Here is a 55,733-nt window from a genome sequence, read left to right on the forward strand (position 1 = left end):
TGGATCATGATCTCGATACAGGATGGCTATCGCGATCCCAAGGAAGCGGCTGATAACTGGCATTTGTAAACTATAGCGTCAAACCGGCAAGTTGCCAAAGAGTGCGAGACGGCGATCTCGTGTGCAAACCCTTGTCTTAGGCTCCGTATAACGCTGAATGGACGGATCCGCATAAGAAGTGCCTCGGCCCCGTTTTTGCCGCCTATCACCACGGCTGAAGACTGGCAAGGTGGCAGATCCCTGTTGTGGCAATGGATTTCATAATACCCTGGCAAGACCCTGTCGCCATAGACGGATCCGCCTATAACCGGTCGCCGTGATACAAAAGCCTGTTCCCGCGCCCCGAGCCCAGCCACTTGACATGGGCTAATAAGACCGGGATATCTTCATTTCGGGATTATACTCATTTGGCAGGCTAAGGCTATTGAAGTCTTTGCGCACCTTCCTAGTAAGTTTGGTCATTGAAAATGCAAGCTTGCGCACTTGCAACACATTAAACGTGATTGCAGCTCATCACCAAGCGATTGGCTGTGATTTTGACTTGCTGATCCTTCGAACGCCCGCCTAAACCGACCTGGAACTCTTGCCCAAAGATGCATGCGATTTTGCGGTCCGTGTTCAGTGCGTGTTTACGGGATTCGTTTCGCATGCTTCAGGATCATCCTGCCCGTTCCCACGTGAAAACCAGCCCGAATGCGCACCGGACCCTGCACAGGTATTTCTGCGAGATAAAGCAGACCAGCTTCCTCTGCGCACGTCGGAAAAAACGGTGCCCCTGGTTCTGAATGCAGGAAGAAGTCACCGGACAACATTCTGCACTTGGCGCAGACATTCGCATAGTATTTGCCTTGAAATGTTTTCGAGTAGCTAAGCTGATAAGTTGGCACTCGTTTCTGCACGTATCCAAGCAAGTCTTTAGGAAGAGCAACAACATCTGACAGGACACAAACCTGATCATCTGCGCCCTCTACCGACGGTGCCAAGAATGCCACCACCGGCATTCTTTCCCCGCACCTCCAACATCCGATCTTCATTCCGACTATATAAATCGGCGGTGATATTGTCAGAGAGTCGTCATCCATGGCGTTCTACTCATAACGCTGCCCCTGCGTGGCAGGCGGGGAGCCTGCGGTGGCGACGCAGAGACTCGATGGCGGCCTGTCCGCTCGAGGGGCTTGTTCGAAGTGTCACATCAGCGCAAGTATCTTCCGCAGACCGAGTTAGGCCTTGCCTGTTGCCTTGCGGCGCTCGATTGTATCGAAAGCTCACAAATAGACCTGCGGCTGGTCACTGCGTTTATTCCTATGTAAAATCAGGTCCTTAATGGAGTGACTTTTTTAATTGATTCAGGATCAATTCGCTTGTGATTAATTTCTCGAATCAAATCATCTTACACTTCAAAAGCAAACTGCCATGCCTGTTTACACCCAAAGCACCAGCCTAAATGACAAGGCTTATGACTTACCTAACCAGAACTGGACAGCAGTAGGCCCTGCATTCAAAGTCACGAAAAAGTTTAACAAAACACCGATTGAATTAGAGTATTCCGGGGAGGTGCTCGCAGCGTCTATTTCAGGCAACGGGGTATCGTTTCAGATCAGGCTCGATAACAAGGTCCCGTCATTTTTTTCTCAGGGTTCCCTGAAATCGACAGAGCTCCGAGATGAGGTTACAGCCAAGAGCATCTATGTAGGCTTGCCTGCTGGAAGCTATACCGGGCAGATATATGCGCAGGCACCTAATCCAGGCTCGTCCGCAAAGGGGATTGTGCTCGACCCCGGTGGCTGGGGAGAAAAAGTTCTTATAACTGAATTCGAAACCTAGGCTTACGTGACCTTTTTTTTCTGAGGCTTAAGCCGCATTGTCAATATGACCTAGTCTCTTAGTAAGTCAATCTTAACTTCTGGGTGGGGCGTACACTGTGCGCTCCGCTTCCCATTAAGTAGAATTGAACGATATTATCCAGGTGTGATCATCAGCTGGCCCCGACAGCACTGGGCTAGCTAAAATCAAAGATCATGGGATGAAGTCGATCATCACCTGTTTGGTTAATCGGTCAATGATTTTTACGATTCTAATAACAGCCACTAAACTAATGGCCGACAATCTGTATTCATGCGGATGCTGGTCGCCTTCGTCTATCCTTCGAACTTGTACTTAGGTGGTTTCCGTGAACCACGCTCCCAGGCCAGTCCCTTTCCGTGAACCACCCAGCCGTTTGAGCTTCAAACGCTGAGAGCTCCTCCGGCACCAAGCTTGGGTCCTCGACTCGAGAAACCCTGGCTGTGGTTCACGGACCCGTGAACCACTCAGGTCTCCAGCAGCATCTTCGACAGATTCGGCAGGCCCGCCCCCTGGTGGTAGCGGTCCCGTTGCAGGTCGGTGCAGTGCTCCAGCAGGATGCGTTTCACCCGGTCGGGATAGCCGATGAATTCGGTGCGCACCGAGAGGAAGGCGGCCAGCAGGCCGGAGATGTGGGGTGCCGCCATGCTGGTGCCGGAGAGCGCCACATAGAGCTCATCGAGGCTCTTGCCCTTGTCGCGGCTGGGGGTGCGTTTGGGGTCGCTGCTGCTCCTGCACGAAAGGATCCGCTCCCCGGGGCCCACCACGTCGGGCTTGAGGCGGCCATCGGCGGTGGGGCCCCGCGAGGAGAAGTAGGAGGTGCCATAGCGGTGCGGCAGGGTCGGGTGTACCGAGCCCACGGCGATCGCCTCCTCCAGGTTGGCCGGATCGCCGATCGACAGATCGAACGAGCGGGTGGCGCTGAAGCCGTCAACCACGATGTCGCCGCTGCCTTCGTTGCCCGCCGCCAGCACCACCAGCACCCCCTGGCGCACCAGCCGCAGCAGGGAGGCGCACAGGGGGGAATCGCCGCAGCCGAAGCTGGCCGCATCGAACGGTCCCCCCAGGCTCAGGTTCACCCCCTGGATCGCCAGGCGCCGTCCCTCCTGGTTCTGCCTCCAGATGTGGTCGATCGCCTTGATGATCCAGGCGTCGTAGCCGCCGCCATTGTCGGCCAGCACCTTGTAGCTGACGATCCGGGCCCGGGGGGCCATCGCCAACAGGTCGGGGCCGCCCTCGCCGCCCACCGACAGCAGCCCGCCGGCGATGATCCCCGCCACGTGGGTGCCGTGGCCGTTGGCGTCGTTGCCGCTCCCCGGCTTCACCGGCCCCCGCTCCGTGCAGTCCCACTCGGCGGCGATCGTTCCGTCCGGGGCAAGGCTTGCGTTGTGGAAGTGGGGGTGCTGCCGGTCGATGCCGGTGTCGAGCACGGCCCAGGTGATGCCCTGGCCGCAGGCGTTGTAGCCCAGCTGGGCGGTGCGGGCCTGCACCGTGTGGATCGAATCGATCATCAGCGCCTTCTTGCGGCTGTTGCTGAACATCCGGTACACCGCCGGTGAACTGGCGCCGTACTGGCGGCTCATCGCCCCCGCCAGCGTCTCCACCTCGGCGCGGGTCAGGTTCACCGCCACGTAGCGATCCAGCTGGTCCTCCAGGTACACCGTCTCGGCGGTGATCGGACCCTGCAGCACATGCGCCCGGATCCACTCCAGCACCGCCTGCCGCGCCTTCTGCAGCGAATCGCCCCCCTCGCCTGCCCCCGCGGCGCGATCCGCCAGCTCGATCAGCACCGGCACGCGGGCGGTGGCCTCCACATCCAGCGCATCGGCCAGGCTGCGGGCCACCGTCATCGGGCTCACAGGCTGGAAGCGGGAGCGGTCCAGCGCCGCCATCACCGTCGCCTGGGTCGTCTGGCGCGACAGATAGCGGCTGGCGGAATGGGCCTTGCTGGGCGGCCACACCACCCCCATCACCCGTTCATCGACGATCTTCGGCTTGCCGGCGGCGCTGTATTCATCGGCCAGGCTCTGGTCGAGGCAGACGATGTCGCCGTCCTGGGCGATGTTCACCCAGCGCTTCACACCGGCCGGGATCGGCAGCGTCTTGCCGTGCCATTGCTGCAGCACGTCGGTCACCTGGGGCAGCCCCAGCGGCGAGCCGATCGTCACGTACAGATCCACCTCCACGGCGGCGCCCAGCTCCATCAGCGCCTGGTAGGTCACCATGCTCCCCTGGCTGTGGCCGACCACCACGAAGGGGCCCCCGCCGGTGCTGACCCGGTCCTTCACCGTCTGCACCATCCGCTGCCGCTTCGTCTTGTTGAACAGGAAATCGTTCACATCCGCCATGAACGCCTGGGTGAACATCGCCGTCACCGGACTCCACAGCCCCTTCGCCTCCACTGAGCGCGCCGCCGGGCCCCCCATCGGTGCCCCCCGCTGGGCCGCCGTCCGGGCGGCCGCCTCCAGCTGCGCCGTCAGCGCGTCCACGAACGCCTGCGACGCTTCCGGCGCATCGCTGTCCTGGATCGAGGCGGCCAGCAGCGCCTCCGCGCCCGGCTGCAGCGTCGCCCGGTCCTCGCCGATCGCCCGGGTGGAGAACCCCGCCGTCTCCGGGTAGCGCTCCCGGTCGACCCAGTAGGCCATGCGGGTGCGCTCCCCCTGGTCGGCGCCGAACAGGGCCCGGTCCCACTCCGAGCGCAGCACCCCCTCGGGGGGCATGTTGGAGATCCCGTGGCAGTAGATCACCGTGCGGGCCTGCCCCCGCGCGATCGGGGCGCTGGCGCTGCCGGCGGCGGCGGCTTTTTTCGGGGCGGTCATGGTGGCGCACAAGAAGGGAACCCATCTCCGCCTTAGCCAGTCCGGACATCGCCGGGCCATGGCCCGCCGCCGGTGTCATCGTTCTTGAGCCCGCCCCCGCCCATGGCCCTGCTCCTCACCGTTCTGGCCCTGGCGCTGGTGCTGGATCTCCTGGTGCTGGTGGTGCTGCTGCCTTCGCTGCTGATCCGCCTGTTGCTGGTGCCGCTGTATCCGGAGGTGGTGTGGTGCGGCCGGGGCCGGCAGAAGACGCTGGCCCTCACCATCGACGACGGACCCAGCGGCCCCGGTTCGGAGGCCCTGCTGGCCCTGCTGCGGGATCTGGAGGTGCCGGCAACCTTCTTCCTGATCGGCTCCCACCTCGAGCGCGACCACCGCTTCGCCCGCCGGGCCCTGCAGCAGGGTCACGACCTCGGCAACCACCTCTGGCGCGATCAGCGCTCCGCCGCCCTGCCGCCGCAGCCCTTCCAGCAGCAACTCGTTGAAACCGAACGGGCGATCGCCCGTGCCGCCGCCCCCGCCCGGCTGCACTGGCGCTGGTTCCGCCCCGGCGGCGGCTGGTTCCACCGGACCATGCTCGACGCCCTCGCGGCCCGCTCCTACCGCCTGGTGCTGGGGTCGATCTTTCCCTGGGATACCCTGCGGCCGCCCCTGTGGTTCGTGCGCCTGTTCGTGCGTCTCAATGCCCATCCCGGCGGCATCCTGGTGCTGCACGACACCCCGGACCTCAGCGGCCGCACTCTGGAAACGCTTCGCCTCATCGTTCCCGACCTGCGCCGCCGCGGCTACTGCTTTGTGCCCCTGCAGGAGCTGCTCGCTACGGCCCCCTGAGTGGGGCCTACGATCCGGGCCGTCCGCCCCCTGGGGAATGCGCTTCAGCAGCCTGCTCACCCGGATCGGCGCCGTGCAGGACGGCAGCCCCCGGCACCTGGCAGGGGATCCGGAGATTGCGGGTGCCGAAGCGCTCGATCGCGCCGGCCCCGCCCAGCTGGCCTTCCTTGAGCCCGGCAATGCCCTGGCCGCCGCCCTTTCCGCCAGCGGCGCCGCCGCCCTGCTGCTGCCCCTCGACGAAGAGCTGCAGCAGCTGGCCACCGAGCGGGGCCTGGCCTGGGTGGCCCTCGCCAATCCCCGGCTCGGCTTCGCCGAGGCCCTCGCCGCCCTGCATCCGCCCACCCCGAAACCCCCGGGGATCCACGCCAGCGCCGTGGTCGACCCCAGCTCCAGCGTCGCCGCCGAGGTGCATGTGGGCGCCCACGTCGTGATCGGCGCCGGTTGCATCGTGGCCGCCGGCTGCGTGCTCCATCCCGGCGTTGTGCTCTATGACGACGTGCAGCTCGGCGAGGGCTGCGAGGTCCACGCCCAGGCGGTGCTCCACCCCGGCAGCCGCCTGGGGGCCGGGTGCGTCGTCCAGTCGCAGGCGGTGATCGGCGCCGAGGGTTTCGGCTTCGTGCCCACCGCTTCGGGGTGGGTGAAGATGCCCCAGACCGGCCGGGTGGTGCTGGAAGACGGCGTTGAGGTGGGCTGCGGCTCCACCATCGACCGCCCCAGCGTCGGCGAGACCCGCATCGGCGCCGGCACCAAGATCGACAACCTGGTGCACGTCGGCCATGGCGTGGTCACGGGGAAAGGCTGTGCCCTGGCCGCCCAGGTGGGCATCGCCGGTGGTGCCGTGCTCGGCAACGGTGTGATTCTCGCCGGCCAGGTGGGCGTGGCCAACCGGGCCGTGATCGGCGATCGGGCCATCGCCTCCTCCAAGTCCGGCATCCATGGCGAGATCGCCGCCGGTGAGGTTGTCAGCGGCTACCCCGCCATCCCCAACCGGCTCTGGCTGCGCTGCTCCGCCGTCTTCAACAAGCTGCCCGAGATGGCCCGCACCCTGCGCCAGCTGCAGAAGTAGCCTCGCCTGCTGCCCGGCCCCCCTTCGCGATGACCAGCTACAGGATCACCCTGCTTGCGGGGGACGGCATCGGTCCGGAGATCACCGCGGTGGCCCGCACCCTGCTGGAGGCGGTGAGTGGCCGCCATGGCTTCAGCCTCCAGTTCGATCCCCAGCCCGTCGGCGGCGCCGCCATCGACGCCAGCGGTGAGCCCCTGCCCGCCACCACCCTGGAGGCCTGCCGGGCGGCCGATGCGGTGCTGCTCGCCGCCATCGGTGCCCCCCGCTTCGATGCCCTGCCCCGGGAGCTGCGCCCCGAGAGCGGCCTGCTGGCCCTGCGCTCCGGCCTGGGGCTGTTCGCCAACCTGCGGCCCGTGAAGATCATCCCGGCCCTGGCCGGTGCCAGCAGCCTGCGCCCCGAGGTGATCGAAGGGGTGGATCTGCTGGTGGTGCGCGAGCTCATCGGCGGCATCTACTTCGGCACCCCCAAGGGGCGCATCGCGGTGGATGGCGGCGTGCGGGCCTTCAACACGATGGTTTACACCGATCACGAGGTCGACCGCATCGCCCGGGTGGGCTTCCGCCTGGCGGCGGGCCGCCGCGGCCGCCTCTGCTCGGTCGACAAGGCCAACGTGCTCGATGTGAGCCAGCTGTGGCGCGACCGGGTGGAGGCGATCCATGCCGAGTTCCCCGCGGTCGAGCTCAGCCACATGTACGTCGATAACGCCGCCATGCAGCTGGTGCGCGAGCCGCGCCAGTTCGACGTGATCCTCACCAGCAATCTCTTCGGCGACATCCTCTCGGACGAGGCCGCCATGCTCACCGGCTCAATCGGCATGCTTCCCTCGGCCTCCCTCGGCTCAGGCGGCCCCGGCCTGTTCGAGCCGGTGCACGGCTCTGCCCCCGACATCGCCGGCCAGGACAAGGCCAACCCGATCGCCATGGTGCTGTCGGCCGCCATGCTGCTGCGGGTGGGCCTGCAGCAGGAGGCCGCCGCCGCCGACCTCGAGACCGCCGTCGACCGCGTTCTGGCCGCGGGCTACCGCACCGGCGACCTGCTCATGGGCGAAGGCTGCAGCCGGGTGGGCTGCCAGGCGATGGGCGAGCAGTTGCTGGCGGCCCTGCCGGGCTGAACGCCCCTCAGGTAACGGCTGCGGGGGGTGCCGACCGGCGACCTGCCAAACTCACAGCCTCTCAATCCCCCTGCGTCGATGTCGAAGCGTCACCCGGTCGTGGCAGTCACCGGTTCCTCCGGAGCGGGAACCAGCACCGTGAAACGGGCCTTCGAGCACATTTTTTCCCGCGAAGGCATCATCCCGGCGGTGGTGGAAGGCGACAGCTTCCACCGCTTCGAGCGCGGCCCGATGAAGCAGGCGATGGTCGAGGCCCAGGCCCGCGGCGAAAACTTCTCCCACTTCGGCCCCGAGGCCAACATCTTCGACAAGCTCGAAGAGCTGTTCCGCACCTACAGCGAAACCGGCAGTGGCGAACGCCGCTACTACCTCCACTCGGTGGAGGAGGCCGCTGAGCACAACGCCCGCCTGGGCACCAGCCTGGAGCCCGGCCAGTTCACCCCCTGGGAACCCATCCCCTCCAGCACCCAGCTCCTCTTCTATGAAGGCCTGCACGGCGGTGTGGTGGGCGACGGCTATGACGTGGCCGCGATGGTGGATCTGCTGATCGGCGTGGTGCCGATCGCCAACCTGGAATGGATCCAGAAGATCTCCCGCGACAACGCCGAGCGGGGCTACTCGGCCGAAGCGATCGTCGACACGATCCTGCGCCGCATGCCCGACTACATCAACCACATCTGCCCCCAGTTCAGCCTCACCGACATCAACTTCCAGCGGGTGCCCACGGTGGACACCTCCAACCCGTTCATCTGCCGCAACATCCCCACCCCTGACGAGAGCTTCGTCATCATTCATTTCCGCAAGGGCGCCCGGGAGAAGTGGGGCATCGACTTCTCCTACCTGCTGCGCATGATCAACGACTCCTTCATGTCGAGCCCCACCAGCATCGTGGTGAACGGCGGCAAGATGGGCTTCGCGATGGAGATCATCCTCACTCCGATCATCCACAAGATGATTGAGGAGCAGAAGAAACTCAGCTGAAGATCAGTCTCTTGATCTTCCTTTCGGCCCTAAGATCGCCCGAAAGGAACCGGTGAATCCCATCACCGCCCAGCCCCCCACCATCACCCCGTCCGGATCCGCCAGCCCCTCCTTCCAGATCCGTGGCGGGGAGTCCTCGGCGACCCCGTCCCAGGGATTTCTGCGCCTTGATCGCATCAACAGCGCCGAACTGCTGCGCCACGGGCGCCGCGTCTATTTCCGTTTCCTGGAGTCCTGCCCCACCGCTCCTGAGCCGTTGGGGGTTGTGCTTCTCGGCGCCGGTCCCCAGGGCCGGGTGGTTTTCGAGGCGCCGATCCTCCTGCCGGATGAGCAGTTCGTGCCGATGGACCTGCTGCGTCCCCGCTCGCCCCGGGGCCGCAGCCCCCGGGGCGGAACCAGCCGACCGATCCCATGACTCCAGCCCCTCTCCTCCCGTCCGCTCTGCCGCTGTCCCTGCTGGCCCCCTTCGTGGCCCTGGCTGGCGCCTGCATCGGCAGCTTCCTGAACGTGGTGGTCTGGCGGTTGCCGCGGGAGCAGTCGCTGGTCTTTCCCGGCAGCCATTGCCCCCGCTGTGGCGCCTCCCTGGCCTGGTTCGAGAACCTGCCCCTGCTCAGCTGGCTGCTGCTGCGTGGCCGCTGTCGCCACTGCCACGCCGCCATCGCCGTCCGTTACCCGCTGGTGGAGCTGCTCACCGCCGGTCTCTGGGTGGCGATGCTGTTCGCCCGTCCTGTTGCCATGGGCCCCGATCCCAGCCCCTGGCTGCTGCTGGCGGCCGGTTGGCTGCTGGCCAGCTGGCTGCTGCCCCTGTCCCTGATCGACCTCGACAGCCTGTGGCTGCCGGAGCCCCTCTGCCGCTGGGGCGTGCTGTTGGGTCTGGCGGTCACGGCCGCCGTCGGCTTCCCCCAGGGGGCCGAGGTCGGCCGCACCCTGCTGTTCTCCCATCTTCTGGCCGTGGCCGCCGGCCTGCTGGGCTTCGAGGCCCTCAGTGCCCTGGCTGAGAAGGCCATGGGCCGGCCGGCCCTGGGGCTGGGGGACGCCAAGTTGGCTGCCCTGATGGGGGCCTGGCTCGGACCGCTGGGCCTGGGCCTGGCCGTCAGCCTGTCTGTTCTCGCTGGCGCCCTGATCGGCGGGCTGGCCCGGCTCACCGGTCGGCTCGGCCGCCAGCAGCCCTTCCCCTTCGGCCCCTTTCTCGCCGCCGGTGCCATGGCCGTCTGGATCGGTGGCCACGCCCCCTGGCTGCGCCTGTGGGGCCTGGGTCTTTAATGGCTGGTCAGCCGTCACCCTTGCTTCCGTCGCCCCATGTCCCTGTTCGACTGGTTCGCCGATCGCCGCAAGAACGCCCCGGCCGTGCGCGCCAGCAAGGGGCCTGAGGCCGACGAGGGCGATGGCCTCTGGAGCAAGTGCGCCGAATGCGGACTGGTGGTCTACCGCAAGGATCTGATCGCCAATGCCAGCGTCTGCAAGGGCTGCGGCCACCATCACCGCATCGACAGCAGCGAGCGCATTCGCCTGATCGCTGATGAGGGCAGCTTCGAGCCCATCGATGCCGATCTGGCCCCCACCGACCCCCTGGCCTTCAAGGACCGCCGCAGCTATGCCGACCGGCTGCGGGACACCCAGCGGGCCACGGGCCTGCGGGATGCGGTGATCACCGGCCTCTGCCGTCTGGAGGGCATGCCCCTGGCCCTGGGGGTGATGGATTTCCGCTTCATGGGCGGTTCGATGGGCTCGGTGGTGGGCGAGAAGCTCACCCGGCTCGTCGAGCTGGCCACCGCCCGCCGCTACCCGCTGCTGATCGTCTGCGCCTCCGGCGGCGCCCGCATGCAGGAGGGGATGCTCAGCCTGATGCAGATGGCCAAGGTGTCCGGTGCCCTGCACCGCCACCGCAGCGCCGAGCTGCTCTACCTGCCCCTGCTCACCCACCCCACCACCGGTGGGGTCACCGCCAGCTTCGCCATGCTGGGCGACCTGATCCTGGCGGAGCCCAAGGCCATGATCGCCTTCGCCGGCCGTCGGGTGATCGAGCAGACCCTGGGCGAAAAGCTGCCTGAAGGTTTCCAGACCGCCGAGTATCTCCAGGACCACGGTTTCGTGGACACGATCGTGCCCAGACCCGAGCTGCGCGGCACCCTGGCCACCCTGCTGCGCCTGCACGGCAGCGTGCGCACGGCCCTTCCCGTCGCACCGTGAGGGGGGCCTCGATCAGAAGTGTCGCAGGCCGGCTGCTGGCGGCCCTGCTCGTGCTCGGCCTCTGGCTGGCTGCGCCCGCTGGCGTCTGGGCCGGTCCGGTCGACTGGCAGGAGGTGGAGGCCGGCCCTGAGGGCCGCCAGTGGTGGGACTCCGGCAGCCTCCGCTTCGATCGCGAGGGTCGCCTCTCCGTGCTCAGCCGCTTCCAGCCCGCCGCTGCCGCCGATGCGGCCGACGATGCCCGCCCCCCCGTCGGCCAGCTGTACGTGATGCAGCTCGATTGCGACGAGGAGCTTTACCGCGACACGGCGGTCAACGGCCTGCCCCGCTGGGGCGCCCCCTGGCAGGCCGCCGCCGGCGACAACCTCACGATCCGGGTGTTGCACGCCGCCTGCGCGGCCGCCCGCCTGTCCCCGGAGAACGATGCGACGGCCTGACCCTCCCCTGCGCGTTGCCGTCGCCGGCCTCGGTTTCGGCGAAAAGGTGATCCTGCCGGCCCTGCGCGACTGCCCGATCACCGAACCGGTGGCCCTCTGGCATCCCCGCCCCGAGCGGGCCGCCGCCGCGGGCCAGGGGGCGGAGCTGCCCGCCTTCGACGACTTCGGCGCCCTGCTGGCCGATCCGGCCGTGGAGGCGGTGGTGATCGCCACCCCCCCCGAACCCCGCTTCGCCCTGGCCAGGGCGGCCCTCGAGGCCGGCAAGCACCTGCTCTTGGAGAAGCCAGTGGCGCTGAACGCCGAGCAGGTGGAAGAGCTGCAGCGCCTCGCCATCGAACGGGGCCTGGTGGTGGCGGTCGACTTCGAGTACCGGGCCGTGCCCCACGTCCAGCAGCTGGCGGCCCTGGTCGCCCAGGGGGTGCTGGGGGATCCCTGGCTGGTGAAGTTCGACTGGCTGATGTCCAGCCGCGCCGATCCCAGCCGCCCCTGGAGCTGGTACTCCCAGGCGGCCGCCGGGGGCGGTGTGCTCGGCGCCCTCGGCACCCACGCCTTCGACACCCTCCACTGGCTGATCGGCCCCAGCCGCGGCCTCAGCGCCCGGCTGAGCACCGCCATCGGCGAGCGCCCTATCCCCGGCTCCGGCTCCATGGGCGTGGTGGATGCGGAGGACAGCGCCCTGATCCAGCTCGACCTGGCAGACCACCGCGGCCGCGCCGTGCCCGCCCAGCTCACCCTTTGCTCGGTGGCCCGGGCGGGACGGGGCTTCTGGATCGAGCTCTACGGCAGCGAGGCCACCCTGGTGCTGGGCTCCAGCAACCAGGCCGACTACGTCCACGGCATGCAGCTGTGGATGGCCCGGCCGGGCGAGGCCCTGCGCCCCCTGCCGGCCGACCCGGTCCTGGCCTATGGCCGCACCTGGGAGGACGGCCGCATCGCCCCGGTGCGGCGACTGCTGGGCTGGTGGTCGCAGGCGGTGCGGGAGCGCCGGCCGATGGTGCCTGGACTGGCCGAGGCCGTGACCAGCCAGCGCTGCTGCGACTGGGCCCGCCAGGGAACAGAAGGGACGTAGGGCATCCCCTAGACTCCCCGTCAGACCCGGTGGGACGATCCCGCCAGCCGTCCTCCGACCACGGTTCTTACCAACCGTACCCACCCAAAAAACCGCGAGATTTCCCATGGCGCTCGTACCGCTTCGTCTGCTGCTCGATCACGCCGCAGAAAACGGCTACGGCATTCCTGCCTTCAACGTCAACAACCTGGAGCAGGTGCAGTCGATCATGGAGGCTGCCTACGAGACCGACAGCCCGGTGATCCTGCAGGCCTCCCGGGGTGCCCGTCAGTACGCCGGCGAGAGCTTCCTGCGCCACCTCATCTTGGCCGCGGTGGAAACCTATCCCGACATCCCGGTGGTGATGCACCAGGACCACGGCAACAGCCCTGCCACCTGCTACGGCGCCGCCGCCAACGGTTTCACTTCGGTGATGATGGACGGCTCCCTTGAGGCCGACGCCAAGACCCCCGCCAGCTACGACTACAACGTGGCAGTCACCAAGGAAGTGGTGGACGTGGCCCACGCCATCGGCGTGAGTGTGGAAGGCGAATTGGGTTGCCTGGGTTCTTTGGAAACCGGCAAGGGTGAAGCCGAGGACGGCCATGGTTTCGAGGGCTCCCTCGACCATTCCCAGCTGCTCACCGACCCCGCCGAGGCGGCCGACTTCGTCGCCAAGACCAAGGTGGATGCCCTGGCCATCGCCATCGGCACCAGCCACGGCGCCTACAAGTTCACCCGCAAGCCCACCGGCGAAGTGCTGGCCATCTCCCGGATCGCCGAGATCCACAAGGCCATCCCCAACACCCACCTGGTGATGCATGGCTCCAGCTCCGTTCCCCAGGAATGGCTGGACATGATCAACAAGTACGGCGGCGCCATCCCGGAGACCTACGGCGTTCCCGTCGAGGAGATCCAGGAAGGCATCCGCAACGGCGTGCGCAAGGTCAACATCGACACCGACAACCGCCTCGCCTTCACGGCCGCCGTGCGGGAAGCCGCCGCCAAGGATCCCGCCAACTTCGATCCCCGTCACTTCAACAAGCCCGCCCGGGCCTACATGAAGAAGGTCTGCCTCGACCGTTACCAGCAGTTCTGGTGTGCCGGCAACGCCAGCAAGATCAAGCAGCGCGACATCAACTACTACGCCGCCCTCTACGCCAAGGGCGCCCTGGATCCCAAGACCGCCGTGGCCGCCTGATCGGCGACCCGCCTGCGATCCAATAGCGATGCATCGGGGGCCCACGGGCCCCCTTTTTCATGGCCGGCCATCCCGGGCGCTCAGGCTGGGGCGCTCAGGGCAGTGGCAGGGGCAGCGGTGTGCCGTCGGGGAGCGGCGGTTTGGCGGACGCGGCCTCCTCCTTGCCGCTGGGCTCCTTGTCCACCAGCCGCTCGAGGGCGCGGCGCAGGCTGCGCTCCATCACGAAGCGGCGTCCGTCGGTGACCACCACGCGCACCAGGGTGGGCAGGTCGTTGCTCTTCGACTGCAGATAGATCGGCTCCACGTAGAGCAGGCCCTCGCCCACCGGCAACACCAGCAAATTGCCGCGGAACAACCGCGAGCCGAGCCGGTTCCAGAGGCCGAACTGGAAGCTGATCGTTGGGTCCTGATCGATCAGGGCCGTGACCTGCTGGGGGCCGAGCAGCAGCCGCTGCTGGGGGAAGCGCACCAGCATCAGCTCCCCGTAATGGGGCGGATCGTTGCGGGCGGCCAGCCAACCCACCAGGTTGGAGCGCTTCAACGGGGTGAAGGGCAGCAGCAGCACGAATTCGGAGCGCTCTTTCCCGGGCAGTTGCAGGGTGAGGTGATACGGAGACACGGGCACGGTGCTCTCGCCGTAGATCTCGGTGGGCACCGCCCAGACGTCGTCACCGTTGTAGAAAGTGCGCACGTCGGTGACGTGATACCTCAGCAGCCGTTCCGCCTGGATGTCGAACTGGCTCTTGGGCACCCGGATGTGGGCCAGCAGCCCCGGGGGCATGGCCGAGAGGGGCCGGAACAGTTCCGGAAAGGCGCGCACCCAGGTGCGCAGCACCGGATCCCTGGCGTCGTTCACGTAAAGCCAGAGCCGGCCGTCGTGGGCATCCACCACCGCCTTCACCGGGTTGCGGAAATAGCGCAGGCCCTGTGGATTGGGATCGCTGTAGGGGTACGAGCGGCTGGTGGTGAAGCCATCCAGGAGCCAGTACTGGTGTTGCTCCGGCCGGTAGCCCGCACTGCCGGCCACCCGGGCGGTGACCAGGTAGGGCTGGCTTTCGAAGCGCAGGAACGGCGCCAGGGCCGTCAGGCGCTTGTTCACTTGCCGCCGCAGCAACAGCAGCGATCGCTCGGTGAAGGAGCCGGTGAACAGCAGCCGTGGTTCCCGCAGATAGACCGCGGCGGCAAGCCGCTGCAGGGGATGGGCGAGGGAGATGCCAATCGTGCCGTTGTAGTGCGTGTAGACGTTGAGTTCCCCTTCCGGATAGGAGAATTCCTTCACCTTGGTGGGTGCAATCGCGTAGGGGGAGGGGCCGGAGGCGAAGTAGAGGCTCGGGCTGCCTACCGGCAGCGCCGCCCGGGCCTCCTTGTCGGTGATGCCCAGCTCGGGGATGCCCTGCACCCGGCCGCTGCTGCCCAGGTCCTTGACGAAGAACAGGGGCAGGCCGTCGGAGCCGAAGGCGTTCACCGGCGAAACAGTGAAACCGTGGCCGTTGGTGAACACCAGATGGCGGTTCAGCCAGGTGCGCGAGCCGGGCGGCAGGGCGCTGCTGTCCAGCTCCCGGGCCGAGATCAGCACCTGCTGGGAACCGTCGCGGGCGGACTTGCCCTGCAGCGGATAGCGATCGACGTCCGCCGAAGGAAAATAATAGAAGAGGCGCAACTGCTGCAGCTGCCGGTTCGCGGCCAGCAGGGGCTGGCTGTCCCAGAGGCGGATGTTGTCGAGTGTGCCGGGGGCCTTGGCCAGATCCGCGGCCGTGAGCTCCTGGCGGGGTTCGAGTCGCAGGTTGCGCACGTGCTCCAGGCCGAAGGCGCGGCGGGTGGCTTTGATGCTGCGCTCCAGGAAGGGGGCTTCCACCGTCAGCTCCCGCGGCTGCACCCAGAAGCGCTGGGCCAGGGGCGAGAGGACCCACTCACTGATGGGCACCAACAGGGCCGTGCCGGCCAGGGGCAGCAGGGCGCCGCGCCGCAGCCAGCCCCGGGGCAGGGGAACCAGCAGCGCGAAGGCCGTGAGCAGCAGCAGCACGGCGAACAGCAGCCGCAGCGGCAGCCGCACATGCAGATCCACGAAGCCCGCCCCCGAGGCCACGCCGCTGCCCTGCACCATCAGATCAAAGGGGGCCAGGGCGTTGCTCAGGGCCATCACAACGGCCAGGGCCGCCACCTGGGGCTGAAGCACCCGCTGCTGGGCCTTGCTGAGGCCATCAAAGTGAAGATCCGACAGGCTGCGGCCCTTGCCGATGGTGAGCAGCAGGCAGGCCGCCAGCCCCACAAGCCCCTGGGCGAGCATCACGCTCAGCACGAGCCGCAGGGCCGGCAGGCGCAGCACGGTGAAGGACAGATCAAGACCGGTGAGGGGATCGCCTTCGCCGAAGGGCGTCGCCAGCAGGGCCGGCAGCCACAGGCTCCAGCCCCGCGCCACCGCCGTGGCCGAGCCCGCCAGGGCGGCCGCCAGGGTGATCCGCAGGGTGGTGAGGGGCCACAGCAGCAGCGGCAGCAGCAGGCCCCCCGCCAGACCCGCCACCAGCAGGGGCGGCAGATCCCGGAGCACGGAGAAGCCGGTGATCACATCGCCGTTGAAGGGGTTGGCGATCAGTCCCCGGGCCTGCACCATCAGGTAGCTCAGGCCGCCGGCCAGCAGCAGCACCAGGCCGATCAGCACCAGCACCAGGGCGCCGTTGCCCAGCCGCAGCAGCGGCTCGCTCGGCCGGGGCGCCTCGGGCCCCTGCTCCCGCAGACGCCAGCAGCGCTGCAGCTGGGCCAGCTGCAGCACCGAGCCCAGACCGAAGACCGCCGCGAAAGCGGAGATCTGCAGCATCCAGCGGCGCAGCAGAATCGGCTGGAAGTCGAACTGGCTGAACCAGAGCCATTCGATGGCCAGCCGGGCCCCCGCCCAGAGGGCCAGCAGCAGCCCGAAGGCGATGGCAAGGCCGACGGCGAGGCGTCGCCTCAGGCGGGCCGGCAGCGGGGATGGATCAGGCACAAGCGGAGCGTAGGCAGAACCCTGCGGGCGACAAGGTGCCGACTCCAGGTCACCAACAGCCGTCGCCGCGTCTGACATGTCACCAAAGCCGAGGCATTACCCGACTGCGGATATCGGCTTTAAAGACAGGCGCTGGCCACCGCTGTTAGCGTTTGCCCCAGTGTCCGGGCACGCTTTGACCGCCACCCTCTCCCGCTCCACCTTCACGGGCCTGCGCTGCAAGGAATGCGGTCATCCCTACGAGGCTGGAGCGCGCCACGTCTGCGAAGACGTCTGCTTCGGCCCGCTTGAGGTGGTCTACGACTACGACGCCATCCGCAGCCGCGTCAGTCGCGCCACCATCGAGGCCGGCCCCACCTCCATCTGGCGGTACCGGGAGTTCCTGCCCGTCGAAGGCGACCCCATCGACGTCGGCACCGGCTTCACACCCCTGCTCAAGGCGGATCGTCTGGCTAAGCGCCTCGGCCTTTCCTCCCTTTACATCAAAAACGACGGCGTCAACATGCCGACGCTGTCCTTCAAGGACCGCGTCGTCTCGGTGGCCCTCACCCGGGCCCGTGAGCTGGGCTTCACCACGGTCAGCTGCGCCTCCACCGGCAACCTGGCCAACTCCACCGCCGCCATCGCCGCCCACGCCGGCCTCGAGTGCTGCGTCTTCATCCCCAGTGATCTCGAACTGGGCAAGGTGCTGGGCACCCTCGTTTACAACCCCACCCTGATGGCGGTGAAGGGCAACTACGACCAGGTCAACAGGCTTTGCTCCGAGGTGGCCAACACCTACGGCTGGGGCTTCGTCAACATCAACCTGCGCCCCTACTACTCCGAAGGCTCCAAGACCCTCGGCTACGAGGTGATCGAGCAGCTCGGCTGGCAGCTTCCCGACCACATCGTCGCGCCCCTGGCCTCCGGCTCCCTGTTCACCAAGATCCGCAAGGGCTTCGACGAGTTCATCAAGGTGGGTCTCGTCGAGGAGAAGCCCGTCCGCTTCAGCGGTGCCCAGGCCGAAGGCTGCTCGCCCATCGCCCAGGCGTTTGCTGCCGGGCGCGACTTCATCACCCCGGTCAAGCCCAACACGATTGCCAAGTCGATCGCCATCGGCAATCCCGCCGACGGCCCCTACGCCATCGACATCGCCAACCGCACCGGCGGCACCATCGCGGCCGTCACCGATGAGGAGATCATCGACGGCATCAAGCTGCTGGCCGAGATGGAGGGGGTGTTCACCGAGACCGCCGGTGGCACCACCATCGCCGTGCTCAAGAAGCTGGTGGAACAGGGCAAGATCGATCCCTCGGAAACCACCGTCGCCTACATCACCGGCAACGGTCTCAAGACCACCGAAGCGATCGCCTCCTGCATCGGTGCGCCTTACACCATCGAGCCGCAGCTCGCCAGTTTCAATGCCGCCTGGGAGCAGTCCCAGGCCTCCCATGGGAGCAAGGCCGCGCCGGCCTGAGTCGCCCGTTTCCCTTCCTTTCCTGCCCCACCGACGCTTTCCATGGCCATCCAGGTTCTGATCCCCACGCCCCTGCAGAAGTTCACCAACGACGAGGCCAGCGTCAGCCTTGAGGCCACCAGCATCGACGGTCTGCTCCAGGCCCTCGAAGGCCGCTACCCCGGCATCCAGGCCCGTCTGTGTGATGAGAACGGCAAGCTGCGCCGCTTCCTCAACCTCTACGTGAACAGCGAGGACATCCGCTTCCTCGACAACCAGGCCACGCCGCTCAGCGACGGCGACGAGGTGAGCATTGTGCCGGCCGTCGCGGGCGGCTGAACGCGCCCCCGCCGGGAGAGCGCCCCCCGCCGGGAGAGCGCCGGCAATGGAAAGAAATCCATAGGATCTGTCAACGATTGCAACCTGATCCCATGGGGCAGATCCAAGCGTCCAGGCCCCCCAGCCCCGGAGCCATCGCCGGGGCCCACGACTGGCAGTCTGAAACCCTGCTGTTCGACTACCGCCAGGCGGCCAACCCGATCCGTCCCGGTCTCACCGAGCCGATTCCGGAGGGCCGCTGGGGCCCCGATCTGCATGCCACGGGTCCAACGGCGGTTCTTCCCCTCGACCTCAGCGCCCGTCTCGGCTGCCCCTCCCCCGCCACAAGCCCGGCCCTGAGCGCCAATTTTGTGCGGATCCTCGGAGGCGAATCGATCGGGGTGGCCGCCAACGCCACCAGCTCCCTCTTCTACGTGTACCGGGGCTCTGGCCGCTGCCACTGCCTCTCCAGTGCCGGGGATGAACCCCTCGATCTGGGCTGGGGCCGTGGAGATCTGTTCGTCCTGCCGGCCGGACTGGAGCCTCGGCTGCAAGCCTCCGAGGAGAGCGTCCTCTACTGGATCCACGACGAGCCCCTGCTCACCTTCCTCGGGGTGCGGGCCGAATCCCCCCGTTTCGCCCCCAGCCATTACCCGGCCGCCTGGCTCGATGGGGAGCTGGCAGCGCTGGCAGCGGATCCCAGCAGCGCCCGCAGCAATCGCCTCAGCCTGCTGATGGCCAACAGTGCCCTGCCGGCGAGCCGCACCGTGACCCACACCCTCTGGGCCATGTACGGACTGGTGCCGGCCGGCGCGGTACAGCCCCCCCATCGGCACCAGTCCGTCGCCCTCGACCTGGTGATCGACTGCCAGCCCGGCTGCGCCACCCTCTCGGGTCCCGACCTCAATCCCGACGGCACGATCCGCAACCCTCTGCGGATGGAATGGGAGCCGGGCGCCGCCTTCGTGACGCCGCCGGGCCACTGGCATTCCCATGTCAATGAGAGCGCCCATCCGGCCCGGCTGCTGCCGATTCAGGACGCTGGGCTACACACCTACCTGCGCAGCCTCGACATCCGCTTTGCCTCCGGCCTGGGCGGCGAGGGCTGAACCGCCAGGCGCTTCGTGGGCCTCCACCAGGGCGCGGAAGCTGTCGCCGTCGATGGTTTCCAGCTCGATCAGCTGATTGACCAGCTCATCGATCAGCTCCCGGCGGGGGGTCAGCACCGCGATGGCCCTCTCCAGGGCCTCGCAGGCCAGCTGGCGCACCTGCGCGTCGATGCGGTTGCCGGTGCGCACCGAGGTGTGGGGGCTGGAGCGGATCCAGTCGCGGCCAAGGAACACCTCCTCCCCCTCCTCCTCAAGGGCGAAGCTGCCGAGGCTGGAGAAGCCGTAGCGCATCACCATGTCGCGGCAGATGCGCCGCACCAGCTGCAGGTCGCTGCTGGCCCCCTGGGTCACCTCGCTGGGGCCGAACACCACCAGTTCGGCGGCCCGCCCGCCGAGGGCCACAACGAGACGGGCCCGCAGGTAGGCCTTGCTGATCAGCCCGGAATCGAGGATGTCCTCATCGGGCATGGTGCGGGCGAAACCTCCGACGCCGCCGGCCCTGGGCAGCAGGGTCACCTTGTCGAGCTTGTCGGCGTGGGGCACCAGGGTGGTGAGCAGGGCGTGGCCGATCTCGTGATACGCGATCAGCCGCTTCTTGGCGCTGTCCTGCAGCGGGGCGGCGGTCAGCCCCATGGTGATGCGTTCGAGGGCGTCACCGATGGCCTCGTCATCCACCTGGCTCTTCTGGCGCCGGGCCGTGAGGATGGCCGCCTCGTTGAGCAGGTTGGCCAGGTCGGCACCGGAGAAACCGGGGGTGCGGCGCGCCCAGTCGGCCATCGACACCGCTTCGGCCAGGGGCCTGGTGCGGGCGTGGACCGACAGGATCTCCTCGCGCCCGGAGCGGTCCGGCAGATCGACGCTGATGCGGCGGTCGAAGCGACCGGGTCGCAGCAAAGCGGTGTCCAGCACGTCAAGGCGGTTGGTGGCGGCCAGCAGGATCACCCCCGAGTTGTCCTCGAAGCCATCCATCTCGGTCAGCAGCTGGTTGAGGGTCTGCTCCCGTTCGTCGTTGCCGCCGCCGATCCCCGCCCCCCGCTGGCGACCCACCGCATCGATCTCGTCGATGAAAATGATGCAAGGGGCCTTGGCCTTCGCCTGGCGGAACAGGTCGCGCACCCGGCTGGCACCCACGCCCACGAACATCTCCACGAACTCGGTGGCGGCCATCGAGAAGAAGGGCACACCGGCTTCACCGGCGATGGCCCGGGCCAGCAGCGTCTTGCCGGTGCCGGGGGGGCCGACCAGCAGCACCCCCTTGGGGATGCGGGCGCCGATGGAGGTGAACCGTTCCGGGGTCTTGAGGAAGGTCACCACCTCCTGCAGTTCCTCCTTGGCCTCGGCGATGCCGGCCACGTCCTCGAAGCGCACCGTGATCGCCCCTTCCTCCTGCAGACGGGGCTGGCTGCGGCCGAATCCCATCGCCTTGTTGGCCACCTGGGCGGAGCGCCGCACCAGCAGCACCAGGCCGGCGATCAGCAGAGCCACCAGCAGGCCGTTGGTGACCAGCCCGGCCATGGCGTCGTCGCGCCGCTCATCCCGCACCGCCAGGGGCACCCTGGCCTGTTCGGCGGTGCGCAACAGCTGCTGGTTGTCGCTGAAGACCGCCACCTGGCGGCTGCGGCCGTCGGCGAAGGTGGCGGTCACCACCCGCTGGGCGGGGGAGAGCTCCAGGCTCTTCACCTTTCCGGCTGCGATGTCCCGCAGCAGCTGGCTGTAGGAGGGCGCGGCGGAGGACTGGCCCCCGAGGCTGAAGCCCGGTTGCACCGGTGGGGCTGGTTTGGCCGGCTCCGGAGGAGAACTGCTGCTCACAGGCCTGGCATCCTTATCAGGAATGGACTGTAGCCATTTGACGAAAGGCGAGTCGGCGGCGCAGGATCATCGTTTGGCAACGAGATAGCCGGATGGCCGTACCCAAGAAGAAAACCTCCAAAGGCAAGCGCAACCAACGCCACGCCCACTGGAAGGCCAAGGCCGGTGTGGCGGCCCAGAAGGCCATGTCGCTGGGCAAGGCCGTCTTGAGCGGTCGCGCCCAGGGCTTCGTCTACCCGATCGCCGAAGACGCCGAAGCCAGCGAAGAGAGCTGAGCCCCCAGGGGGCGGCAACGCCTCCTGCCATCGAGGATCACACCGCCTTGCAGCTCCAGGGATGGCTGCCGCCTGAGCAACGGGTCCTGGTAGAGCGCCGGTGGGAGCGAACGGACCGTGGCCCGCACAAGGCCATCGAGCTTGTCGGCCGTGAGCCAGCCCCCACCCGCACGCCGTTGTATGGCTTCGGCCTGGAAGCGCCAGCGGCGCGGCAGGCTCCAGCGCTGCGGATGCAGCAGCCACAGCCCATCACAGGCGCTCCAGAGGTCCCCGTAGCTCGCCAGATGGCGGTCCCAGATGGGCAGCCACTGGCGTTCCTCGGTGGTCAGTTCCTCCAGACCAGCCCCGCTCTGCAGCCATGCTTCCAGGGCCAGCGGACCAAGGGCCCGGCATCCCATCAGCCAGCCCTCGATCACCAGGGCGTCCGCGGGCTGTTCCCGCCACCCGGATCGTTCCCCTTCGCCTCCTGCCAGCGTCTTGTCGAAACGGGGCAGCCGCAGCGGGCCCCCGGCGCGCCAGCCGTTCAGCGCCGCCAGCAGCAGCGGCAGGTCATGGCTGCCGGGCGGCACCCGGCTGACGCCGAAGGGATTGCCCGCCAGCACCCGGCGCCGTTCGTCGGCCGGGAGATAGAGATCGTCGATCGAGACCACCACGAGCCGCAGGCCGCCCAGGGCGGCCAGGTGTTCGAGGGCGCCGCCCAGGCTGGTCTTGCCGGCTCCCACCGGTCCATTCAGGGCCAGGACCGGTTTCCTTTGGCCCGTTTCGCTTCCCAGGCCGTCCTCGAGCCGCCGCAGCAGCGGCAGGGCCAGGTACCGCAGAAGGCTGGGGTGCACCGGCCCGAGGTCGCCGGCCCGTTCCAGCCGCCGTTCCCAGGCCGCCGCCGGGTCAGGTCCCAAGCTTGAACGCCTCCAGCACGATCGAGTACGTGACGCCGATGCGCAGGTTGTCGACGATCACCCAGCCCAGGGGGGGCTCGTCCCGCACCAGGCGGCTTCGCAACCGCACCAGTGTTTCGATCACCAGCAGCAGGCCCAGCACCACGGCCGGCCTCCCCCCCGGAGAGGCGATGAGCAGAAAGCTGGTGAGGTTCTGACCGGAGAAGAATCCCAGCAGCAGGGCCAGGGCGGCCAGGCTGCCGGTCCGCCAGCTGCGCCGCACCTGGCCGGCCACCCTTGTCCCCAGTCGGCTGATCAGGCCCTGGAAACGGGTGCGCTGCAGGGGGAGGCGGGTCATGGCGGATCGAGCAGGCGCTGCAACCACGACAGCGTCACCTGGTGGCCGGGGCAAGCCGGACCCTGGCGCACCGCCACCGCCCTCTCACTTTCCTCCAGGTTCTCGACCACGGCCCGGGCGGCGCTGAAGGCTCTGGCCGGTTGCACCCGGGTCGCCTCACTCAGGCAGACCAGGCAGGGCAGGCCGGCGCCGCTGGCGGCCGCCAGGCCGGCCGGGGAGTCCTCCAGCACCAGCACCCCCTGATCACCGGCCTCCAGGCGTTGCAGGGCCAGCCGGTAGGCCTCCGGATCGGGCTTCTTGCGTTCCACGTCCTCGCCGCAGATCCAGAACTCGAAGGCTTCGGCCACCCCGGGCGGCGCACCTTCGAGCAGGGAGGCCACGGCAGGGCGCCCACTGGTGGTGACGATCGCCTGCCGCAGGCCCGCTGCGGCGGCCGCCTGCACCAAGCGGGCCACCCCCGGCCTGAGGGCCAGCCCGCCCTGACGCACCAGAGCCGTGTAGAGGGTCTGCTTGTGGCGCTGCAGATCCGCCACCCGCTCCGGCTCGGGGGCGCGGCCTTCTGCCTGCTCCAGAAAATGGGTGATCCTCTCGTGGCCGCCACTCACCGCCAGCAGCCGGGCGTAGGTGGGGCGATCCCATCGCCAGGGCAGACCAGCGGCCGCGAAGCTGTGGTTGAACGCCACCCTGTGGCCCTCGAACTCCGTTTCGGCCAGGGTGCCATCCACGTCCCAGAGCAGGGCCGTCAGGGCCGGGGCCATCGGATGCCACATCTGTTGCCATTGCCAGGCTAAGGGGTGCGTCGCGCTGCCCCGCCTCCCACAATGCAAAGGCCCCGCCCGTCGATCGTTGCTCCCTGCCGTCGACGAGCGACGCTGGCTGCTGCCCACTCCGCTGGGCGGCGATGAGCCGGCGTCGGCCAGCCGGGATCCCGGCGGCGCGTTGCCCGAGGAACTGCTGGCGCTCCTGCGGCGTCGCGGCCTGCTGACGGAGTCGGCGGTGCGTGAGCTGCTCGAACCCGAGGCTGCCCCTGATCCCGCCGCCCATTTCCCCAGCCTGGAGCTGGCGGTCGAGCGGCTGGTGCGTTGCTGCCAGGCGGCCGAGTCGGTGGCCATCTGCGGCGACTACGACGCCGATGGCATGACCAGCACCGCCCTGCTGGTGGGGGTGTTGCAGCGCCTCGGCGCCCGGCCCCGGGCCGCCATCCCGAGCCGCATGGAGGACGGTTACGGCCTCAATGCGGCCATGGTGGAACGGCTGGCGGCCGAGGGGGTACGGCTGCTGATCACCGTGGATAACGGAGTGGCCGCCACCGAGGCCCTCGAGCGGGCCGCCGCCCTTGATGTGGAGGTGATCCTCACCGACCACCACACCCTGCCTCCCCAGCTACCGCGGCACCTGGCCCTGCTGCACCCGGCCGTCACCCCGGAAGGCTCCCCCTACCGGGGCCTGGCGGGCGTCGGGCTGGCCCACGTGCTGGCCACTGCCCTCTGCCGGCGGCTGAAGAATCCCCAGGGGCTGGAGATCGCCCTCAACCTGTTCTGCATCGGCACCATTGCCGACATGGCGCCGCTGCAGGGGGTGAACCGCCGCTGGTTGCTGGATGGCCTGCCCCTGCTGGGCCGCAGCCCCCTGCCGGGCCTGCAGGCCCTGCGGCAACTGGCGGGCCTGGAGAAGCACCGGGTCGATGCGGAGGCGGTGGGCTTCCAGCTGGCCCCCCGCATCAATGCCGTGGGCCGGCTGGGCGATCCCCAGCTGGTGGTTGACCTGCTCACCACGGAGGACCCGGAGCAGGCTTTGGAGCTGGCCCGCTCCTGTGAAGCCCTCAACCGCCAGCGCCGGGAACTCTGCGGCGCGATCGAGGCGGAGGCCCTGGCCCTGCTGGAGGCCGACGGCCCACGCCGGCCCGCCTTCCTTCTGCTGGCCCAGGGCCACTGGCACCACGGCGTCATCGGCATCGTCGCCTCCAGGCTGGTGGAGCGTTTCGGCCGACCGGTGGCCCTGCTGGCGGCGGAGGGGGGCGGTCGCCTGCGGGCTTCGGTGCGGGCGCCGAAGGGCTTCGCCGTGGATGCGGCCCTGACCGCCTGCGCCGAGCTGCTGGAGCGCCACGGCGGCCATCCGGCCGCCGGTGGCTTCACGGTGCGGGCGGAGAACGTGGCCGCCCTGCAGGAACGCCTCGAGGCTCTGGCCGGCACCTGGCTGGAGGCGGCGGGGGATGGGCGCGCCGTCGAACCCGAGGCCCTGCTGCGGCTGGAGCGCATCGATCGGGAGTTCTGGCACCACCTGCAACGGCTGGCCCCCTTCGGCATCGGCAACCCCACACCCCTGTTCTGGACCAGTCGCTGCCAGGTGCTGGAGCAGAAGCTGCTGCGTGGCGGCCACCTGCAACTGCAGCTGGCCCAGGGGGACGTGCGGCTGCGGGCGATCGGCTGGCGCTGGCAGGGACCCAGCCAGTGGGCCGGGCCGGTGGATGTGGCCTTCCGGCTGCGCCGCGATGACTGGCAGGGGGTGGAACGGTTCCAGCTGGAACTTGAGGCGATCCGCTGCAGCGGCGGCGACGGGGTGGTCCTGCAGCGGCGGGATCGCACCTACTGGTGCCGGCGCCAGGGCGACACCCTGGTGATCACCAACGCCGCCGGCGAGGAGCTGCGCTCAGCCATCCAGCCGGATTCCGGCGCACTCGCTGATGCAGCGGATTCGCCCCATCCCTACGTGCAGGGACTGCTGCGGGAGGCGGCCATGGCCCTGGGGATGGCCGCAGGATGAGCCGCCATCGCTTCGGCCTGCTGCGTTCCCTCGCCCAGTTGGCGCTGCTGGGGGCCCTGGTGGGGCTGGCCTGCTGGCCCCTCAACCGCATCGACCTGCTCCAGGACCGTTTGCTCTCGGTCCTGCCGGCGTTCAGCGGCGGCCCCTGGAGCGGCCCTGGCTGGCTGCTGGCCCTGGCGCCGATCCCCCTGGTGCCCCTTCTTTTTTGGCTCCAGCGGGGCCCCTGGCGCCGCGGCGCCGGCTCGGGCATCCCCCAGGTGATGCTCTGCCTGGAGGATCCCCATCGGGGCGCCCAGCTGCTGGGCGCCGCCCCCACGGGAGAACGGCTGGGGCTCTGGACCGTGGCCAGCCTGGCCCTGCTGCCGCTGGGTCGGGAGGGTCCCGTGGTCGAGGTGGGTGCCTCGGTGGGCCAGGCCCTGCTGCGGCGCTGGCCGGGCCTGCTGCACCGGACCAGCCGGGGCCATCTGCTGGCCGGTGCCGCCGGTGCCGGTCTGGCCGGCGGCTTCAACACCCCCCTGATGGGGGTGATCTTCGTTGTGGAGGAGCTCACCGGCAGCTTCCAGCAGCGGTTGGTTTGGCCGGCCCTGGTGCTGGCCAGTGCGGCGGCGCTGGTGAGCAACCTGGGTGGTCAGCCGATGTTCGCCCTGGGGATCAACGCCAGCCCCGTGACGGAACTCGACCAGCTGTTGTGGGCGATCCCCATTGGCTTCGGCGGCGGCCTGCTCGGTGGTGGCTTCGCCTGGCTGCTGGTGCGGGCAACGGCCCTGATCACCCCCATCGCCCGCCGGTGGCCCCTGCGTCTCGGCCTGGCCGCAGGGGTGGTGCTGGCCCTGCTGGCCCTGCTCACCGGCGGCGCCAGTGGCGGTGATGGGGAAGCGCTGATGCGCCTGGTCCTCGACCAGGACGCCGACACGACGCTCGACTGGCCCTGGGTGGCCCTGCTGGCCGCACGGCTGCTCGGGCCCGTGCTGGCCCTGTCGGCGGGAATACCCGGCGGCCTGATCGACCCGGCCTTTGCCCTGGGGGGCGTGTTCGGAGCGGGGGTGGTGCGGGCCCTGGCCGGGGACCCCCACTTGGGCCTGGCCCTGGGCATGGCGGCCGGACTGGCGGGGGCCACCCAGCTGCCGGTGATGACGGTGGCGTTCGCCATCCGCATGGCAGGCGACCAGCAACTCCTGCCGGGCCTGGTGGCCGCCGCCGCCATCGCCACCTACACCGGTCAGGCGATTCAGGGACGGCCGGTGTATCACGCCCTGGCCGACCTGCTGATGCCCGTGGGCTCAGAGGGCGCCGCGGCGGTAGTAGAGGATGAAGATCACGGCCGGACCGGCCAGGGTGATCAGGGCCAGGGCGCCGAAGTTGGAGATGAGATGGAAGTCGATACCCATGGGACGACAGCTGGCGAAGGGGACAATCGCCAAGGAGTGTAAGTCTCCTGCCGACCTCTTCCGGACACGGGACTCGCAGCCGTGATCGGGTTGTGATGGCTGGCGCCGGCCGTGGGGGTGGTCGTGGGGTGTGAGTGAATGGAACAAACCGTTGCGCTCCGTTGCCCCGATCCGAGCACTGGCACTGCATCAGCGGCTGCGGCTCCTGCTGCCGTCTCGATCCGGCCCTCAGGGGCGACGCGATCGAGGCCCTCGACCCCGAGCAGCAACAGCTGTACCTCTCGATGGTGGGTGAGGACGGCTGGTGCCGCCACTTCGACACCGGCTCCCGTCGTTGCCGCATCTATGCGGAGCGGCCCGATTTCTGCCGGGTGGATCAGCTGGTAGCCCTGTTCGGCCAGCCCGGGGACGATCCCGAGGCCCTGGCCATCGCCTCCTGCAAGCAACAGATCCGTGCCGAGCTGGGCGGCCGCCACACCGTGATGCACCGTTTCCTGCGGACGATCCGTCAGCCGTCATGACCAGCGCCCCCGACGCCCCCGATCAGCCCACGCCGCCGCCGGTAGCGACCGACTCCCCGGCCCCCTCCAGCTGGATCACCGTTTTCTTCAGTACGGCCACCACCGTGTTTCTGGCGGAACTGGGCGACAAGACCCAGCTGGCCGCCCTGCTGCTGTCGGCCCAGTCGGGCCGCCCGTTCATCGTGTTCGTGGGGGCCTCGCTGGCCCTGATCTGCTCCAGCCTGGTGGGGGTGCTGCTGGGACGCTGGCTCTCCACCGTCATGCCCGCCCACCAGCTCGAGCGGGCGGCGGGGGTGCTGATGGTGGCCCTGGGCCTGTGGCTCGGCCGTCAGGCGGTGCTGCACCTGGCGCCCCTGCACCTGCTCACGTCCTGAGATCCCCATGCCGTTCGCCCTGCTCGCCTCCACCTTCGCCACCGTCTTTCTGGCCGAGCTCGGCGACAAGACGCAACTGGCCATCGTCAGCATCAGTGGCACCTCCAACCGGCCCGGGGCCGTCTTCGCCGGCAGTGCCACCGCCCTGGTGCTGGCCAGCCTGGTGGGGGCGGCGGCGGGTGGCTCCCTCTCCAGCGTCATCCCCACCGATGGCCTGCAGCTGGCCGCCGCCGCCGGCTTCCTGATCATCGGCAGCCGCCTGATCCTGCGCTCCGGTGCGGGGAGCGGCGAGGACGCCGACACCCCCGCTCCTTAGAGTCGTCCGATGACGTCCGCCGCGATGGCGAGCGCCTCGGGCCATCCAGCCACCAGCGGGGCCGCCGAACCCCCGTCGGGCTCCGGACCAGCCTGGCCACCGTGCTGCTCCACCAGCGCCATCCCCTGCGTACCCCCCATCCGATGAAGTTCACGGTCGCCGACCTGCTCGACCATCTCTCCACGACCGATGCGGTGGCCCTCGCCAAGCTGGAGAAGTCTCTGGGGCTCACCACCAAGTCCTGCAAGCAGCAGTTGCGCATCGGGCTGGTGGCCTTGCAGCGGCTGGGGCTGGTGGAGGAGGACGCCGAAGGCCTGCGCTCACGCGACACCCCCGAGTTGATCCCGGCACGCCTGCGTTGTTCCAGCAAGGGGTTCTGTTTCGCCCTGCGGGACGACGGCGGTGAAGACATCTACATCCGTGACCACCAGCTCAACCACGCCTGGAACGGAGACCGGGTGCTGGTCCGGATCACCCGTGAGGGGGGCCGGCGCCGCTCCCCGGAAGGGGGGGTCCAGTGCATCCTCGAGCGCCATACCCCCAGCCTGCTGGCCCAGGTGGAACGCCAGGACGGGCAGCTGGTCGCCGTTCCTCTCGACGACAGGCTGCTGACCTCCGTGGCCCTCACCGAGGACGATGCGGTTCACCTCGACCCGCCCGAGGAGGCGGTGGTGGAGGTGAAGATCGACCGTTTCCCGGTGGCCCAGTTCGGTCCTGCCGGCCATGTTGCCCGCAGCCTGCCGGTGCATGGCGGTGAGGCCGCCGACACCGACCTGCTGCTGGCCAAGCACCGCCTGCAGGAACGGCCGGCCTGCCCCCGTACGACCCTGAAGCAGCCCGTCGCCAAGGGCCGTGCCGATCTGACCGCCTTGCCGACCTTGCTGCTGGAGGCCTGGGAGGGTGCTGAAGCCCCCGGTCTTCCGGCGGTGTCCCTGGAGGAGCGGGAAGGGGGCTGGCGGCTGTGGGTGCACAGCCCCGCCATCGCCGAGCGCATCGGCATGGGCAACAGCCTCGATACCTGGTTGCGGGACCAGGGTGAGGCGATCTGTGTGGGACGCCGCTGGCTTCCCCTGCTCCCCCCGGCCCTGGCCAAGGCCAGCGGTTTCCGTCCTGGTGAAAGCCAGGCGGCCCTCTCGGTGGCCCTGGAGCTGGACGGGGAGGGGAACCTCGAACACTTCCGCTTCAGCCTGAGCCAGGTCAGCCCCGATGCCCGGGTCGACCGGGCCGCCATGCAGGCCCTGGCCGAGCGCAAGCCCAAGGCCCGCACCACCCCCGCGCCCCTCAAGGCCCTCAAGGACCACCTGCCCCTGCTGGAGCAGCTGGTGCAGCTGAGTGGCCTGCTGCGCCAGCGGCGGCTGGCGGCGGGCTCGATCGACCTGGATCTGCCGATGCCCGCGATCGACAGCCTGGGCGACCTCCAGGTGCCCGCGCCGGATGCGGCCCAGCAGGGCTGGCTGGTGGAACTGCCCGCCGAGGATCCGGTGGCGATCCTGCGGGAAGCCGTCCTGGTCGCCCACCGGGCGCTGGGTCGCCACCTGCTGGCCCTGGAGCTGCCCGCCCTGTTTGCCCTCAATCCGGCCCCGGAGGCCACCGAGATCAACGACGTGGCCAAGGCGGCCCTGGCCCTGGACATCCCTATGGAGCTCAGCGCCGATGGCAATGCCAGCGCCGCTGAACTGGCCGCCGTCTTCGCCGCCACCGACCGGGGCCGTCCCCTGCAGCAGCAGCTGCGTGATGCCCTGAGGCCGGTGCAGCTGGCGCCCGATTCCGGCCCCCACGCCGTGGCCGGTGAGGCGATCGCCCTGGCGCCTTGGTGCTGCCCTGGGCTGCACTACGCCGACCTCTGGAACCAGCAGCTGCTGGTGACCCTGCTGGTGGATGGCAAGGACCGGCCCAGCGTGCGCCACAAGATCAGCACCGACCTGTCCAGTGACACCTGCCATGGCAGCACCGACTGGCCCCTGCTCACCCCTGGCCAGCTGGCCCCCTACCAGCAGGGCCTGGAGCATGGTCTGGCCCAGCGCCTCAATGGCCGCAGCCGCTTCCTGCAGGAACTGCAGTCCGATGCCCTGGCCCTGGCCCAGGCCCGCCACACCGAGCCCCTGGTGGGTCAGACCCTGCCTGGGGTGATCAGTGGCGTCCAGAGCTACGGCTTCTTCGTCGAGGTCCCCCCATCCCAGGTGGAGGGTCTGGTGCACGTCAGCTCCCTCAAGGACGACTGGTACGAGTACCGCTCCCGCCAGAACCGCCTGGTGGGCCGCAAGTTCCGTCGCACCTACATGGTGGGGGACGGGGTGGACGTGGAGATCCAGAAGGTCGACGCCCTGCGCCATCAGATTGACCTGGCCGTGCTCCAGCCCGAAACCTTCGAGCAGGACGGTGACGACGGCGCCACGGACAGCGACCCCTCCCTGCCCGAGAGCGAGGGCTGAGCCGCCCATGGCGCCTGCCTCGCTTCCCGTGGTTCTGGCGGTGTCCGGCGCCTCCGCCCAGCCCCTGGCCGAGCGGGCCCTGCAGTTGCTGCTCGAGGACGACCAGTCGGTCGAAATGGTGACCAGTCGCGGCGCCATTGGCGTCTGGCAGGCGGAGATGGGCCTGCGGGTGCCGTCGGAGCCAGATGCCCAGGAGCGGTTCTGGCGCGATCGCACGGGCTGTACGACCGGCCGCCTCCACTGCCATCGCTGGAACGACCAGGCTGCCGCCATCGCCAGCGGCAGCTTCCTCACCCGTGGCATGGTCATCCTGCCGGCCAGCATGGGCACGGTGGGGAGGATCGCCTCCGGGGTGGCCCTGGATCTGATCGAACGGGCGGCCGATGTCCATCTCAAGGAGGCCCGCCCCCTGGTGATCGCGCCGCGGGAACTGCCCTGGAACCTGGTGCATCTGCGCAACCTCACCCGCCTGGCTGAGGCCGGTGCCCGCATCGCCCCCCCGGTGCCGGCCTGGTATCACCAACCCACCTCGATCGGTGAGATGGTGGACTTCCTGGTGATCCGCGTCTTCGACACCCTGGGCCTCCAGCTGGGTTCCCTGCAGCGCTGGCAGGGGCCCGTGGCCCGCTCTGCTGCGGACGAAGCCTCCACCATCTGACGCTCCGGACCGTGTTGCACCGCCTGTTGCTGCTGCCCCTGCTGTCGCCCTTGCTGGTGACCCTGCTGGTGGCGGCCCTCAACCCCAGGCCCACCCTGCCCCTGCGGTTGCTCACCTGGCAGTCCCCCGCGTTGCCGATTGGCCTGTGGATGGCCATCGCCGCCGGAGGAGGTGCGGCCCTGAGCGCCAGCGCCACGGCCCTGGCCCTGCGCCAGGGCGAGCGGCCGTCCCTGCGCCGCACCATCCACCGCCGCCAGGAGCAGGAACCCTGGACAGCCCCCTGGGGCGGCAGCACCGAGCCGCGATCCACGACGTCCAGGTCGCCCAACGCCGGCGACGCCCCTGCCACCGCGGCTCCAGCCGGCCCCAGCCGTGCCCCCGGCGAGCCGGCGCCCACGGTTTCGGTGCCCTACCGCGTGCTGCACCGCCCCGAGGGCGGCGCCCCCAGGCCCTTCCGTGCCGAGCCGGCCGCGGTGCCGCGTTCTGCGGCCGTGGCCAGCGTTGATGACGACTGGGGCGATCGGGATGGTGAGGAGTGGTGAGTCCCGTCTCCGCGCACACCTGAGGCTGGAGGACGCTGCCTAAAGTTCTCGCACCATCGCGCCCAGGGATCGCTCCGGTGACCGAGACCCCCAGCAACACGCCCGATCCCGTCGCCACCTCGCCCGAGGCGAAGACCGCCCCGCCGGAGGCGAAGGCAGCTGCGCCGAAGGCGAAGCCCCCCGCCCCTGAGGACAAGCCATTCGACGCGTTCGTGCCGGAGCTGCTGCTGCCGGCCCTGATCAAGGAGATCCAGGCCTACGGCGGTCCCTCCCCGGAGCTGGTCTTCGAGCAGGGCGCCATGCCCGTGGTCGGGGCCGACTGCTGGATGGTCCGCGGCAAGCTTCCCGGCGAGCGACGCTTCTGGCTCTGCTTCACCCGGCCGGACATCAGCTCCGCCAAGACCATCGCCCTGACGGAAGGGGGGGGCAGCCCCAGCCTGCTGGAGTCGTTCCTGATCGATGAGAAGAAGATGACCCTCCAGCTGCTGGTGTCACGGGTCGTGCAGCGCCTCAACGGCCAGAAGTGGCTCGGCCCCAACTGAGCTCCCGAACCCTTCGCTGTCTTCACATCCGCGGCTTCACATCCGGACCGATCGCGGGGATCGATGCCTACGATGGCGACCGAGCTCTCTGAACGTCCAGCGCGATGGTGCCTCCCACCACCCAAGCCCCCACCGCCCCCCGGGTGGGCACCCCGGATGCCCCGGCCATCAAGGACCCGGTGAAGGACACGATCCTCACCCCGCGCTTCTACACCACGGATTTCGACGCCATGGCGGCGATGGATCTGCGGCCCAACGAGGTGGAACTGGAGGCGATCTGCGAGGAGTTCCGCAAGGACTACAACCGCCACCACTTCGTCCGCGACGGCCAGTTCGAAGGCGCCGCCGACAAACTCGACCCCGAAACCCGCCGGGTGTTCGTCGAGTTCCTCGAGCAGAGCTGCACCTCGGAGTTCTCGGGCTTCCTGCTTTACAAGGAGCTCAGCCGCCGCATCAAGGAGCGCAACCCCCTGCTGGCGGAATGCTTCGCCCACATGGCCCGCGATGAGGCCCGCCATGCCGGCTTCCTGAACAAGTCGATGGCTGACTTCGGCCTGCAGCTCGACCTGGGCTTCCTGACGGCCACCAAGGCCTACACCCACTTCCAGCCCAAGTTCATCTTCTACGCCACCTATCTCTCCGAGAAGATCGGCTACTGGCGCTACATCGCCATTTACCGCCATCTGGAGCAACATCCTGAAAGCAAGATCTTCCCGATCTTCAACTTCTTCGAGAACTGGTGCCAGGACGAAAACCGCCACGGCGACTTCTTCGACGCCCTGATGAAGGCCCAGCCGGACACGGTGCGTGGCTTCACGGCCCGCCTCTGGTGCCGTTTCTTCCTGCTGGCCGTGTTCGCCACCATGTACGTGCGTGACGTGGCCCGCAAGGAGTTCTATGAGGCCCTCGGGCTCGATGCCCGCACCTACGACAAGTACGTGATCGCCAAGACCAACGAAACCTCCGCCCGGGTGTTCCCCGTGGTGCTCAATGTCGAGCATCCCGAGTTCTACGAGCGGCTCGAGAAACTGGTGCAGAACAATGCCGCCCTCGATCGGGCCGACCGTTCCGGCGCCCCGGCACCGGTGCGTGCCCTGCGCAAACTGCCCCACTGGCTCGGCAACGGTGTCCAGATGGCGCGCCTGTTCCTGATGGCACCGATCCGCAGCGAGCGCTTCCAGCCCGCCGTGCGCTGAGCTGACCCGCCAGAATCGGCCCAGTTCTTCCTTCGCCGCTTGGTCGTCTCCCCTCCCACCGGCACCCTTGCCACCACCGAGCGGTCCGCCTCTCCGGCAGCTCTCGGTGATCCGGCCTGGCGGTCTGTCCTGGAACCCCTTCTGGCCGGTGGCCGGTCGGCCGGGGCCGACCTAGTGGAGGTGTTCCTAGAGCGTTCCGACCACCTCGGCCTGCTCGCCGAGCAGGACAGCATCACCAGCGTCAGCCCCGCCTTCGGTGCCGGCGCCGGACTGCGGGTGTTCCTGGGAGATCGCGACGGCTTCGTTTCCACCAACGATCTGAGCGCCGTCGGCCTGCGGGCCGCCCTGGAGCAGGCCCTCGGCATGCTGGGGCTGGTGCTGCCGGTGCAGGCCGGTGGCGGCTTCGATGGCCTGCCGGAGCTGCGGGATTTCGCCGCCACCAAGGAGGGCTGGCTGCAGGCCTGTCCGTCCCTGGCCGAGGCCACCAGTCGTCTGCTGGAGGGCACCGACCGGCTCCAGGCCCATGGCCAGCACCTGCAGGTGCGCCGGGGCAGCTACGCCCGCGACTGGCAGGAGGTCTTGGTGGCCGCCAGTGACGGCACCTTCGCCCGCGATGTGCGCCTGCACCAGTCGGTGGGTCTGAACGTGCTGGCCGCCGACGGCGACCACCGGGCCAGCCTGGGACGCCGCTACGGCACCTCCGACAGCCCTGACGACCTGCGCCGCTGGGATGCGGAAGCCGCCGCCGTCGATGTCTGCAGCAGCGCCGGCACGATGCTATATGCCGATTACGTCGAGGCCGGCCAGTTCCCCGTCGTGCTGGCCAACCGCTTCGGTGGTGTGATCTTCCACGAGGCCTGCGGCCACCTGCTGGAAACCACCCAGGTGGAGCGGGCCACCACCCCCTTCGCCGAGATGGTCGGCCAGCCCATTGCCCATCCCTCCCTCACCGCCATCGACGAGGGTCTCACCGCCGCTGCCTTCGGCTCCATGTCCATGGACGACGAGGGCATGGAGCCCCAGCGCACGGTGTTGATCGAAAACGGCATCCTGCAGCGCTTCCTCAGCGACCGGGCCGGCGAACGCCGCACCGGCCATCCCCGCACCGGCAGCGGCCGCCGCCAGAGCCACGCCTTCGCCGCCGCCAGCCGCATGCGCAACACCTTCATCGCCGCTGGCCCCCACACGCCTGAGGAGTTGATCGCCTCCGTCGACCGGGGCCTCTATTGCAAGTCGATGGGTGGTGGCAGTGTCGGTCCCACCGGGCAGTTCAACTTCGCCGTTGAGGAGGGCTACCTGATCGAGAACGGAACCCTCACCAAGCCGGTGAAGGGGGCCACCCTGATCGGGGATGCCAAGGAGGTGATGCCCAGAATTTCGATGTGCGCCAACGATCTGGAACTGGCTGCCGGCTTCTGCGGTTCGGTCAGCGGCAGCATCTTTGTCACGGTGGGTCAGCCCCACATCAAGGTTGACACCATCACCGTGGGAGGACGCTGACCATGGAAAGCACCGAATCGCTCACAGCCAGCCTCGACGCCGAGGTGCTGCGCCAACGGCTCGCCAGCCTGGCCCAGGCCGAGGGCGTCAGGCGCTGGGACCTGGGCGCCTCCTGCAGCTCCGACACCTCCGTGCAGGTCGACCGGGGTGAGGCCAAGCAGATGAAGGGTGCCCAGCGCAGTGCCATCACCTTGCGGGTCTGGAACGACGACGGTCTGGTGGGCATCACCAGCACCTCCGACCTCTCCGATGCCGGCCTGGCCCGGGCCCTGGCCGGCGCCCGCGACGCCAGTGCCTACGGCAACGTCGATGAGATCCCCGATTTCTCTCCCCTGGCAACCGCCCCGCTGCCGGAGCTGGAGCAGCCCCTCAGCACACCGCTCAGCATCCTCACCCTGCTCGACACCCTGCGGGACGCGGAACGCGACCTGCTCGGCCGCCATCCGGCCATCGGCACGGTCCCCTACAACGGCCTGGCCCAGCGCAGCAGCGACCGGCTCTACATCAACAGCGATGGCGCCTGCCGCCAGCAGCGGCTGAGCACGGCCTCCCTCTACCTCTACGCCCGAGCCGAGGAGGCGGGCCGCAAACCCCGCAGCAGCGGTGCGGTGCGGCTGGCCTACGGCGCCGCCGACCTGGATGTGGCCGGCTGCGTGCAGGAGGCGGCGGAGCGCACCATCGCCCACCTCGATTACGCCCCCATCGCCACCGGCCGCTACACCTGCGTCTTCAGTCCGGAGGCTTTCCTCGATCTGATCGGCGCCTTCAGCAGTCTGTTCAATGCCCGTGCCGTGCTGGATGGTGTCAGCCTCAGCCGGCGCGAGTCCCTCGGCGAGCAGCTGGCCGTCCCTTTCCTCTCCCTGCACGACAACGGCCTGCACCCGGCCAACGTGGGCGCGGCCGCCTTCGACGGGGAGGGCACCCCCACCTGTCGTCTGTCGCTGCTGGAGGGCGGCGTGCTGCGTCATTTCCTCCACTCGGAGGCCACGGCCCGGGCCTTCGGGGTGTCCCCCACCGGCCATGCGGGCCTCGGGGCCAAGGTCTCGGTGGGCCCCGACTGGTTCGAGATCGGCCCCACCCCCGGCAGTGGCGGTGGTGCGCCCGGTCTGGACCGCTTCGCGGCCGGTGCCAGCGGCGACGACCGTGGCCTGGTGGTGATCGATTCCCTCTCGGCCCTCCATGCCGGTGTCAAGGCCAGCCAGGGCTCCTTCTCCCTCCCCTTCGATGGCTGGTTGGTACAGGACGGTGTCCCCCGCTCCATAGAGGCCGCCACCGTCGCCGGTGACATCCGCACCCTGCTCAAGGCCATCCTCGGTTTCGAGGGTCCGGCCAAGGTAACCCCCGATGGCCTCTGCCCCCACGTCTGGGTGGAGGGTCTCTCGATCACCGGCGACGCTTGAAGATCCTGTTCTGGGGCACCCCGGCCTACGCCGTGGCCAGCCTCGATGCCCTTCTGCAGGCCGGCCATGGGCTGGTGGGCGTGGTCAGCCAGCCCGATCGCCGACGCGGCCGGGGCAAGTCCCTGGTGGCCTCGGCCGTCAAGCAGCGGGCCCTGGAGCTGGCTCTGCCGGTGTTCACCCCCGAGCGCATTCGCCGGGATCTGGCCTGCCAGCAGGAGCTGGCGGCCCTGGGGGCCGACGTCTCGGTGGTGGTGGCCTTCGGCCAGATCCTGCCGCCGGCCGTGCTGACCCAGCCCCCCCTGGGCTGCTGGAACGGCCATGGCTCCCTGCTGCCCCGCTGGCGGGGTGCGGCCCCGATCCAATGGGCCCTGCTGGAGGGGGACACCGAAACCGGTGTCGGCATCATGGCGATGGAAGAGGGCCTCGACACCGGCCCGGTGCTGCTGGAGCGGCGCCTACCCATCCCCCTGCTGCAGAACGCCGGCCAGCTGGGGGAGCGGCTGGCCCGGCTCACCGCCGAGCTGCTGGTGGAGGCCCTGCCGCGGATCGAGGCGGCGGGCCCCGGAGCGGAGGCGGAGCGCCTTGTCCGTCTCGGGGTGCGGCGCCAGGCCGGCGACCCCAGCCATGCCCGTCAGCTCACCAAGGAGGACACCCTGGTGCACTGGGACGCCTCCGCCCTGGCCATTCACCGCCGGGTGATGGGGCTCCATCCCCAGGCGTCCTGCTCCTGGGGGGCCGAGCGGCTGAAGCTTCTGGCCACCGAACCCCTGGTGAGCCGCCTTGCCGACCAGCTCACACCGGTCGGCGCCGCCCTGGCGGCCCGCCTGGGCGGGAAGGCCACACCAGCGGTGGCCCCAGGCACCGTGCTCGAGCTGGTGGAGGGGGAGGGGCTGGTGCTGGCCAGCGGCGGCTGCCCCGTGCTGCTGCGCCAGGCCCAGCTGCCGGGACGCCGGGCCAGCGAGGGTCAGGCCCTGATCCAGCAACTGGGACTGGTTCCTGGTCAACGCATCGGTGTAAATACCCCCTGAAGTCCCCTTTCGGCAACAACGGTTGACGTTTTGTTCCCTTCGGGTCGTCTCAGCTTTGGACAGGAGCTGGAGGGGTTAGACCAAATCCAGTGACCGGATGGGGATGCCATGGCCAACGACCTTTCCTTCGTTAACAGCACCGGCTCGGGATGCCAGATCTTCCGGGATCGGCAGGGGTGCTACGTGGTGAGTCACGCGCTCAGGCCTGGCCAGCGGGCGATCCGCCCGACCCTGGCCGGCGCCTACGCGGCCTGCCAGGGATGGGAGCCCCGCCTCCAGGAGGAAACAGCCACTGGGGGTGGATGAGACGGCCGGGGCCGCTCCAGTGGTAAGCAGGGCAGGCTCAGCCTGCGGTGCCGCTGCTGGACGCGAGCTCCTCGGGCTGGCGACGGTGTAGCTCGTGCAGCCCTTCCAGCTGGTTGTGCACCGCCACCAGCTGATCACGGATGTGGCGGCTGTTGTCGATGCGCTCCAGGGCAAGGAGCATGCCTTCGATCTGCGCCTTGCAGTCGATCAGCACGCGGCACTGGGTGGATCCGGGTTCGTAGGGCATGTCGGAAGGAGGCAGATCCTCAGTTCAACGTAGGGCGGCAGCGGAGGTTGTCACAACCATTGCCGTTCCCCCGCTGGGCGCTTGCTGGATCAGCGGGAGCCGGTGCGGCGCCGGCCCCGCTCATGGCCCTGGCCCTGGCGGGGGCCCTGGCTTCGGCGGCCCCGGCCGCCGCTCAGATCCAGCGGTGGGGCGGACAGCACGGTGGGCTCGAAGCCCGACACCTCCTGGCGGGGCAGGGGGGAGCCGACCAGGCGCTCGATGGCCCGCAGCAGCTCATGCTCTTCGGCCGCCACCAGGGAAATGGCATGGCCGTTCTGGCCCGCCCGGCCGGTGCGGCCGATGCGGTGCACATAGTCCTCAGCCACGTTGGGCAGGTCGAGGTTGACCACGTGGGGCAGCTGGTGGATGTCGATGCCGCGGGCGGCGATGTCGGTGGCCACCAGCACCCGCACCTCGCCGCTCTTGAATTCCGCCAGGGCCCGGGTGCGGGCCCCCTGGCTCTTGTTGCCGTGGATCGCCGCCGCCCCCAGCCCCTCTTTCTCAAGCCGCTCCGCCAACCGGTTGGCGCCGTGCTTCGTGCGCGAGAACACCAGCACCTGACGCCAGTCGTTGCTGCGGATCAGATGGCTGAGCAGATCCCCCTTGCGGTCCATGTCGCAGGGATGGATCACCTGGTCGACCAGGGGGGTGGCCTGGTTTTCCGGGCTGGCCTGGAGCTGCACGGGGTTGTGCAGCAGGCCGGTCGCCAGACGGCGGATGTCGCTGGAGAAGGTGGCGGAGAACAGCAGGTTCTGGCGCTTCGCCGGCAGCAGCGACAGGATCCGGCGGATGTCGCGGATGAAGCCCATGTCGAGCATCCGGTCGGCCTCATCGAGCACCAGGATCTCGACCCGGTCGAGTCGCAGGGCGTTCTGCTGGTGCAGGTCCATCAGCCGGCCGGGGGTGGCCACCAGCACATCGGCGCCCTTGCGCAGCCGCTGCATCTGGGGATTGGCACTCACCCCACCGAAAACGACATCGGAGCGCAGATCCAGGTAGCGGCCGTAGGCGGTGACGCTTTCGGCCACCTGGGCCGCCAGTTCCCGGGTGGGGGTCAGCACCAGGGCCCGTACCACGCCGGCACGGGCGTGGGGGCCGTGGCGCAGCCGCTCCAGCATCGGCAGGGTGAAACCGGCCGTCTTGCCGGTGCCTGTCTGGGCGGCGGCCATCACGTCGTGGCCCGCCAGCACCGCCGGGATGCATTGCAACTGGATCGGCGAGGGGCTGCTGTAGCCCTTGGCTGCCACGGCCTTGAGGATCGGCTCCGACAACCCCAGGACGGCAAAGTCGGTCGCCAGGCCGGCCACGGGCGGATTCAGGCCCGTGGCGGTAGGGCTGGGGGAGAGCAGTTCAGGGGTGGGGACGGACCCGTTGCCGCTGGGCCGGCTGCGGATGACCTTGGCCAGGGGCCTGGAGGAAGGGGCGGTGATCGGGCGCGAAAACGGAGTTGGGCCCCAGCCTAAGACCGGCTGGTGGCGCGATCGCTTCAGCGGGGGCTGCGGTGGCTGCAGCGCTCGCAGGGTCCCTCGGGCAGCACGGCACAGCGCAGCAGGGGGCTGCGGGCGTTGAAACGGCAGTCGGGGTCACCGATCACCCAGCGCCCGTTCCACCAGAGGGCATCGGCCGGTTGCTGCTGGGATTTCACCTGCAGCGCCACGGACGCCAGTTCGTAGCGGCCCTGCCGCAGCCGGTAACGGTGGCGCCGTTGCAGCACCAGAAAGCTGCGATCGCCCGTGGTCAGCCAGCGGCCGGGATGGGGGACATCGCTGAGGTTCTCGACCTCGATGCTGGTGATCAGCCGGTCCGAGTCGATCTGGCGCAGTTCGATCCGCATCGTTCCGGCCGGCCTCAGGCGTCGCCGCTGCCCTGCTCGGGCAGGGGCGAGGGGGCCGTGCGCAGGGAGAAGCCCCAGGCGAACAGGGCGGCCACCAGCAGCAGCAGGGCCCATTCCGGCACCTCCACCGCCGGCAGCAGCAGGCGAAGCAGCAGCCGCAGGCCCACCAGCCCCACCGCCAGGTAGCCGGCGGTTTCCAGATGGGGGAAGATTTCCAGCCAGCGCAGGAACAGCTCGGCCGTGAGCCGCAGGGCGATGATGCCGATCACCCCACCAGCCATCACCAGGGGAAGCCGGTCGGTGACGGCCACCGCCGCAGAGACGCTGTCGAGGGAGAAGGCCAGATCGGTGAGGGCCAGGGTCGCCACGATCGAGCCCAGTGAAGCGCCGTGGTGGGGATGGCCGGAATCGTGGGAGCCTGGGCCCTGGGTGGAGAAGCCCGTCTGCAGCCCATCAGTGAGGTCGTCCTCGCCATCGTCCCGACCCAGCAGATGGCGGCCGCAGAGCCAGAGCAGATAGGCCGAAGCCAGCAGCTGCAGGGGCCAGAAATTGAGCACGAAGCTGGCCAGGGCGATCAGGCCCAGCCGGAAGACCAGGGCCAGCACCAGGCCGAGGTTCAAGGCCTGGCGTTGCCGCGCCGGATCATGCAGCCGCCGGGAGATGGCGGCCAGGGCGATGGCGTTGTCGGCGGAGAGAACCGCCTCGAGCCCCACCAGCAGCGGCAACAGCAGCAGCATCTCGCCCCATTGGTCCGCCTGTTGCAGCAGGGGTGTGAGGCTCTCCACCGTTTCCACTTCCATTCCTGGCGTTCGTTCGGCCCTGGCGCCTTCAAAGAAGCACTCTAGAAAGACTGTCGGCCCCGCCTGACCCTTCCCATGCAACTTCAGGTCCGATTGCTGCACTGCGACGGCGGGCGCCGCGTCGTGCTGGTCTCGGCCCGCGAAGGGGAGCACGTCCTGGGCAGTGCCCTGGGGGAGGCGGACAACGCCGAGGACGCGGAGGATCGGGCCAGGGCCCGCTTGCTGGCCAGCCTCCAGACCACGGCCACCCCGCCCCCGCCGCGGCAGGCTCCAGCTCCAGCTCCAGCACCCATGCCGCCGTCGCCACCGGTCGCCGAGGCCCCGAAGCCAGCACCAACGCCAACGCCAACGCCCACACCGGAGCCGCCGCCATCGCCTGACCCGCCGCCCACGCCGGTGGGCCAGGAGGAGGACCCCCAGGACTGGAGTGCCGAACTGACCCACCTGGATCTGCAGATGCGAAGGCTGGGATGGGACAGGGACAGGGAAGCCATCTACCTGCAGCGCTCCTTCGGCCACCCCAGCCGCGACCGCATCACCGTCTACGCCGACCTGATCGCCTATCTGCAGGCGATCGAAGCCCTTGAGCCTGGCTGCGATCCCGCGGCAGCGGCGGTGCCCCTGCGCCGGGCCGAGCTGCTCGACCAGTGCAACCTGTTGCTGCAGCAGCTCGGCTGGGACGGCGCCATGGGCCGCGGTTTTCTCGAGAAGCATCTCGGCGTCAGCAGCCGGCAACAGCTCAAGGACGCCGACCTGCTGCGCTTCAACATGCTCCTCGAGGAGGAAACCCTGCTGCGTGCCACGGACAGCCTGGGGTCCCCGGCCGAGCCCGTTTCAGCTGACGACAAAGGCCTGTTGGGCTCCACCGGCGGCTGACGGCTCCGTGCGACGCTGAAGTCTCTGGTCTGACTCCGGAGACGCGCAGGTGACCATCAGGATCGGCATCAATGGGTTCGGACGAATCGGACGTCTGGTCTTCCGCATCGCCTGCGGACGCGATGACATCGAAGTGGTGGGCATCAACGACCTGATCGATGTCGATTACATCGCCTACATGCTCCGCTACGACTCCACCCACGGCCGCTTCGCCGGCGAGGTGGCCGTGGACGACGGCGCCCTGGTGGTGAACGGCCGCCGCATCCGCATCAGTGCGGAGCGCGATCCCGCCGCCCTGCGTTGGGGCGAGGTGGGTGCCGATGTGGTGCTGGAGTCCACGGGCCTGTTCCTGAACGACGAGCGGGCCCGGGCCCACATCAGCGCCGGTGCCGGCAAGGTGGTGCTGTCGGCCCCCTCCAAGGACGACACGCCGATGTTCGTCATGGGGGTGAACCACACCACCTATGCGGGCCAGGACATCGTCTCGAACGCCTCCTGCACCACCAACTGCCTGGCACCGATGGCCAAGGTGCTGAACGACAGCTTCGGCATCCGCGATGGCCTGATGACCACCGTGCACGCCACCACCGCCACCCAGAAGACGGTGGATGGCCCGTCGATCAAGGACTGGCGCGGCGGCCGTGGAGCCGGCCAGAACATCATTCCGTCGTCCACCGGAGCGGCGAAGGCGGTGGGCAAGGTGATCCCGGCCCTGAGCGGCAAGCTCACCGGCATGGCCTTCCGGGTTCCCACCCCCAACGTGTCGGTGGTGGATCTGACGGTGAACCTGGAGCGCGGCGCCAGCTACGACGCCATCAAGGCCGCCATGCGGGCCGCCGCCACCGGTCCGATGGCCGGGATCCTCGGCTACACCGAAGACGCGGTGGTCTCCACTGATTTCCTCGGTGACACCTGCACCTCGATCTTCGATGCCTCGGCGGGCATCGCCCTCACCGAGACCTTCGTGAAGGTGGTGGCCTGGTACGACAACGAGTGGGGCTACTCCAGCAAGTGCCTCGACCTGATCGCCCATATCTCCGGCTGAGGGCCCCAGCTCCGCCCGGTCCTCAGCCCGTGGCGCGGGTCCGGCAGTGGGTGCGAACCAGGGTGGTGCCGAGCTCCAGCTGTCGCTGGTTGGCGTAGGCCTCCCGCTCCAGGGCCTTCTCCCAGTCGGAGGCCCCGGCGTAGAGGGGATCATCGAGATGCAGCCGCAGTTCCGGCGGCACCGCCTGGCCCAGCCCGAGGGTTCTGGGGACGGCACGCAGGCCGCCCGCCGCGCAGCTCTGGGCCACGTGGATCGCCTCATGGTTCAGCACCTGGGCGAAGTCCACGGTTCCCTTGTCCACCATGGCGGGCTTGATCCGCAGGGTGCGGACGGCGTGATCCCACTCGCCGGCGGCCCCTGTCTTCCTGGGCTCCACCAGTTCCACCTGTACCCCCACCTGATCCAGCACGCTGAGCAGTTCAGCGATCGCCCGGTGCTTCTCGCCGTGGTCCGGCGGGGAGTTGATCAGGGCCTTCAGCTCGGGCACCGACAGCTCGGGCTCGCCGGCCCGCCGGCGGTAAAGGAAGCGGGTGCCACCGCCTGCGAGGGGCTCGGCGGTGGGGATCCATTGCCTGTCGGCCTCCTGGAGGTTGGCCAGCAGCCCACCCTTGAGCAGGGCCTTCGGACGCAGGCGTTGATCGGGGGCCGGTTCGAAACGCTCCAGCAGGCGGGTGGTCACCTCAGGGGCCTGCTCGGGCAGACTCCCCACCTGCTCCAGCATGCCGGGGAAGGCAGCGCCCCCCAGCACCAGGGCGGCCACCGCCAGGGCAAGGGTCCAGGCGCGCCCGTGGCGGGGCTTCGGTTCCAGCAGTTCGCCGCAGCGACCGCAGCGGGGCACACCCGTGAACGGTTGCTGCAGCCTCAGGGGCCTTTGGCGGCAGGTGGGACAGCGGAAGCGGGCCATCGCGGGGTAGACCGACCCCCAGCATGACCGCAAACGGGTTGCGAGGATCGCCAACGGTTCTCCCCCGCCTTGCGATGCCCCTCCACGCCCTCGTGCGCCAGCTGCAGGCCGCCCCCCTCACCGCCGAGGTGAGGGCGCGCTGCGAGCGGCCCGAGCGGCTGCGGCTGAGCGGGGCTGGGCGGGCGGCCCGGGCCCTGGTGGCCAGCGCCCTGGCGGGCTCCAGAGAGGCCCCGCTGCTGGTGATCGTGCCCACCCTGGAGGAGGCGGGCCGCTGGGCCTCCCTGCTGGAGCTGATGGGCTGGCCCCTCTGCCAGCTGTACCCCACCAGCGAGGGCTCCCCCTACGAGCCCTTCGACCCCACCAGTGAGATCACCTGGGGCCAGCTGCAGGTGCTCGCCGAGCTGGTGGGCGACGGGGACGGGACCCCGGGTGCCAACGGCGGCCGTTTCGCCGTGGTGGCCACCGAGCGGGCCCTTCAGCCCCACCTGCCGCCGCCGCCGCTGCTGGCGGCCCGCTGCCTCACCCTGCGCCGCGGCGATCGGCTGGATCTGGAGCAGCTGGCCCTCAGCCTGGCCGCCCTGGGCTACGAGAGGGTGCCGACGATTGAGCAGGAGGGCACCTGGAGCCGCCGGGGCGACATTGTTGATCTGTTTCCGGTCAGCGCCGAGCTGCCGGTGCGGCTGGAGCTCTTCGGCGAAGACCTCGAGAAGCTGCGGGAGTTCGATCCGGCCACCCAGCGCTCCCTCGATGTGATCGAGCGGGTGCGCCTCACCCCCACCAGCTACGCCCCCCTGATCGCCGAAGCCCTGCGGGAGCGGATGCCGGATGGACTGGAGCGGCTGTTGGAGCCCGCGGCCCTTGACCAGCTGCTGGAGGGGGGCACGCCGGAGGGCATGCGGCGGCTGATGGGCCTGGCCTGGCAGCAGCCGGCCTCGCTGCTCGACTACCTGCCCGCCGGCACCCTGGTGGCAATCGATGAGCGGCGCCAGTGCCTGGCCCACGGCCAGCAGTGGTATGACCATGCCGCCGACCACCACGGCGAGGTGGTGAAGGCCACAGGCGGCGAGCCGCCCCTGCCCTTGCCGGGACTGCTGCACCGGCCGATCGCGGCGGCCCTGGCGGACGTGGAGACCTTCACGGGCTTTGACCTGGCGGAGCTGCACGAGAGCGACCGCCACCCGAACAACCTGGACCTGGCCAGCCGGCCGGTGCCGGCCCACCCCAACCAGTTCGGCCGCCTGGCGGAGCAGATCAAGGGGCACCTGCGCGACAAGGCCCGGCCCTGGATCGTCTCCGCCCAGCCGTCGCGGGCCGTGGCCTTGTTGGAGGAGCACGACTGCGTCACCCGGTTTGTGCCCAACGCCCGCGACTTCCCGGCCATCGAGCGGCTGGTGGAGCAGGGCACCCCGATGGCGCTCAAGCTGCGCGGCACGGCCGAACTGGAGGGGTTCCAGCTGCCGGCCTGGAAGCTGGTGCTGTTCACCGACCGGGAGATCTTCGGCCAGCACAGCCTGGCGGCCGGCGGCTACGTGCGACGGCGCCGCAAGGCGGCCAGCCGCACGGTGGATCCGGGCAAGATGCTCCCCGGCGACTTCGTGGTGCACCGCAACCACGGCATCGGCCGCTTCCTGAAGCTGGAGAAGCTGGCCATCGGCGGTGAGGCCCGTGACTACCTGGTGGTCCAGTACGCCGATGGGCTGCTGCGGGTGGCGGCCGACCAGCTGGGCAGCCTGGGCCGCTACCGGGCCAGCAGCGACAGCCCGCCCGAGCTCAACCGCATGGGCGGCACGGCCTGGACCAAGGCCAAGGAGCGGGCCCGCAAGGCGGTGGCCAAGGTGGCGATGGACCTGGTCAAGCTCTACGCCGAGCGCCACCAGGCACCGGGCTTCGCTTTCCCCGCCGATGGCCCCTGGCAGGGCGAACTGGAGGATTCCTTCCCCTACGACCCCACCCCCGACCAGCTCAAGGCGATCGTGGACGTCAAACGCGACATGGAGCGGGACCAGCCGATGGACCGCCTCGTCTGCGGCGATGTGGGCTTCGGCAAGACCGAGGTGGCGATCCGGGCGATCTTCAAGGCGGTCACCGCCGGCAAGCAGTGCGCCCTGCTGGCCCCCACCACCGTTCTGGCCCAGCAGCACTGGCGCACCCTGAGCGAGCGCTTCGCCCCCTACCCGCTCAAGGTGGCCCTGCTCAACCGCTTCCGCACCGCCGCCGAGCGCAAGACGATCCTCGACGACCTGGCCAAGGGCAACACCGACGTGGTGGTGGGCACCCACCAGCTGCTGGGCAAGGGCACGGCCTTCCGCCAGCTGGGCCTGCTGGTGGTGGACGAGGAGCAGCGCTTCGGTGTGAACCAGAAGGAGAAGATCAAGGCGCTCAGAAAGGATGTGGACGTGCTCACGCTGAGCGCCACGCCGATCCCGCGCACCCTCTACATGAGCCTCTCGGGCGTGCGGGAGATGAGCCTGATCACCACGCCGCCGCCGCTGCGGCGCCCGATCAAGACCCACCTGGCCAGCCTGGATGAGGAGGCGGTGCGCAGCGCCATCCGCCAGGAACTCGACCGCGGCGGCCAGGTGTTCTACGTGGTGCCGCGGGTGGAGGGCATCGAGGAGGTGGCCGGCCAGCTGCGGGCGATGCTGCCGGGGCTGCGGCTGCAGGTGGCCCACGGCCAGATGCCGGAGGGGGAGCTGGAGAGCGCCATGGTGGCCTTCAACGCCGGCGAGGCCGACGTGATGCTCTGCACCACGATTATCGAGAGCGGCCTTGATATCCCCCGGGTGAACACGATCCTGGTGGAGGACGCCCACAGGTTCGGCCTGGCCCAGCTGTACCAGCTGCGGGGCCGGGTGGGTCGCAGCGGCATCCAGGCCCACGCCTGGCTGTTCTATCCGGGCGATGCCTCCCTGAGTGAGGCGGCCCGCCAGCGGCTGCGGGCGATCCAGGAGTTCGCCCAGCTGGGCTCGGGCTACCAGCTGGCCATGCGCGACATGGAGATCCGCGGCGTGGGCAACCTGCTGGGGGTGGAGCAGAGCGGCCAGATGGAGGCGATCGGCTTCGACCTTTACATGGAGATGCTGCAGGACTGCCTGGCCGAGATCCAGGGCCAGGACATCCCGGCGGTGGACGAGACCCAGATCGACCTGCCGGTGACGGCCTTCATCCCGGCCGACTGGATCACCGAGGCCGACGAGAAAATGGCGGCCTATCGCGCCGCCGCCGAGTGCGGCGGCAAGGCGGCCCTAGTGGAGCTGGCCGCCGGCTGGGCCGACCGCTACGGCCCGATTCCGGCGCCGGTGCAGAGCCTGCTGCAGCTGATGGAACTGAAGCTGCTGGCGCGTCGCTGTGGCTTCTCGCGGATCAAGCCGGAGAAGCCCAACATCGCCCTGGAAACGCCGATGGAGGAACCCGCTTTCCGCCGCCTGCGCCAGGCCCTGCCCCAGCACCTGCACGGCCGGATGGTGTATCAGGGCGGCGCCGGCAGCACCGCCAAGGTGCTGGCCCGGGGCCTGAGCGTGCTCCCTGCCGACAAGCAACTCGACACCCTGAAGGAATGGCTGGGGGCGATGGCGGCGCAGATCCCAGGGGCCGACGGGCTCAGCGAGCAGCAGCGGCTGGAGCAGCAGAAGGCGAAGAACGAGGCGGTGCTGGTGGTGTGACGGGAGGTCTGTGAGGGGTCAACCCCAGGGATCAATCAAGGCAAGACCACAGGAGCGGAAGTCACGCGTGTTGCGTGTGGCAAGGTCCATGGCCTGGGAGCGCGCAATCGCGGCAATCTGTCCATCTGGAGCCGCCATCGGCGAGCCAGCGCGTCGTCTCGCAGCCATGATCGGCCCGTAATGCCGGGCAGCTGCTTGATCGAAGACCAGCACGCGATGGTCAAAAGCTGCCGAAAGGAAGGACTCAAAGCGTTCTTCAAACCCCTGCCGGCGTTGTCCAGGAGGAAGTAGTTCCAGCCCAAAAATGATCTCGGCGATGCTGATTGTGGAGATGTACAGCTCTCCGGCATCGACAGCATTGAGCCATGCAATTATCCCTGGATGGGGGGAAAGTCGCATCACTTCCGAGACCACGTTGGTGTCAAGAAGGATCAAGGTGCCAGGTCGATCGCTGGGTGTGAGGAATGGGAGGGAAGCTCCAATTCGATGCCATGGACCTCACCAAAGCTGCTCAAGGCCAGGTCACCCAGGCGGGTGGGTTCAGCCAGTGCGGTATGAAGAATGCGCCGGACTTCTTCCTCCATGGAGATGCCACGGTCAGCAGCTCTCTTGCGTAGCCGTTGAAGCATGGCGTCGTCCAGGCGGCGCACACTGATGTTTCCCATCGGCTTAGGCCTTCCAAGAATGGAATGCTAGCAACTGCTGGCATTCCCTGGCCTTACCCTCGGCGCCTACACCAGCAACGTCCCCTGCAGCTCGCCTATGCGCTGGAACGCGCTTCCTCCACCACCTCCCTGCTCAGCTCCACCCACCAGATCAGGCTGGCAAAAGAAGCTGTCATGGCGGGCCAGGGTTTCCTGGTCGTTGCGTTCGAGGGGCCCAACGCGACACCCAAGCCAGGACAGGCGGCGAAGCGCCAACGTGAGCTGGGGATGTTCGGCAGCAAGGGTGGTCAACTCATCGCGCACATTGTTGGCCAAGGGCTGTGCTGCTTCGATGGGGTAGATCACCGCGTTGGAATCGAGAAACACGATCACCAGTCGCGGTTGGCCTGAAGCTCAGCGTCGAGGTCGGCTTTGGAGCGGATGCCGGTAATGGGCTCCTGCAGCAGCCAGCGCAGGGCAGTGCCGGAAGCAATCGGGGGCCGCTGGGCGGAGAGGATGGTTTCGTAATCCGCCTCGCTGAGGATCACGGCGGATGGGCGATTGCGCTTGAGGATGTGGACCGGGCCACGAAGCAGGGCCTCCTGGATGGCTGCCATGCCACGGCGCTTGATTTCAGCGACCGTGAGGGTGTTTGGAGGCGTCAACTGGAGAGGTGCGCGACGGACCATTCATCCTGTCAGCACCAAATTCCGTACTGAAGATTGATTGTGATTGCCCTCAGCGGTAGGCCTCCCCTCAATGGCTGACCTTCACCACCAGCACCAGCAGGCGGGCCGTTTCGATCTGACAAATCACGCGATCGTCGCCAACCCAGAAACGCCAGAGGCCAGCCCTGTTGGCGGTCAGCCCTTTTGCCGCGTTGGCGAGGATCCCTGCCGTTGGCGACCGTTTCCTGCAGATTGCGAGTGATGCGGCCGGCGGCTGTGCGATCGAGCTTGCGGAGCTGTTGCGCCGCTTCGGGGATGAACTCAACCGTCCAGGCCAAGGTCGTTCACGAGTTGATCCAGAGGAATGGCAGGCTGGCCGGCCCGGCGGTGGGATTCCAAGGCGGCGGCGCCGAGGTAGGCATCTTCCAAGTCATCGATGCCTTGCTCGATTAGCTCCCGCAGATAAAAGGCTTTGGTCCGTCCCGTCTCTTGGGCTAAGCGGTCAAGGCGTGCCTCCGGGGCGGGATCCAGCCGAACGGAGGTGGCCATGCATTCATCTGAATCGTTGCATTCACTTTAGCCAGCTTGGCTGATGGCCCCATTCCGGCAGTTCAGGGCCGGTCGGGAGGGGGCCAGCTCCTTCAGCCAGCCGATCCCGTTCACATTGGCCAAGGCGATCAGCGGCCTGGCGTCGCTGATGACGCGTGCAACCACCGCTCCAGGGTGTCGATGTCGGCGTTGGTTTCAGCTTCCGTACGCAGGATCATCGGAATCGCCAGCCGTGGGAGGTGCCTGCCGAAAGCCGCAGCTTCTGTACTGCCGGCTACATATCTTTGCTGGATGGGTGGAACTGGTGAGGAGTACCTGAGCTTTATCTGAGCAATTTGCCCAGTATGAGAATTGAGGCATTAGACCTAGTCAACTGGATAGATGCGTTGTGGCCACTAGCTTTCTCCTGTCAGCACTGATCCAGGCCTGGCGGCTGAGGCTCAAGGCATGGTCGCTCGATGGTTCCTTGTCCGCCGCAGCCCAGAAGGCCTTGCACCTGCCGGAGGAACCCCAGAACTCACGTCACTCATTAGCCAGTGGGCCGCAGGGGATTTTTCGGCCCTGCCCCCGATCGAGGTGCTGGAGGGCTTTGAGCTGCCCGGGGCGGAAGGAGGAGTATGCGATCAACAGGAGCACAATTTATCTAAATGGAGGCTGTCAACTCCGAATAACAAGATTAAGACTTTGGGATGCAAGGTCAATCCAAGCTCCATTCCAGTGAGCAATTGTAAGCTGACATACTTGCAACTCCAGGCTTGCCATGTGTTGGTTTGTGATTAGCTTCTTTGTTCTCTACGTCAAAATAACTCCGTATCTTTGGCATGGTTCTCACGCCTTTTCGCGCAGGCACTCGGATCGAAGTTACGCAAGGCGACGAGGATCCTAATAACGAGAGGGGACATTCTAATATCCCGGGAATGATCGCTTATGAATTTGACATTTTAAGTGGTGATCCAACAATTGTAAGTGTAACTAATGGGACCATCGTCAGGGTCGATCGCACGGAATGGGGGGGGGGGGTGGATATCGGGGCTATGGCTCGCATGTTGTAATAAGAAATGATGATAATACCTATGATTTGTATTCTCACCTCCACCTAGGGAGCATACCCAGCAATATTCAAGTCAATGCTCGGGTGGGCATTGGTCAGTCTCTCGGAATAATGGGAAATACGGGCGAAAGTACATCAGATCATTTGCACTTCGAGCGCAGGACTCAACCGTCAACATATTCAAGTAGCATAAAGGTTGATTTTTTCGACGATCTCTCTGCTGGAACGTTTGATGGCGAAAGATGGACGTCATCTACTCCTTATCAAGGCGCACCCCCGCCGCCAGGTGATGATCCCCCACCGCCGCCACCTTCCACCGACCCGCGTCTGGTTTTACCAATCTTTGATCCACAGTTTTACCTTGCCACATATTAAGATGTTAGAAATGCCTTTGGTACTTCTAACTTTGAGGGGGCCAAATCCCACTGGCTTCAATTCGGAATCACCGATGGTCGCCGCGGTTCGCTTGTCTTTGATCCCAAGGATTACCTGCAAAGGTTCCCGGATGTTGCCAATGCCTATGGTGCCACTAACTATGCCGGCGCCATCAGCCACTGGCTGGAATGGGGCCTGAGATTCGGCCGTCGCGGATCGGTTGAGTTTGATCCGATCTACTACATGGCCGCGCATCCGGACGTAGAGGCCGCCTATGGCGTGATGAACTTCAGCGGCGCCATCAGCCACTTCTACGAGTGGGGAAAACCAGGGGGCTGGTATGGATCAGAGTGGATCACCGATTCCTCGGCGTTTCAGCTTGGATATTACCTAGCTAACAATGCCGATGTGAGGGCGGTCACCAACAATCCCAATCAGGAGGTAGAAGCAACCAGGCATTGGTATTTTGTTGGGATCTATGAGGGCCGCAGGGGGTCGCCTGAGTTTGATGCCAAATTCTATCTTGCTAAGTACGAAGATGTCCGCGCAGCTTTCGGCGCCAACAACTATAGAGGTGCGTTGGACCATTATCTATTGTTCGGCAAGGCGGGAGGAAGAATCGGTGCGGATGATACGCCTCGCAGCCTCTCAATCAACGATGTCAGCGTCATAGAAGGTAACTCAGGGTCCCAGTACCTTGTCTTCACGGTTTCGCTCAACATCGTCACAGGCGAAACGGTCACCGTCAGCTACAGCACGGCAGATGGAACGGCAACGAGCGGCAGCGCTAGCACCGACTACAGGGGGATCAGTGGCAGCTTGAGTTTTGCTCCATGTGAAACGTCGAAAACGATCAGAATTGAGATTTTTGGCGATACCACTTTCGAGAGTGACGAAACATTTGTTGTTAGTTTAAGCAACTCAACTTATGCCTCCATTGACAAAGGACAGGGCACTGGAACGATCCTAAACGATGATCCACAAATCATTAACGACGGTAAATCCTCCTTCTCCATTGCTGGCAATCCAGTTGTTGGCAAGACTCTCACAGCCACCAAAATAGCTGATGACCCCGATGGAAATGGCACCTTCACCTGCGTCTGGCAATCCAGTTCTGATGGTAATTCGTGGTCCACTATTGGCAGCAATGCAGCCTCACTGCTGCTTGGTTTTTCAGAAGCTGGCAAGCAAGTTCGGGCCACGATTTCCCACACGGATTCTGAGGGCTTCGCTGAATCCGTTTCAGTGGTGCCTCTCGCAATCGGCCGTGGAGTTGTAACCGCAGCGATCACAGGCATCAGTGACAACGTTGGATTGATCCAAGGCACGGTCACCCCAGGTGGCGCGACCGATGATCCCACCCCCACGATCACGGGCAGGTTTTCAGCGCCTCTGGTCAGTGGGGAATCAATTCGGATTTTCAACGGCACCGTCCTTCTCGGCAATGCGGTGGTGAACAACACCACCGGTACCTGGAGTTTCACCCCCACCATCACCGGCACCATCACAGCAGCCCTGGCGGCTGGTGAAACCCTGCGGATCTTCAATGGCGCCACCCTGCTGGGTACGGCCGCGGTCAACAACCTCGCCAAAACCTGGAGCTTTACCCCCACCTTGCCGGCAACTCCAGGCACCACCTATTCGATCACCGCCCGCGTCGCCGATCCTGCCGGCAATCTCGGTACGTCCTCTGCTCCTCCGCGCAGGTTCTTCCTCGATTCCATTGCACCGGCGACGACCGCTGCGATCACGGGCGTCACCGACAACGCCGGCCTGATCCGGGGCCCCGTTGCTCCAGGTGCCCGTACCGACGACACCACTCCCACGATCACCGGCACAATCAGCTCCGCCCTGGTAGCTGGTGAAACCCTGCGGATCTTCAATGGCGCCACCCTGCTGGGTACGGCCGCGGTCAACAACCTTGCCAAAACCTGGAGCTTTACTCCCACCTTGCCGGCCACAGCCGGCACCACCTATTCGATCACCGCACGTGTGGCTGATGCCACCGGCAATCTGGGTCCGGCGTCTGTGGCGCGCAGCTTCGTTCCCGATACCACCGCTCCATCGGTGGCGTCCTTCTCGCCCCTCGACGGTGCCATCGGTGTCGACCCTGCTGCCAACATCCTGCTCACGTTCTCGGAAACCATCCAGCGGGGCACGGGCACGATTCAGTTACGGGTTGGATTGGCCGCTGGACCCATCACCGAAAGCTTTGACGCCGCCACCAGCACCAGGCTCTCAGCCTCAGCAGCGGCCGCCTCACGATCAACCCCACCAGCAACCTGGCGCCCAACACCCGCTACTTCCTCAGCCTGCCGGCCGGGTCCATCATCGATCAGGCGGGCAACCCGTTCGCTGGCAGCAGCACCTGCGACTTCCTCAGCACCAATGTCGTTTCCGGCGGCACCGCCAACGACATCCTTTCCTTCTCCTCCACCGTTGACCGCCTCACGGGCCTGGCCGGTGGCGATACATTTCGCCTCACCTCCCTCAGCCATTCCCTACTCCCCGCCAGTCCGACAACCCCCATCGATTGGATCACGGATCTGGTCACAGGCCTCGATGCCATCGATGCGCCGTTGGTGCGCAACCTGGCCCAGGCGGTGAACCCCGTGGCACTGGGTTCGGTGGCCGAACTCAGTGCCAGCGCGATCACGGCCCTGCTCACCCCCGCCAACTTCTCCGCTCTCACCACCACCTCCACCGGCGGCGTCGCCAGCTTCAGCTTCAACGATCCGGCGAGTGGTGTGCGCACCTTCCTGGCGATCAACGATGGCGTTGCCGGCTTCTCGGCCACCACCGATGCCATCGTTGAGATCACAGGCGTGAGCGGCAACCTCAGCCAGCTGCAGGTGTTCTGATCCCACCACCACCTCAGCAGGCCAGCCCCACCAGCCGATGTTCGATCTCGTCAGCTACCGGCCCAAGGGCGACAAGCGCAACACCGCCTTTTTTGAGGAGTTTCTGCCCCGCGTCTATGCCCGGCGGGCCAGCTCGGGGCTGGAGCAGGTGGTGGGGCCGATGGCGGCGATCGTGATCCAGGTCGACCACGGCAACGGCCTGACCTACCTGGCGGAACTGGCGCTCACCGGCCCCTACCGCTATCAGGAGTGCTGGATCAACGCCACCCACCGCCTCTACCTGCTCAAGGGGGGTGAGGCGTTTCCGCGCCTGATCGTGCTGGAGCCGCTCTTCGATGACTTCGAGGATGAGGTGACGCGCTGGAACGCCATGTATCCCCTCTCGATCGACAAGCCCAACGCCCGCTACATCGGCGAGATCTTCCAGGTGTCCTCCTGCCACGACCTGCGGGCCATCCTTGAGCCCCAGAACATCCGTTTCGCCTATCCGGGCGAAACCGCCAATCCCTTCTATGCCTCCAAGCACCTCTGTTTCACCTTCCTCTCCGATTACACCTACAACCGGGTCGGCTATGTGGACCGGCCGCTCGATGGTCTGGCGGCCCTGGATCTGGGCGATTGGGTGCTGCTGGACGAGGAGGCGCTCAAGCCCCTGACGGACGCCGCCCGACGCCACCGGGAGCACGGGCTGGAGGGCAAGATTCTGGGCATCGATCACCTGGCCACGCGAGTGCTGGCCGGTGAGCGGGAGGATGCCATTCTCGAGTACCTGACGATGGTTCCCTACTACTACTGGGGCTCCTATGACATTGCCGAGATGAACTCCTCCACCAACGTCACCCACCACCCCTCGGTGGGCGACGACAAGCTCTCCCCCGCCCGCGTCTTCACGGCCAATAACACCCCCTCCTATCTCAATTCCCTGTCCAACCTGCCGATGCCCACTGAAGACTTCGTGCGCAATTTCGGGCGACGCATGCATCACATCGCCTATGAGGTGGTCGATGGCGACACCGACGGCGAAAAGAACGTCGATGTGGTGGTGCACACCCTGCGCGAGCTGGGCATCCCCTTTCTCGCCGACATGGTGGGGGAATGCGGCGACGAGCCGAACCTGCGCCAGATCTTCTCGCGCAGCTCCGCCTACTCCCTGCTGATTACCGAGTATGTGGAGCGCTGCCTGGGCTACGACGGTTTCTTCACCCGCGAGAACGTGGCGGCCCTCACCGAGGCCGCGGGCCACGCCGAGCGCTACGAGCACGGCCACGTCTTTGACTGAACCGGCCACGGGAATGAGAAGGAACGTTAAGATGGCGACATCTTTCGTTACGTGGCGCCATGGGTGAACTGATCGAGGTCGCGGGTGCCACCCAGAATCCCCTGCTGCTGCCGGCCTTCCTGGGGGCCCTCGGCCTTGGTTTTTTCGCCCTCTTCCAGGCCGACGCCGGCAACAACGACGACGATGACTCCTCCCCCGGTGGCGGGCTGATGCAGCCCGTCGCCTGAGCCCGGGGGCTCAGCTACCGCCGTCGCTGCCCTGCGACCGTTTCCAGGCTGCCGGCATCAGCACCAGGAACAACAGCCACCAGGCGCCGATCACCACCGAGACCCCGGTGGTGAGCCACCAGAGGTGCAGCACAAGCCAGCTGCCGGCCACGATGGCCAGCCCCGTTAGCAGGATGCTCCAGGGCTGACACCACCAAGGCTTGAGGTCCCAGACAGAGTCCGGCATGGCGCCCGGCCCGTTCAGATCAGGGTTTGGCAAGGGCCGCCGGCAAATTGGCACTGCCGGGCTGGAAGGCCTTCTCCACCGCCGTGCTGGCCTGCAACTGTTTACGCAGGGTGGATTCGGCCGCCCGGTACTGGCTGTCCCGGTTGGTGCCGATGTCTTCCAGCTGGAGTCGCTGCACCTCCTGCTCGGTCATCTTCACCGGCACGTCCGGGTTGATGCCGTGCTTGTGGATGTCCCGGTTGCGGGGCGTCAGGTACTTGGCGATGGTCACGGTCATGCCGGAGCCATCGGAAAGGCCGCGCACCGATTGCACCAGCCCCTTGCCGAAGGTCTTCTGACCCACCAGCACGGCCCGGTTGTTGTCCTGCAGGGCACCGGAGAGGATCTCGCTGGCGCTCGCCGAACCCTCGTTGACCAGTACCACCATCGGTTTGGTGGTCAGGGCCTGGCCGGTGGCCCGTTTGACGTCCTGGATGCCGTCGCGGGTCTTGGTGGAGACAATGATGCCTTCGTTGATCCACTGGCGGGCGATCTCGACGCTCGCCACCAGCAGTCCGCCTGGGTTGCTGCGCAGGTCGAGCACGTAGCCCTGCACCCCCTTGGCCTCCAGGTCCCGCACCGCCGCCCGCATGTCCTTGGTGGCCGTGGCGCTGAACTGCTTCAGGCGGATGTAGCCGACCTTGGTGCCGTCGGGCGCCGTGTTCACCTGGTGGGTGACCGCGTGGATCTCGATCAGTTCCCGGGTGAGGGGGGTGTCGAGGTTCTGGCCCTTGCGGCGCAACACCAGATTGACTGTCGTG

General features: G+C 67.7%; 56 protein-coding genes and 2 pseudogenes (1 of these 58 running past the window's edge). 36 read left to right on the forward strand and 22 right to left on the reverse strand.

Annotated elements, in window-relative coordinates; all coding sequences use genetic code 11:
• Positions 1-1,413: 1,413 nt before the first annotated feature.
• A complete protein-coding gene (locus KBZ12_RS07765; protein ID WP_254957349.1) occupies positions 1,414-1,824 on the forward strand; it encodes a hypothetical protein in 411 nt (136 codons plus the stop codon).
• Positions 1,825-2,309: 485 nt separating this feature from the next.
• Here KBZ12_RS07765 and KBZ12_RS07770 read toward each other — a convergent pair whose 3' ends face one another.
• Complete coding sequence (locus tag KBZ12_RS07770) at positions 2,310-4,661, reverse strand: S8 family peptidase (RefSeq protein ID WP_254957350.1); 2,352 nt, start codon at positions 4,659-4,661, stop codon at positions 2,310-2,312.
• A 102-nt stretch (positions 4,662-4,763) separates the two neighbouring features.
• Here KBZ12_RS07770 and KBZ12_RS07775 point away from each other — a divergent pair, with 102 nt between their 5' ends.
• The 10 genes from KBZ12_RS07775 to fba all read left to right on the forward strand — a co-directional run bounded on the left by KBZ12_RS07775 (position 4,764) and on the right by fba (position 13,521).
• Positions 4,764-5,489 (forward strand): polysaccharide deacetylase family protein, encoded by a 726-nt coding sequence (locus KBZ12_RS07775; RefSeq protein ID WP_254957351.1) that lies wholly within the window; start codon positions 4,764-4,766, stop codon positions 5,487-5,489.
• A 37-nt stretch (positions 5,490-5,526) separates the two neighbouring features.
• Positions 5,527-6,555: a UDP-3-O-(3-hydroxymyristoyl)glucosamine N-acyltransferase gene (lpxD, locus tag KBZ12_RS07780; RefSeq protein ID WP_254957353.1), complete on the forward strand. Its 1,029-nt coding sequence runs from the start codon at positions 5,527-5,529 to the stop codon at positions 6,553-6,555.
• 29 nt (positions 6,556-6,584) lie between these two features.
• On the forward strand, positions 6,585-7,667 hold the full coding sequence (gene leuB, locus KBZ12_RS07785) for a 3-isopropylmalate dehydrogenase (RefSeq protein WP_254957354.1): 1,083 nt from the start codon (positions 6,585-6,587) through the stop codon (positions 7,665-7,667).
• Between the two features lie 78 nt (positions 7,668-7,745).
• Complete coding sequence (locus KBZ12_RS07790; RefSeq protein ID WP_254957355.1) at positions 7,746-8,648, forward strand: phosphoribulokinase; 903 nt, start codon at positions 7,746-7,748, stop codon at positions 8,646-8,648.
• 52 nt (positions 8,649-8,700) lie between these two features.
• Positions 8,701-9,063: a hypothetical protein gene (locus KBZ12_RS07795; protein ID WP_254957356.1), complete on the forward strand. Its 363-nt coding sequence runs from the start codon at positions 8,701-8,703 to the stop codon at positions 9,061-9,063.
• A complete protein-coding gene (locus KBZ12_RS07800) occupies positions 9,060-9,911 on the forward strand; it encodes an A24 family peptidase (protein ID WP_254957357.1) in 852 nt (283 codons plus the stop codon). The genes KBZ12_RS07795 and KBZ12_RS07800 overlap by 4 nt, the downstream gene beginning before the upstream one ends.
• A gap of 36 nt (positions 9,912-9,947) precedes the next feature.
• Positions 9,948-10,838 carry an acetyl-CoA carboxylase, carboxyltransferase subunit beta gene (accD, locus tag KBZ12_RS07805; protein WP_254957358.1) on the forward strand — a complete coding sequence of 297 codons (891 nt, stop codon included), beginning with the start codon at positions 9,948-9,950 and terminating at the stop codon, positions 10,836-10,838.
• Positions 10,835-11,272, forward strand: coding sequence for a hypothetical protein (locus tag KBZ12_RS07810; RefSeq protein ID WP_254957359.1), 438 nt, complete (start codon positions 10,835-10,837; stop codon positions 11,270-11,272). The genes accD and KBZ12_RS07810 overlap by 4 nt, the downstream gene beginning before the upstream one ends.
• Positions 11,259-12,341: a Gfo/Idh/MocA family protein gene (locus KBZ12_RS07815; RefSeq protein ID WP_254957360.1), complete on the forward strand. Its 1,083-nt coding sequence runs from the start codon at positions 11,259-11,261 to the stop codon at positions 12,339-12,341. The genes KBZ12_RS07810 and KBZ12_RS07815 overlap by 14 nt, the downstream gene beginning before the upstream one ends.
• A 106-nt stretch (positions 12,342-12,447) precedes the next feature.
• Positions 12,448-13,521 carry a class II fructose-bisphosphate aldolase gene (fba, locus tag KBZ12_RS07820; RefSeq protein WP_216908898.1) on the forward strand — a complete coding sequence of 358 codons (1,074 nt, stop codon included), beginning with the start codon at positions 12,448-12,450 and terminating at the stop codon, positions 13,519-13,521.
• Positions 13,522-13,615: 94 nt separating this feature from the next.
• Here the strand turns inward: fba and KBZ12_RS07825 are convergent, their stop codons facing one another.
• Positions 13,616-16,501, reverse strand: a complete 2,886-nt coding sequence (locus tag KBZ12_RS07825; RefSeq protein WP_254957361.1) for a UPF0182 family protein — start codon at positions 16,499-16,501, stop codon at positions 13,616-13,618.
• Positions 16,502-16,676: 175 nt separating this feature from the next.
• Here KBZ12_RS07825 and thrC point away from each other — a divergent pair, with 175 nt between their 5' ends.
• The 3 genes from thrC to KBZ12_RS07840 all read left to right on the forward strand — a co-directional run bounded on the left by thrC (position 16,677) and on the right by KBZ12_RS07840 (position 19,363).
• Positions 16,677-17,957: a threonine synthase gene (thrC, locus tag KBZ12_RS07830; RefSeq protein ID WP_254957362.1), complete on the forward strand. Its 1,281-nt coding sequence runs from the start codon at positions 16,677-16,679 to the stop codon at positions 17,955-17,957.
• 42 nt (positions 17,958-17,999) lie between these two features.
• Positions 18,000-18,275, forward strand: a complete 276-nt coding sequence (locus KBZ12_RS07835; protein ID WP_254957363.1) for a MoaD/ThiS family protein — start codon at positions 18,000-18,002, stop codon at positions 18,273-18,275.
• A 92-nt stretch (positions 18,276-18,367) separates the two neighbouring features.
• Positions 18,368-19,363, forward strand: coding sequence for a cupin domain-containing protein (locus KBZ12_RS07840; RefSeq protein ID WP_254957364.1), 996 nt, complete (start codon positions 18,368-18,370; stop codon positions 19,361-19,363).
• Here KBZ12_RS07840 and ftsH read toward each other — a convergent pair.
• Positions 19,301-21,127 (reverse strand): ATP-dependent zinc metalloprotease FtsH, encoded by a 1,827-nt coding sequence (gene ftsH, locus KBZ12_RS07845; protein ID WP_254957503.1) that lies wholly within the window; start codon positions 21,125-21,127, stop codon positions 19,301-19,303. The two genes, KBZ12_RS07840 and ftsH, sit on opposite strands and share 63 nt — an antisense overlap.
• 137 nt (positions 21,128-21,264) lie before the next feature.
• Between ftsH and rpmF the strand changes: the two genes are divergently transcribed.
• Entirely contained in the window at positions 21,265-21,447 is a 183-nt protein-coding gene (gene rpmF, locus KBZ12_RS07850; RefSeq protein WP_216908893.1) for a 50S ribosomal protein L32, read from the forward strand.
• Here the strand turns inward: rpmF and KBZ12_RS07855 are convergent.
• The 3 genes from KBZ12_RS07855 to KBZ12_RS07865 are packed head-to-tail and all read right to left on the reverse strand — an operon-like array spanning position 21,405 to position 23,438.
• Positions 21,405-22,343, reverse strand: a complete 939-nt coding sequence (locus KBZ12_RS07855; RefSeq protein WP_254957365.1) for a hypothetical protein — start codon at positions 22,341-22,343, stop codon at positions 21,405-21,407. The genes rpmF and KBZ12_RS07855 overlap by 43 nt on opposite strands.
• Positions 22,333-22,680 (reverse strand): DUF565 domain-containing protein, encoded by a 348-nt coding sequence (locus KBZ12_RS07860; RefSeq protein WP_254957366.1) that lies wholly within the window; start codon positions 22,678-22,680, stop codon positions 22,333-22,335. The genes KBZ12_RS07855 and KBZ12_RS07860 overlap by 11 nt, the downstream gene beginning before the upstream one ends.
• A complete protein-coding gene (locus KBZ12_RS07865; RefSeq protein WP_254957367.1) occupies positions 22,677-23,438 on the reverse strand; it encodes an HAD-IA family hydrolase in 762 nt (253 codons plus the stop codon). Before KBZ12_RS07865 ends, KBZ12_RS07860 begins: the two co-directional genes overlap by 4 nt.
• Positions 23,439-23,526: 88 nt before the next feature.
• Here KBZ12_RS07865 and recJ point away from each other — a divergent pair, with 88 nt between their 5' ends.
• Both recJ and KBZ12_RS07875 read left to right on the forward strand, forming a co-directional pair.
• Positions 23,527-25,443, forward strand: a complete 1,917-nt coding sequence (recJ, locus tag KBZ12_RS07870; RefSeq protein WP_254957368.1) for a single-stranded-DNA-specific exonuclease RecJ — start codon at positions 23,527-23,529, stop codon at positions 25,441-25,443.
• Positions 25,440-26,651 (forward strand): annotated as a pseudogene (locus KBZ12_RS07875) (chloride channel protein); the annotation flags it as partial. The gene recJ and the pseudogene KBZ12_RS07875, both read left to right, overlap by 4 nt.
• Positions 26,652-26,723: 72 nt before the next feature.
• Here the strand turns inward: KBZ12_RS07875 and psb30 are convergent.
• Complete coding sequence (psb30, locus tag KBZ12_RS18645) at positions 26,724-26,831, reverse strand: photosystem II reaction center protein Ycf12/Psb30 (protein ID WP_071881620.1); 108 nt, start codon at positions 26,829-26,831, stop codon at positions 26,724-26,726.
• A gap of 161 nt (positions 26,832-26,992) precedes the next feature.
• Between psb30 and KBZ12_RS07880 the strand changes: the two genes are divergently transcribed.
• From KBZ12_RS07880 to KBZ12_RS07890, 3 genes are read left to right on the forward strand one after another with little or no spacing between them, the layout of a single operon-like run.
• Positions 26,993-27,352, forward strand: coding sequence for a YkgJ family cysteine cluster protein (locus KBZ12_RS07880; RefSeq protein ID WP_254957370.1), 360 nt, complete (start codon positions 26,993-26,995; stop codon positions 27,350-27,352).
• Positions 27,349-27,726 (forward strand): TMEM165/GDT1 family protein, encoded by a 378-nt coding sequence (locus tag KBZ12_RS07885; RefSeq protein WP_254957371.1) that lies wholly within the window; start codon positions 27,349-27,351, stop codon positions 27,724-27,726. The genes KBZ12_RS07880 and KBZ12_RS07885 overlap by 4 nt, the downstream gene beginning before the upstream one ends.
• A 7-nt stretch (positions 27,727-27,733) precedes the next feature.
• Positions 27,734-28,042: a TMEM165/GDT1 family protein gene (locus KBZ12_RS07890; RefSeq protein ID WP_254957372.1), complete on the forward strand. Its 309-nt coding sequence runs from the start codon at positions 27,734-27,736 to the stop codon at positions 28,040-28,042.
• On the opposite strand, the gene KBZ12_RS07895 is transcribed toward KBZ12_RS07890, so the two are convergent.
• Positions 28,039-28,182, reverse strand: coding sequence for a hypothetical protein (locus tag KBZ12_RS07895; protein ID WP_254957373.1), 144 nt, complete (start codon positions 28,180-28,182; stop codon positions 28,039-28,041). The two genes, KBZ12_RS07890 and KBZ12_RS07895, sit on opposite strands and share 4 nt — an antisense overlap.
• Before the next feature lie 3 nt (positions 28,183-28,185).
• Here KBZ12_RS07895 and KBZ12_RS07900 point away from each other — a divergent pair, with 3 nt between their 5' ends.
• The 8 genes from KBZ12_RS07900 (at position 28,186) to fmt (ending at position 37,340) form a co-directional block, all read left to right on the forward strand.
• Positions 28,186-30,474 carry an RNB domain-containing ribonuclease gene (locus tag KBZ12_RS07900; RefSeq protein WP_254957374.1) on the forward strand — a complete coding sequence of 763 codons (2,289 nt, stop codon included), beginning with the start codon at positions 28,186-28,188 and terminating at the stop codon, positions 30,472-30,474.
• A gap of 7 nt (positions 30,475-30,481) precedes the next feature.
• Positions 30,482-31,132, forward strand: a complete 651-nt coding sequence (locus tag KBZ12_RS07905) for a flavin prenyltransferase UbiX (protein ID WP_254957375.1) — start codon at positions 30,482-30,484, stop codon at positions 31,130-31,132.
• 11 nt (positions 31,133-31,143) lie between these two features.
• A complete protein-coding gene (locus KBZ12_RS07910) occupies positions 31,144-31,674 on the forward strand; it encodes a hypothetical protein (protein ID WP_254957376.1) in 531 nt (176 codons plus the stop codon).
• Between the two features lie 77 nt (positions 31,675-31,751).
• Positions 31,752-32,216, forward strand: coding sequence for a DUF2996 domain-containing protein (locus KBZ12_RS07915; protein WP_254957377.1), 465 nt, complete (start codon positions 31,752-31,754; stop codon positions 32,214-32,216).
• A 104-nt stretch (positions 32,217-32,320) separates the two neighbouring features.
• Positions 32,321-33,412, forward strand: a complete 1,092-nt coding sequence (gene acsF / locus KBZ12_RS07920) for a magnesium-protoporphyrin IX monomethyl ester (oxidative) cyclase (RefSeq protein ID WP_254957378.1) — start codon at positions 32,321-32,323, stop codon at positions 33,410-33,412.
• 39 nt (positions 33,413-33,451) lie between these two features.
• Positions 33,452-34,912 carry a TldD/PmbA family protein gene (locus KBZ12_RS07925; RefSeq protein WP_396100852.1) on the forward strand — a complete coding sequence of 487 codons (1,461 nt, stop codon included), beginning with the start codon at positions 33,452-33,454 and terminating at the stop codon, positions 34,910-34,912.
• A gap of 2 nt (positions 34,913-34,914) precedes the next feature.
• Positions 34,915-36,312, forward strand: a complete 1,398-nt coding sequence (locus tag KBZ12_RS07930; RefSeq protein WP_254957379.1) for a TldD/PmbA family protein — start codon at positions 34,915-34,917, stop codon at positions 36,310-36,312.
• A complete protein-coding gene (fmt, locus tag KBZ12_RS07935; protein WP_254957380.1) occupies positions 36,309-37,340 on the forward strand; it encodes a methionyl-tRNA formyltransferase in 1,032 nt (343 codons plus the stop codon). Before KBZ12_RS07930 ends, fmt begins: the two co-directional genes overlap by 4 nt.
• 343 nt (positions 37,341-37,683) lie before the next feature.
• Here fmt and KBZ12_RS07940 read toward each other — a convergent pair whose 3' ends face one another.
• The 4 genes from KBZ12_RS07940 to KBZ12_RS07955 all read right to left on the reverse strand — a co-directional run bounded on the left by KBZ12_RS07940 (position 37,684) and on the right by KBZ12_RS07955 (position 40,566).
• The gene (locus KBZ12_RS07940; RefSeq protein ID WP_216908869.1) at positions 37,684-37,893 is read right to left on the reverse strand and encodes a hypothetical protein; all 210 of its coding nucleotides are present in this window, start codon (positions 37,891-37,893) and stop codon (positions 37,684-37,686) included.
• Positions 37,894-37,982: 89 nt separating this feature from the next.
• Positions 37,983-39,239 carry a DEAD/DEAH box helicase gene (locus KBZ12_RS07945; protein WP_254957381.1) on the reverse strand — a complete coding sequence of 419 codons (1,257 nt, stop codon included), beginning with the start codon at positions 39,237-39,239 and terminating at the stop codon, positions 37,983-37,985.
• 179 nt (positions 39,240-39,418) lie between these two features.
• On the reverse strand, positions 39,419-39,766 hold the full coding sequence (locus tag KBZ12_RS07950) for a DUF6464 family protein (protein WP_254957382.1): 348 nt from the start codon (positions 39,764-39,766) through the stop codon (positions 39,419-39,421).
• Positions 39,767-39,780: 14 nt separating this feature from the next.
• On the reverse strand, positions 39,781-40,566 hold the full coding sequence (locus KBZ12_RS07955) for a TerC family protein (RefSeq protein WP_254957383.1): 786 nt from the start codon (positions 40,564-40,566) through the stop codon (positions 39,781-39,783).
• Positions 40,567-40,641: 75 nt separating this feature from the next.
• Here KBZ12_RS07955 and KBZ12_RS07960 point away from each other — a divergent pair, with 75 nt between their 5' ends.
• Together KBZ12_RS07960 and gap are read left to right on the forward strand one after the other, a co-directional pair.
• Positions 40,642-41,442 (forward strand): hypothetical protein, encoded by an 801-nt coding sequence (locus KBZ12_RS07960; protein WP_254957384.1) that lies wholly within the window; start codon positions 40,642-40,644, stop codon positions 41,440-41,442.
• Positions 41,443-41,491: 49 nt separating this feature from the next.
• Positions 41,492-42,487: a type I glyceraldehyde-3-phosphate dehydrogenase gene (gene gap, locus KBZ12_RS07965; RefSeq protein WP_254957385.1), complete on the forward strand. Its 996-nt coding sequence runs from the start codon at positions 41,492-41,494 to the stop codon at positions 42,485-42,487.
• Positions 42,488-42,509: 22 nt separating this feature from the next.
• On the opposite strand, the gene KBZ12_RS07970 is transcribed toward gap, so the two are convergent.
• The gene (locus tag KBZ12_RS07970; RefSeq protein WP_254957386.1) at positions 42,510-43,391 is read right to left on the reverse strand and encodes a hypothetical protein; all 882 of its coding nucleotides are present in this window, start codon (positions 43,389-43,391) and stop codon (positions 42,510-42,512) included.
• A 74-nt stretch (positions 43,392-43,465) separates the two neighbouring features.
• Here KBZ12_RS07970 and mfd point away from each other — a divergent pair, with 74 nt between their 5' ends.
• Entirely contained in the window at positions 43,466-47,053 is a 3,588-nt protein-coding gene (gene mfd, locus KBZ12_RS07975) for a transcription-repair coupling factor (protein WP_254957387.1), read from the forward strand.
• A gap of 18 nt (positions 47,054-47,071) precedes the next feature.
• Here mfd and KBZ12_RS07980 read toward each other — a convergent pair whose 3' ends face one another.
• The 7 genes from KBZ12_RS07980 to KBZ12_RS08010 form a co-directional block, all read right to left on the reverse strand.
• Positions 47,072-47,488 (reverse strand): type II toxin-antitoxin system VapC family toxin, encoded by a 417-nt coding sequence (locus KBZ12_RS07980; protein ID WP_254957388.1) that lies wholly within the window; start codon positions 47,486-47,488, stop codon positions 47,072-47,074.
• A complete protein-coding gene (locus KBZ12_RS07985; protein ID WP_254957389.1) occupies positions 47,485-47,718 on the reverse strand; it encodes a FitA-like ribbon-helix-helix domain-containing protein in 234 nt (77 codons plus the stop codon). The genes KBZ12_RS07980 and KBZ12_RS07985 overlap by 4 nt, the downstream gene beginning before the upstream one ends.
• A 66-nt stretch (positions 47,719-47,784) precedes the next feature.
• On the reverse strand, positions 47,785-48,090 hold the full coding sequence (locus KBZ12_RS07990) for a hypothetical protein (protein ID WP_254957390.1): 306 nt from the start codon (positions 48,088-48,090) through the stop codon (positions 47,785-47,787).
• Entirely contained in the window at positions 48,087-48,362 is a 276-nt protein-coding gene (locus KBZ12_RS07995) for a hypothetical protein (RefSeq protein WP_254957391.1), read from the reverse strand. Before KBZ12_RS07995 ends, KBZ12_RS07990 begins: the two co-directional genes overlap by 4 nt.
• A gap of 91 nt (positions 48,363-48,453) precedes the next feature.
• Positions 48,454-48,690: a type II toxin-antitoxin system RelE/ParE family toxin gene (locus KBZ12_RS08000; RefSeq protein ID WP_254957392.1), complete on the reverse strand. Its 237-nt coding sequence runs from the start codon at positions 48,688-48,690 to the stop codon at positions 48,454-48,456.
• Positions 48,687-48,914, reverse strand: a complete 228-nt coding sequence (locus KBZ12_RS08005; RefSeq protein ID WP_254957393.1) for a DNA-binding protein — start codon at positions 48,912-48,914, stop codon at positions 48,687-48,689. Before KBZ12_RS08005 ends, KBZ12_RS08000 begins: the two co-directional genes overlap by 4 nt.
• A gap of 27 nt (positions 48,915-48,941) precedes the next feature.
• Complete coding sequence (locus tag KBZ12_RS08010) at positions 48,942-49,079, reverse strand: hypothetical protein (RefSeq protein ID WP_254957394.1); 138 nt, start codon at positions 49,077-49,079, stop codon at positions 48,942-48,944.
• Between the two features lie 841 nt (positions 49,080-49,920).
• Between KBZ12_RS08010 and KBZ12_RS18650 the strand changes: the two genes are divergently transcribed.
• The 5 genes and pseudogenes from KBZ12_RS18650 to KBZ12_RS08030 all read left to right on the forward strand — a co-directional run bounded on the left by KBZ12_RS18650 (position 49,921) and on the right by KBZ12_RS08030 (position 54,707).
• Positions 49,921-50,340 carry a M23 family metallopeptidase gene (locus KBZ12_RS18650; protein ID WP_396100859.1) on the forward strand — a complete coding sequence of 140 codons (420 nt, stop codon included), beginning with the start codon at positions 49,921-49,923 and terminating at the stop codon, positions 50,338-50,340.
• A 282-nt stretch (positions 50,341-50,622) separates the two neighbouring features.
• Positions 50,623-52,515 (forward strand): annotated as a pseudogene (locus KBZ12_RS08015) (Calx-beta domain-containing protein); the annotation flags it as partial.
• A 407-nt stretch (positions 52,516-52,922) separates the two neighbouring features.
• Positions 52,923-53,201, forward strand: coding sequence for a bluetail domain-containing putative surface protein (locus tag KBZ12_RS08020; RefSeq protein ID WP_254957396.1), 279 nt, complete (start codon positions 52,923-52,925; stop codon positions 53,199-53,201).
• A 37-nt stretch (positions 53,202-53,238) separates the two neighbouring features.
• Positions 53,239-54,480, forward strand: a complete 1,242-nt coding sequence (locus tag KBZ12_RS08025) for a hypothetical protein (protein ID WP_254957398.1) — start codon at positions 53,239-53,241, stop codon at positions 54,478-54,480.
• A 59-nt stretch (positions 54,481-54,539) separates the two neighbouring features.
• Positions 54,540-54,707: a hypothetical protein gene (locus KBZ12_RS08030; RefSeq protein ID WP_254957399.1), complete on the forward strand. Its 168-nt coding sequence runs from the start codon at positions 54,540-54,542 to the stop codon at positions 54,705-54,707.
• 10 nt (positions 54,708-54,717) lie between these two features.
• Here KBZ12_RS08030 and KBZ12_RS08035 read toward each other — a convergent pair whose 3' ends face one another.
• Together KBZ12_RS08035 and KBZ12_RS08040 are read right to left on the reverse strand one after the other, a co-directional pair.
• The gene (locus KBZ12_RS08035; protein ID WP_254957400.1) at positions 54,718-54,933 is read right to left on the reverse strand and encodes a DUF6737 family protein; all 216 of its coding nucleotides are present in this window, start codon (positions 54,931-54,933) and stop codon (positions 54,718-54,720) included.
• 19 nt (positions 54,934-54,952) lie between these two features.
• Positions 54,953-55,733, reverse strand: partial view of a S41 family peptidase gene (locus tag KBZ12_RS08040; protein WP_254957401.1) — the 3' portion only. 551 nt of this gene lie beyond the right edge of the window; 781 of the gene's 1,332 nt are visible here — the last part of the coding sequence; its start codon lies beyond the right edge, outside the window; its stop codon occupies positions 54,953-54,955.

The sequence above is a fragment of the Cyanobium sp. Cruz CV13-4-11 genome, from assembly GCF_024346055.1.
Taxonomy (GTDB): domain Bacteria; phylum Cyanobacteriota; class Cyanobacteriia; order PCC-6307; family Cyanobiaceae; genus Cyanobium.

Coding starts and splice junctions, on each gene's coding strand:
- KBZ12_RS07765 (WP_254957349.1), top strand. CDS start 1,414: ATGCCTGTTTACACCCAAAGCACCAGCCTAAATGACAAGGCTTATGAC.
- KBZ12_RS07770 (WP_254957350.1), bottom strand. CDS start 4,661: ATGACCGCCCCGAAAAAAGCCGCCGCCGCCGGCAGCGCCAGCGCCCCG.
- KBZ12_RS07775 (WP_254957351.1), top strand. CDS start 4,764: ATGGCCCTGCTCCTCACCGTTCTGGCCCTGGCGCTGGTGCTGGATCTC.
- lpxD (WP_254957353.1), top strand. CDS start 5,527: ATGCGCTTCAGCAGCCTGCTCACCCGGATCGGCGCCGTGCAGGACGGC.
- leuB (WP_254957354.1), top strand. CDS start 6,585: ATGACCAGCTACAGGATCACCCTGCTTGCGGGGGACGGCATCGGTCCG.
- KBZ12_RS07790 (WP_254957355.1), top strand. CDS start 7,746: ATGTCGAAGCGTCACCCGGTCGTGGCAGTCACCGGTTCCTCCGGAGCG.
- KBZ12_RS07800 (WP_254957357.1), top strand. CDS start 9,060: ATGACTCCAGCCCCTCTCCTCCCGTCCGCTCTGCCGCTGTCCCTGCTG.
- accD (WP_254957358.1), top strand. CDS start 9,948: ATGTCCCTGTTCGACTGGTTCGCCGATCGCCGCAAGAACGCCCCGGCC.
- KBZ12_RS07815 (WP_254957360.1), top strand. CDS start 11,259: ATGCGACGGCCTGACCCTCCCCTGCGCGTTGCCGTCGCCGGCCTCGGT.
- fba (WP_216908898.1), top strand. CDS start 12,448: ATGGCGCTCGTACCGCTTCGTCTGCTGCTCGATCACGCCGCAGAAAAC.
- KBZ12_RS07835 (WP_254957363.1), top strand. CDS start 18,000: ATGGCCATCCAGGTTCTGATCCCCACGCCCCTGCAGAAGTTCACCAAC.
- KBZ12_RS07840 (WP_254957364.1), top strand. CDS start 18,368: ATGGGGCAGATCCAAGCGTCCAGGCCCCCCAGCCCCGGAGCCATCGCC.
- rpmF (WP_216908893.1), top strand. CDS start 21,265: ATGGCCGTACCCAAGAAGAAAACCTCCAAAGGCAAGCGCAACCAACGC.
- KBZ12_RS07860 (WP_254957366.1), bottom strand. CDS start 22,680: ATGACCCGCCTCCCCCTGCAGCGCACCCGTTTCCAGGGCCTGATCAGC.
- KBZ12_RS07865 (WP_254957367.1), bottom strand. CDS start 23,438: ATGGCCCCGGCCCTGACGGCCCTGCTCTGGGACGTGGATGGCACCCTG.
- psb30 (WP_071881620.1), bottom strand. CDS start 26,831: ATGGGTATCGACTTCCATCTCATCTCCAACTTCGGCGCCCTGGCCCTG.
- KBZ12_RS07885 (WP_254957371.1), top strand. CDS start 27,349: ATGACCAGCGCCCCCGACGCCCCCGATCAGCCCACGCCGCCGCCGGTA.
- KBZ12_RS07890 (WP_254957372.1), top strand. CDS start 27,734: ATGCCGTTCGCCCTGCTCGCCTCCACCTTCGCCACCGTCTTTCTGGCC.
- KBZ12_RS07895 (WP_254957373.1), bottom strand. CDS start 28,182: ATGGGGGGTACGCAGGGGATGGCGCTGGTGGAGCAGCACGGTGGCCAG.
- KBZ12_RS07900 (WP_254957374.1), top strand. CDS start 28,186: ATGAAGTTCACGGTCGCCGACCTGCTCGACCATCTCTCCACGACCGAT.
- KBZ12_RS07905 (WP_254957375.1), top strand. CDS start 30,482: ATGGCGCCTGCCTCGCTTCCCGTGGTTCTGGCGGTGTCCGGCGCCTCC.
- acsF (WP_254957378.1), top strand. CDS start 32,321: ATGGTGCCTCCCACCACCCAAGCCCCCACCGCCCCCCGGGTGGGCACC.
- KBZ12_RS07930 (WP_254957379.1), top strand. CDS start 34,915: ATGGAAAGCACCGAATCGCTCACAGCCAGCCTCGACGCCGAGGTGCTG.
- KBZ12_RS07940 (WP_216908869.1), bottom strand. CDS start 37,893: ATGCCCTACGAACCCGGATCCACCCAGTGCCGCGTGCTGATCGACTGC.
- KBZ12_RS07950 (WP_254957382.1), bottom strand. CDS start 39,766: ATGCGGATCGAACTGCGCCAGATCGACTCGGACCGGCTGATCACCAGC.
- KBZ12_RS07955 (WP_254957383.1), bottom strand. CDS start 40,566: ATGGAAGTGGAAACGGTGGAGAGCCTCACACCCCTGCTGCAACAGGCG.
- KBZ12_RS07960 (WP_254957384.1), top strand. CDS start 40,642: ATGCAACTTCAGGTCCGATTGCTGCACTGCGACGGCGGGCGCCGCGTC.
- KBZ12_RS07970 (WP_254957386.1), bottom strand. CDS start 43,391: ATGGCCCGCTTCCGCTGTCCCACCTGCCGCCAAAGGCCCCTGAGGCTG.
- mfd (WP_254957387.1), top strand. CDS start 43,466: ATGCCCCTCCACGCCCTCGTGCGCCAGCTGCAGGCCGCCCCCCTCACC.
- KBZ12_RS07985 (WP_254957389.1), bottom strand. CDS start 47,718: ATGGGAAACATCAGTGTGCGCCGCCTGGACGACGCCATGCTTCAACGG.
- KBZ12_RS08005 (WP_254957393.1), bottom strand. CDS start 48,914: ATGGCCACCTCCGTTCGGCTGGATCCCGCCCCGGAGGCACGCCTTGAC.
- KBZ12_RS18650 (WP_396100859.1), top strand. CDS start 49,921: ATGGGGGGGGGGGGTGGATATCGGGGCTATGGCTCGCATGTTGTAATA.
- KBZ12_RS08025 (WP_254957398.1), top strand. CDS start 53,239: ATGTTCGATCTCGTCAGCTACCGGCCCAAGGGCGACAAGCGCAACACC.
- KBZ12_RS08030 (WP_254957399.1), top strand. CDS start 54,540: ATGGGTGAACTGATCGAGGTCGCGGGTGCCACCCAGAATCCCCTGCTG.
- KBZ12_RS08035 (WP_254957400.1), bottom strand. CDS start 54,933: ATGCCGGACTCTGTCTGGGACCTCAAGCCTTGGTGGTGTCAGCCCTGG.